58 protein-coding genes and 1 pseudogene (2 of these 59 only partly in view) are annotated in these 54,890 nt (G+C 66.9%); 37 read left to right on the top strand and 22 right to left on the bottom strand.

Annotated features, from left to right (window positions below; translation table 11 throughout):
- The 5 genes in view from rpmH to yihA are tightly spaced (at most 21 nt apart) and all read left to right on the top strand, a layout consistent with a single transcriptional unit that may run on beyond the window.
- Positions 1 to 127: the 3' portion of a 50S ribosomal protein L34 gene (gene rpmH / locus M9978_RS16065; protein ID WP_044332822.1), read on the top strand. It extends 8 nt beyond the left edge of the window; only the last 127 of its 135 coding nucleotides appear in the window; its start codon lies beyond the left edge, outside the window; its stop codon occupies positions 125 to 127.
- Positions 124 to 465 (top strand): ribonuclease P protein component, encoded by a 342-nt coding sequence (gene rnpA, locus M9978_RS16060; protein WP_302054057.1) that lies wholly within the window; start codon positions 124 to 126, stop codon positions 463 to 465. The genes rpmH and rnpA overlap by 4 nt, the downstream gene beginning before the upstream one ends.
- Positions 462 to 674, top strand: a complete 213-nt coding sequence (yidD, locus tag M9978_RS16055) for a membrane protein insertion efficiency factor YidD (protein ID WP_254294937.1) — start codon at positions 462 to 464, stop codon at positions 672 to 674. Before rnpA ends, yidD begins: the two co-directional genes overlap by 4 nt.
- A 21-nt stretch (positions 675 to 695) precedes the next feature.
- Positions 696 to 2,441: a membrane protein insertase YidC gene (gene yidC / locus M9978_RS16050; RefSeq protein WP_367305110.1), complete on the top strand. Its 1,746-nt coding sequence runs from the start codon at positions 696 to 698 to the stop codon at positions 2,439 to 2,441.
- A complete protein-coding gene (gene yihA, locus M9978_RS16045) occupies positions 2,438 to 3,079 on the top strand; it encodes a ribosome biogenesis GTP-binding protein YihA/YsxC (RefSeq protein ID WP_254294934.1) in 642 nt (213 codons plus the stop codon). Before yidC ends, yihA begins: the two co-directional genes overlap by 4 nt.
- 12 nt (positions 3,080 to 3,091) lie before the next feature.
- Here the strand turns inward: yihA and M9978_RS16040 are convergent, their stop codons facing one another.
- Positions 3,092 to 5,011, bottom strand: coding sequence for an alpha/beta hydrolase family protein (locus tag M9978_RS16040; RefSeq protein WP_254294932.1), 1,920 nt, complete (start codon positions 5,009 to 5,011; stop codon positions 3,092 to 3,094).
- Positions 5,012 to 5,138: 127 nt separating this feature from the next.
- Between M9978_RS16040 and M9978_RS16035 the strand changes: the two genes are divergently transcribed.
- The gene (locus M9978_RS16035) at positions 5,139 to 5,804 is read left to right on the top strand and encodes a glutathione S-transferase family protein (protein WP_254294930.1); all 666 of its coding nucleotides are present in this window, start codon (positions 5,139 to 5,141) and stop codon (positions 5,802 to 5,804) included.
- A gap of 161 nt (positions 5,805 to 5,965) precedes the next feature.
- Here M9978_RS16035 and M9978_RS16030 read toward each other — a convergent pair whose 3' ends face one another.
- Complete coding sequence (locus tag M9978_RS16030) at positions 5,966 to 6,412, bottom strand: cupin domain-containing protein (protein WP_254294928.1); 447 nt, start codon at positions 6,410 to 6,412, stop codon at positions 5,966 to 5,968.
- Here M9978_RS16030 and dapE point away from each other — a divergent pair.
- Complete coding sequence (gene dapE, locus M9978_RS16025) at positions 6,412 to 7,563, top strand: succinyl-diaminopimelate desuccinylase (protein WP_254294926.1); 1,152 nt, start codon at positions 6,412 to 6,414, stop codon at positions 7,561 to 7,563. The genes M9978_RS16030 and dapE overlap by 1 nt on opposite strands.
- On the opposite strand, the gene M9978_RS16020 is transcribed toward dapE, so the two are convergent.
- From M9978_RS16020 to M9978_RS16005, 4 genes are all read right to left on the bottom strand, one after another.
- The gene (locus tag M9978_RS16020) at positions 7,560 to 9,242 is read right to left on the bottom strand and encodes a putative bifunctional diguanylate cyclase/phosphodiesterase (RefSeq protein ID WP_254294923.1); all 1,683 of its coding nucleotides are present in this window, start codon (positions 9,240 to 9,242) and stop codon (positions 7,560 to 7,562) included. The genes dapE and M9978_RS16020 overlap by 4 nt on opposite strands.
- Positions 9,243 to 9,310: 68 nt before the next feature.
- The gene (locus M9978_RS16015; RefSeq protein ID WP_254294921.1) at positions 9,311 to 9,883 is read right to left on the bottom strand and encodes a Smr/MutS family protein; all 573 of its coding nucleotides are present in this window, start codon (positions 9,881 to 9,883) and stop codon (positions 9,311 to 9,313) included.
- Position 9,884: 1 nt separating this feature from the next.
- Positions 9,885 to 11,135 (bottom strand): murein transglycosylase A, encoded by a 1,251-nt coding sequence (gene mltA, locus M9978_RS16010; RefSeq protein WP_254294919.1) that lies wholly within the window; start codon positions 11,133 to 11,135, stop codon positions 9,885 to 9,887.
- Positions 11,136 to 11,144: 9 nt separating this feature from the next.
- Positions 11,145 to 11,789, bottom strand: a complete 645-nt coding sequence (locus M9978_RS16005; RefSeq protein WP_254294917.1) for a Tim44/TimA family putative adaptor protein — start codon at positions 11,787 to 11,789, stop codon at positions 11,145 to 11,147.
- Positions 11,790 to 11,964: 175 nt separating this feature from the next.
- Here M9978_RS16005 and secB point away from each other — a divergent pair, with 175 nt between their 5' ends.
- From secB to trpS, 3 genes are read left to right on the top strand one after another with little or no spacing between them, the layout of a single operon-like run.
- Complete coding sequence (gene secB / locus M9978_RS16000) at positions 11,965 to 12,474, top strand: protein-export chaperone SecB (protein WP_254294915.1); 510 nt, start codon at positions 11,965 to 11,967, stop codon at positions 12,472 to 12,474.
- Positions 12,475 to 12,496: 22 nt separating this feature from the next.
- A complete protein-coding gene (gene murJ / locus M9978_RS15995) occupies positions 12,497 to 14,062 on the top strand; it encodes a murein biosynthesis integral membrane protein MurJ (protein WP_254294913.1) in 1,566 nt (521 codons plus the stop codon).
- 20 nt (positions 14,063 to 14,082) lie between these two features.
- Entirely contained in the window at positions 14,083 to 15,090 is a 1,008-nt protein-coding gene (trpS, locus tag M9978_RS15990; protein WP_254294911.1) for a tryptophan--tRNA ligase, read from the top strand.
- A 1-nt stretch (position 15,091) separates the two neighbouring features.
- Here the strand turns inward: trpS and M9978_RS15985 are convergent, their stop codons facing one another.
- The 4 genes from M9978_RS15985 to mutM form a co-directional block, all read right to left on the bottom strand.
- Positions 15,092 to 15,358, bottom strand: coding sequence for a DUF1294 domain-containing protein (locus M9978_RS15985; RefSeq protein WP_254294980.1), 267 nt, complete (start codon positions 15,356 to 15,358; stop codon positions 15,092 to 15,094).
- Between the two features lie 161 nt (positions 15,359 to 15,519).
- Positions 15,520 to 16,878 (bottom strand): chromosomal replication initiator protein DnaA, encoded by a 1,359-nt coding sequence (gene dnaA / locus M9978_RS15980; RefSeq protein ID WP_254294909.1) that lies wholly within the window; start codon positions 16,876 to 16,878, stop codon positions 15,520 to 15,522.
- Between the two features lie 467 nt (positions 16,879 to 17,345).
- On the bottom strand, positions 17,346 to 17,609 hold the full coding sequence (gene rpsT, locus M9978_RS15975) for a 30S ribosomal protein S20 (RefSeq protein WP_254294907.1): 264 nt from the start codon (positions 17,607 to 17,609) through the stop codon (positions 17,346 to 17,348).
- 120 nt (positions 17,610 to 17,729) lie between these two features.
- Positions 17,730 to 18,542 carry a bifunctional DNA-formamidopyrimidine glycosylase/DNA-(apurinic or apyrimidinic site) lyase gene (gene mutM, locus M9978_RS15970; RefSeq protein WP_254294905.1) on the bottom strand — a complete coding sequence of 271 codons (813 nt, stop codon included), beginning with the start codon at positions 18,540 to 18,542 and terminating at the stop codon, positions 17,730 to 17,732.
- A 56-nt stretch (positions 18,543 to 18,598) separates the two neighbouring features.
- Here mutM and M9978_RS15965 point away from each other — a divergent pair, with 56 nt between their 5' ends.
- Genes M9978_RS15965 through M9978_RS15930 form a run of 8 tightly spaced genes read left to right on the top strand, consistent with a single transcriptional unit; the run spans position 18,599 to position 25,577 of the window.
- Complete coding sequence (locus M9978_RS15965) at positions 18,599 to 19,330, top strand: class I SAM-dependent methyltransferase (RefSeq protein WP_254294903.1); 732 nt, start codon at positions 18,599 to 18,601, stop codon at positions 19,328 to 19,330.
- Positions 19,327 to 20,859, top strand: coding sequence for a 2-polyprenylphenol 6-hydroxylase (gene ubiB / locus M9978_RS15960; RefSeq protein ID WP_254294900.1), 1,533 nt, complete (start codon positions 19,327 to 19,329; stop codon positions 20,857 to 20,859). Before M9978_RS15965 ends, ubiB begins: the two co-directional genes overlap by 4 nt.
- 32 nt (positions 20,860 to 20,891) lie before the next feature.
- Positions 20,892 to 22,001 (top strand): DUF2079 domain-containing protein, encoded by a 1,110-nt coding sequence (locus tag M9978_RS15955; protein WP_254294898.1) that lies wholly within the window; start codon positions 20,892 to 20,894, stop codon positions 21,999 to 22,001.
- Complete coding sequence (gene coaBC / locus M9978_RS15950; RefSeq protein ID WP_254294896.1) at positions 21,998 to 23,173, top strand: bifunctional phosphopantothenoylcysteine decarboxylase/phosphopantothenate--cysteine ligase CoaBC; 1,176 nt, start codon at positions 21,998 to 22,000, stop codon at positions 23,171 to 23,173. The genes M9978_RS15955 and coaBC overlap by 4 nt, the downstream gene beginning before the upstream one ends.
- Positions 23,163 to 23,963: a hypothetical protein gene (locus tag M9978_RS15945; RefSeq protein WP_254294894.1), complete on the top strand. Its 801-nt coding sequence runs from the start codon at positions 23,163 to 23,165 to the stop codon at positions 23,961 to 23,963. Before coaBC ends, M9978_RS15945 begins: the two co-directional genes overlap by 11 nt.
- Positions 23,960 to 24,409, top strand: a complete 450-nt coding sequence (dut, locus tag M9978_RS15940) for a dUTP diphosphatase (RefSeq protein ID WP_254294892.1) — start codon at positions 23,960 to 23,962, stop codon at positions 24,407 to 24,409. Before M9978_RS15945 ends, dut begins: the two co-directional genes overlap by 4 nt.
- Positions 24,409 to 24,828, top strand: coding sequence for a hypothetical protein (locus M9978_RS15935; RefSeq protein ID WP_254294890.1), 420 nt, complete (start codon positions 24,409 to 24,411; stop codon positions 24,826 to 24,828). The genes dut and M9978_RS15935 overlap by 1 nt, the downstream gene beginning before the upstream one ends.
- Positions 24,825 to 25,577: a HesA/MoeB/ThiF family protein gene (locus M9978_RS15930; protein ID WP_254294888.1), complete on the top strand. Its 753-nt coding sequence runs from the start codon at positions 24,825 to 24,827 to the stop codon at positions 25,575 to 25,577. Before M9978_RS15935 ends, M9978_RS15930 begins: the two co-directional genes overlap by 4 nt.
- Here the strand turns inward: M9978_RS15930 and M9978_RS15925 are convergent.
- From M9978_RS15925 to M9978_RS15915, 3 genes are read right to left on the bottom strand one after another with little or no spacing between them, the layout of a single operon-like run.
- Positions 25,574 to 26,947 (bottom strand): glutamate--cysteine ligase, encoded by a 1,374-nt coding sequence (locus tag M9978_RS15925; protein ID WP_254294886.1) that lies wholly within the window; start codon positions 26,945 to 26,947, stop codon positions 25,574 to 25,576. The genes M9978_RS15930 and M9978_RS15925 overlap by 4 nt on opposite strands.
- A gap of 45 nt (positions 26,948 to 26,992) precedes the next feature.
- Positions 26,993 to 27,736, bottom strand: coding sequence for a 16S rRNA (uracil(1498)-N(3))-methyltransferase (locus M9978_RS15920; RefSeq protein ID WP_254294884.1), 744 nt, complete (start codon positions 27,734 to 27,736; stop codon positions 26,993 to 26,995).
- 37 nt (positions 27,737 to 27,773) lie between these two features.
- Complete coding sequence (locus M9978_RS15915; protein WP_254294882.1) at positions 27,774 to 28,208, bottom strand: DUF2147 domain-containing protein; 435 nt, start codon at positions 28,206 to 28,208, stop codon at positions 27,774 to 27,776.
- Between the two features lie 90 nt (positions 28,209 to 28,298).
- Here M9978_RS15915 and ubiA point away from each other — a divergent pair, with 90 nt between their 5' ends.
- From ubiA to M9978_RS15900, 3 genes and pseudogenes are all read left to right on the top strand, one after another.
- Positions 28,299 to 29,216, top strand: coding sequence for a 4-hydroxybenzoate octaprenyltransferase (gene ubiA, locus M9978_RS15910; RefSeq protein ID WP_254294880.1), 918 nt, complete (start codon positions 28,299 to 28,301; stop codon positions 29,214 to 29,216).
- A gap of 31 nt (positions 29,217 to 29,247) precedes the next feature.
- Positions 29,248 to 30,594, top strand: coding sequence for a TldD/PmbA family protein (locus M9978_RS15905; RefSeq protein ID WP_254294878.1), 1,347 nt, complete (start codon positions 29,248 to 29,250; stop codon positions 30,592 to 30,594).
- Positions 30,593 to 31,378, top strand: a pseudogene (locus M9978_RS15900) (inositol monophosphatase family protein); the annotation flags it as partial. The gene M9978_RS15905 and the pseudogene M9978_RS15900, both read left to right, overlap by 2 nt.
- On the opposite strand, the gene M9978_RS15895 reads toward M9978_RS15900, so the two are convergent.
- Both M9978_RS15895 and M9978_RS15890 read right to left on the bottom strand, forming a co-directional pair.
- Positions 31,368 to 32,081 carry a hypothetical protein gene (locus M9978_RS15895; protein WP_254294875.1) on the bottom strand — a complete coding sequence of 238 codons (714 nt, stop codon included), beginning with the start codon at positions 32,079 to 32,081 and terminating at the stop codon, positions 31,368 to 31,370. The pseudogene M9978_RS15900 and the gene M9978_RS15895 sit on opposite strands and share 11 nt — an antisense overlap.
- 4 nt (positions 32,082 to 32,085) lie before the next feature.
- Positions 32,086 to 33,294, bottom strand: coding sequence for a toxic anion resistance protein (locus M9978_RS15890; protein ID WP_254294873.1), 1,209 nt, complete (start codon positions 33,292 to 33,294; stop codon positions 32,086 to 32,088).
- Between the two features lie 158 nt (positions 33,295 to 33,452).
- Here M9978_RS15890 and M9978_RS15885 point away from each other — a divergent pair, with 158 nt between their 5' ends.
- The 3 genes from M9978_RS15885 to typA all read left to right on the top strand — a co-directional run bounded on the left by M9978_RS15885 (position 33,453) and on the right by typA (position 36,436).
- A complete protein-coding gene (locus M9978_RS15885) occupies positions 33,453 to 33,620 on the top strand; it encodes a hypothetical protein (RefSeq protein ID WP_254294871.1) in 168 nt (55 codons plus the stop codon).
- Positions 33,610 to 34,527: a hypothetical protein gene (locus M9978_RS15880; protein ID WP_254294870.1), complete on the top strand. Its 918-nt coding sequence runs from the start codon at positions 33,610 to 33,612 to the stop codon at positions 34,525 to 34,527. Before M9978_RS15885 ends, M9978_RS15880 begins: the two co-directional genes overlap by 11 nt.
- Positions 34,528 to 34,603: 76 nt before the next feature.
- Entirely contained in the window at positions 34,604 to 36,436 is a 1,833-nt protein-coding gene (gene typA, locus M9978_RS15875) for a translational GTPase TypA (RefSeq protein ID WP_254294869.1), read from the top strand.
- Between the two features lie 300 nt (positions 36,437 to 36,736).
- On the opposite strand, the gene M9978_RS15870 is transcribed toward typA, so the two are convergent.
- Positions 36,737 to 37,798 carry an aldo/keto reductase gene (locus tag M9978_RS15870; protein WP_254294868.1) on the bottom strand — a complete coding sequence of 354 codons (1,062 nt, stop codon included), beginning with the start codon at positions 37,796 to 37,798 and terminating at the stop codon, positions 36,737 to 36,739.
- A gap of 196 nt (positions 37,799 to 37,994) precedes the next feature.
- Here M9978_RS15870 and M9978_RS15865 point away from each other — a divergent pair, with 196 nt between their 5' ends.
- From M9978_RS15865 to M9978_RS15850, 4 genes are all read left to right on the top strand, one after another.
- On the top strand, positions 37,995 to 38,882 hold the full coding sequence (locus M9978_RS15865; RefSeq protein ID WP_254294867.1) for an AraC family transcriptional regulator: 888 nt from the start codon (positions 37,995 to 37,997) through the stop codon (positions 38,880 to 38,882).
- A 186-nt stretch (positions 38,883 to 39,068) separates the two neighbouring features.
- Positions 39,069 to 40,076: a hypothetical protein gene (locus M9978_RS15860; protein WP_254294866.1), complete on the top strand. Its 1,008-nt coding sequence runs from the start codon at positions 39,069 to 39,071 to the stop codon at positions 40,074 to 40,076.
- A 300-nt stretch (positions 40,077 to 40,376) separates the two neighbouring features.
- The gene (locus M9978_RS15855) at positions 40,377 to 41,489 is read left to right on the top strand and encodes a sialidase family protein (protein WP_254294863.1); all 1,113 of its coding nucleotides are present in this window, start codon (positions 40,377 to 40,379) and stop codon (positions 41,487 to 41,489) included.
- A 72-nt stretch (positions 41,490 to 41,561) separates the two neighbouring features.
- Positions 41,562 to 42,140, top strand: a complete 579-nt coding sequence (locus M9978_RS15850) for a hypothetical protein (protein ID WP_254294861.1) — start codon at positions 41,562 to 41,564, stop codon at positions 42,138 to 42,140.
- Between the two features lie 9 nt (positions 42,141 to 42,149).
- Here M9978_RS15850 and M9978_RS15845 read toward each other — a convergent pair whose 3' ends face one another.
- A complete protein-coding gene (locus M9978_RS15845) occupies positions 42,150 to 43,079 on the bottom strand; it encodes a right-handed parallel beta-helix repeat-containing protein (RefSeq protein ID WP_254294859.1) in 930 nt (309 codons plus the stop codon).
- A gap of 99 nt (positions 43,080 to 43,178) precedes the next feature.
- Here M9978_RS15845 and M9978_RS15840 point away from each other — a divergent pair, with 99 nt between their 5' ends.
- The 6 genes from M9978_RS15840 to M9978_RS15815 all read left to right on the top strand — a co-directional run bounded on the left by M9978_RS15840 (position 43,179) and on the right by M9978_RS15815 (position 48,322).
- A complete protein-coding gene (locus M9978_RS15840; RefSeq protein ID WP_254294857.1) occupies positions 43,179 to 44,180 on the top strand; it encodes a DNA topoisomerase IB in 1,002 nt (333 codons plus the stop codon).
- 9 nt (positions 44,181 to 44,189) lie between these two features.
- A complete protein-coding gene (locus tag M9978_RS15835) occupies positions 44,190 to 45,371 on the top strand; it encodes a mechanosensitive ion channel family protein (protein WP_254294855.1) in 1,182 nt (393 codons plus the stop codon).
- Entirely contained in the window at positions 45,358 to 45,792 is a 435-nt protein-coding gene (locus M9978_RS15830) for a nuclear transport factor 2 family protein (RefSeq protein ID WP_254294852.1), read from the top strand. The genes M9978_RS15835 and M9978_RS15830 overlap by 14 nt, the downstream gene beginning before the upstream one ends.
- Positions 45,793 to 45,935: 143 nt before the next feature.
- Positions 45,936 to 46,394, top strand: a complete 459-nt coding sequence (locus M9978_RS15825) for a MaoC family dehydratase (protein WP_254294850.1) — start codon at positions 45,936 to 45,938, stop codon at positions 46,392 to 46,394.
- Between the two features lie 22 nt (positions 46,395 to 46,416).
- Positions 46,417 to 47,592, top strand: a complete 1,176-nt coding sequence (locus M9978_RS15820; RefSeq protein ID WP_254294848.1) for an acetyl-CoA C-acyltransferase — start codon at positions 46,417 to 46,419, stop codon at positions 47,590 to 47,592.
- Between the two features lie 358 nt (positions 47,593 to 47,950).
- Positions 47,951 to 48,322: a YkvA family protein gene (locus M9978_RS15815; RefSeq protein WP_254294845.1), complete on the top strand. Its 372-nt coding sequence runs from the start codon at positions 47,951 to 47,953 to the stop codon at positions 48,320 to 48,322.
- A gap of 9 nt (positions 48,323 to 48,331) precedes the next feature.
- Here the strand turns inward: M9978_RS15815 and M9978_RS15810 are convergent, their stop codons facing one another.
- Positions 48,332 to 49,561 (bottom strand): polyhydroxyalkanoate depolymerase, encoded by a 1,230-nt coding sequence (locus M9978_RS15810; RefSeq protein WP_254294843.1) that lies wholly within the window; start codon positions 49,559 to 49,561, stop codon positions 48,332 to 48,334.
- Positions 49,562 to 49,710: 149 nt separating this feature from the next.
- Here M9978_RS15810 and M9978_RS15805 point away from each other — a divergent pair, with 149 nt between their 5' ends.
- Positions 49,711 to 51,498, top strand: coding sequence for an ABC transporter transmembrane domain-containing protein (locus tag M9978_RS15805; protein WP_254294975.1), 1,788 nt, complete (start codon positions 49,711 to 49,713; stop codon positions 51,496 to 51,498).
- Here M9978_RS15805 and M9978_RS15800 read toward each other — a convergent pair.
- Complete coding sequence (locus M9978_RS15800; protein WP_254294841.1) at positions 51,495 to 51,806, bottom strand: hypothetical protein; 312 nt, start codon at positions 51,804 to 51,806, stop codon at positions 51,495 to 51,497. The two genes, M9978_RS15805 and M9978_RS15800, sit on opposite strands and share 4 nt — an antisense overlap.
- A 117-nt stretch (positions 51,807 to 51,923) precedes the next feature.
- On the opposite strand from M9978_RS15800, the gene M9978_RS15795 reads away from it, so the two are divergent.
- Positions 51,924 to 52,589: an HPP family protein gene (locus M9978_RS15795; RefSeq protein WP_254294839.1), complete on the top strand. Its 666-nt coding sequence runs from the start codon at positions 51,924 to 51,926 to the stop codon at positions 52,587 to 52,589.
- Between the two features lie 83 nt (positions 52,590 to 52,672).
- On the top strand, positions 52,673 to 53,839 hold the full coding sequence (locus tag M9978_RS15790; RefSeq protein WP_254294837.1) for a saccharopine dehydrogenase family protein: 1,167 nt from the start codon (positions 52,673 to 52,675) through the stop codon (positions 53,837 to 53,839).
- On the opposite strand, the gene M9978_RS15785 is transcribed toward M9978_RS15790, so the two are convergent.
- The 3 genes from M9978_RS15785 to M9978_RS15775 all read right to left on the bottom strand — a co-directional run.
- Positions 53,826 to 54,173, bottom strand: coding sequence for a hypothetical protein (locus tag M9978_RS15785; protein WP_254294835.1), 348 nt, complete (start codon positions 54,171 to 54,173; stop codon positions 53,826 to 53,828). The genes M9978_RS15790 and M9978_RS15785 overlap by 14 nt on opposite strands.
- Entirely contained in the window at positions 54,173 to 54,814 is a 642-nt protein-coding gene (locus tag M9978_RS15780) for a histidine phosphotransferase family protein (RefSeq protein WP_254294833.1), read from the bottom strand. The genes M9978_RS15785 and M9978_RS15780 overlap by 1 nt, the downstream gene beginning before the upstream one ends.
- 66 nt (positions 54,815 to 54,880) lie before the next feature.
- A protein-coding gene (locus tag M9978_RS15775; protein ID WP_254294832.1) for a lmo0937 family membrane protein crosses the window boundary here: on the bottom strand, positions 54,881 to 54,890 show its final stretch. The gene runs 137 nt beyond the window's last position; the window shows 10 of its 147 coding nt (coding positions 138-147); its start codon lies beyond the right edge, outside the window; its stop codon occupies positions 54,881 to 54,883.

The raw sequence follows: 54,890 nt of genomic DNA, 5'->3' as shown, positions 1-54,890 counted from the left end.
GACCTTTCAGCCGAGCAATCTGGTGCGAGCGCGCCGGCACGGCTTCCGCGCGCGGATGGCGACTCCGGGCGGCCGCAACGTGATCCGGGCGCGTCGCGCGCGCGGTCGCAACAAGCTGAGCGCCTGACGCCAGCTCCGCTTGCGCGGCTCACGCAGCGCAAGGATTATCTCGCCGCCAACGCCGGAAAGCGCGCCCCGATGCCGGGGTTCGTGCTGCTTGTGCGCGTGCGCGGCGACGATGACGTGACGATGCGAATCGGCATCACCGTATCGAAGAAAGTGGGCAATGCGGTCGTGCGCAATCGCATGAAGCGCCGCTTTCGCGAACTCGCGCGCGAAATCCTGCCGACCGAGGGCGTTGCCGGCGCCGATCATGTGCTGATCGGGCGCAATTCGGGCATCGAACGCGACTTTGCGGCGCTCAGGGCCGACCTTACCAAGGCGCTCGCGCGGGTGCGCAAATGATCGCCCGCGCCTTCATCCTGATCGCGCGCGGCTGGCAGCTCGGCCCGTCGCGCATCCTGCCGCCCAGCTGCCGCTTCGCGCCCAGCTGTTCGGCCTATGCAATCGAGGCGCTTAGCCGCTATGGCGCGCTCAAAGGGGGGTGGCTGGCGCTGCGGCGCATCCTTCGCTGCCATCCATGGGGCGGGCACGGCTATGATCCCGTGCCGTGACCTGCTGAACCGGGGACTGACGTGAAAGACGAACAGAAGAATTTCCTGCTCTTCGCGGTGATCGCCGCCATGCTGTTGTTCGCGTGGCCGATGCTCAGCGAGCAATTCTTCCCCACCGCCGCGCCGCCCGCAACCAAGATCGAGGCCGGCAAGACCGAGGTCGTGCCCAATCCGGGCGCCGATCCCGCCGCCGATTCGCCCGCCGCGGTGCGCGACCGCAAGCTCGTGCTGGGCGAAACCCCGCGCGTGCAGATCGACACCCCTGCGCTCAAGGGCAGCATCAACCTGAAGGGCGCGCGCATCGACGACCTGGTGCTGGTCAAGCACAAGGAGACGATCGCCAGGGACAGCGACCCGATCCGGCTGCTGTCGCCCTCGGGCACGCGCGACGCCTATTTCGCCGGCTTCGGCTGGAGCGGTCAGGGTATCACCGCTCCCGGCGCCGACACGGTGTGGAAGGCGAGCAGCAACCGCCTGACCGCCACCACGCCGGTGACGCTGACCGCAAGCAACGGCACGCAGCGCTTCATCATCGAACTGTCGGTCGACGAGAACTACATGTTCACGATCCGCCAGAAGGTTGCGAACCTGGGTGAAAAGGCGATCTCGGTCGCGCCCTATGGCTATCTCTACCGCTATGGCGCGGGCAAGGATCACGACACCTGGACGATCCATGCCGGGCCAGTCGCCTCCTATGAGGGCAAGGTCAATTACGGCGTCGATTACAAGACCGTCGCCGAAGATGGCGCGCAGCGCTTCGACGCGACCGGCGGCTGGGTGGGCTATACCGACATTTACTGGCTCACCGCGCTCGTCCCCGATCAGGGCGTCAAGGGCGCCTTGAGCTTCCGACCGGCCCCCGGCGGCGCCACCCAGGCGCAGTTCGAGCCGACGTCGGCACGCCAGGTCGGCCCCGGCCAGATGGTAACCCAGACCTCGCGCTTCTTCGCAGGCGCGAAGGACATCAACCTGCTCGACGATTATGAGGAAAAGGGCGGCATCCGCCAGTTCGGCAAGGCGATCGACTGGGGCTGGTTCGAAATCTTCGAGAAGCCGATCTTCCATTACCTCAACTGGCTGTTCCGGATGATCGGCAATTTCGGCGTCGCGATCATCGCGCTGACGCTGACCGTCCGCCTGCTGCTCTTCCCGATCGCGCAGAAGCAGTTCGCGTCGATGGCCTCGATGCGCGCGCTCCAGCCCAAGATGAAGGCGCTGCAGGACCGCTACAAGGACGACAAGCCGCGCCAGCAGCAGGAGATCATGAAGCTGTACAAGGACGAGAAGGTGAACCCGCTCGCGGGCTGCCTGCCGACCCTGCTGCAGATCCCGATCCTCTACGCGCTCTACAAGTGCCTGATGCTGTCGATCGAAATGCGCCACCAGCCCTTCGCGCTGTGGCTCAAGGACCTGTCCGCGCCGGATCCGCTGCATGTGCTCAACCTGTTCGGTCTGCTCGACTTCAACCCGCCGGCGTTCCTCGCGATCGGCGTGCTGCCGATCCTGCTCGGCGTGTCGATGTGGGCGCAGTTCAAGCTGAACCCGGCGCCGATGGACGACATGCAGAAGCAGGTCTTCGCGATCATGCCATGGGTGCTGATGTTCGTGATGGCGCCGTTCGCGGCGGGACTCCAGCTCTACTGGATCACCTCGAACCTGCTCACCATCGCGCAGCAGAAGTTCCTCTATATGCGGCACCCGGCGCTGAAGGAGCCGCTGCCGGCCCCTGCCCCTGCGGCAAAGCCCGCAAAGCCCGCGAAGAAGTGAGCGACTTCGACCCCGAGCTGATCGAGCGCGCGCGCAAGACCTTTGCAGGGCCCGTCGCGTTCCTCAAATCCGCGCCCGCGCTCCATTTCCTGCCCGACCCGACGGTGCCGGAAGTGGCGTTCGCGGGGCGGTCGAACGTCGGCAAGTCGTCCCTGCTCAACGCGCTGGCGGGCCGCAACGGGCTCGCGCGCACCTCGAACACGCCGGGGCGCACGCAGGAGCTCAACTTCTTCGACATCGGCGATCCGGTGAAGTTCCGGCTGGTCGACATGCCCGGCTATGGCTTCGCCAAGGCGCCGAAGGATGTCGTCAAAAAGTGGCGCTATCTGGTCAACGACTTCCTGCGCGGGCGCGACGTGCTCAAGCGGGCGCTCGTGCTGATCGACGCCCGCCACGGCATCAAGGAGGTCGACCGCGACATCCTCGACATGCTCGACGGCGCCGCGGTCAGCTATCGGCTGGTGCTGACCAAGGCCGACAAGATCAGCGCCGCCGAACTTGCCGAGGTCACCGAACGCACCATCGCCGAGGCGCGCAAGCATGTCGCCGCGCACCCCGACCTGATCGTCACGTCGAGCGAGAAGAACGAAGGCATCGCCGAGCTGCGCGCGGCCGTGCTGGAGGCGGTGAGCGTCTGACCACCGCCCGGCTCAGGCCGGGTTGTGCTTCGCCAGGAAGGCCTCGAGCGCCTTCAGGAATTCCAACCGGTCTTCGGCGCGGCTGAAATGATGATCGCCTTCCTTCTGGACCACATAGGTCACGTCCTTCGACGCCGCCTTCAGTTTCTGGGCCAGCACGCGCGACTGAACGATCGGCACGACCCGGTCCTTCTCGCCATGCATCAGCAGCAGTGGAATCGAGACGTCCTCCGGGAAATTGACCGGCGACACCCCCTTCAGGTCCGGCGCCTGCTCGCGCAGCCAGTCGGTGCGCGAGCCCGAGAACAGGAAATTGCGCTGGTGGCCGAGCATCCGGTTGAGGTCGGACACGCCGGCATAGGACACCGCGCAGCGATATTTCGCGCCGTCGCGCTGCGCCGCGCGCATCGCCGCGTAACCGCCATAGGAAGCGCCGACCATGCACACGCGCGCCGGATCGGCGATCCCCAGATCGGCCAGCGCCTTCACCGCGTCGTTGAGGTCGTCCTGCATCGCGAGGCCCCATTGGCCCTCGCCCTTCTTCGTGAACGGCGTGCCATAGCCTGATGAGCCGCGGTAATTGGGCTGGACTACGGCATAACCGCGATCGGCCATGAACTGCGTCCACCAGTCCCACGTCTCACTGTCGCGCGCGAACGGGCCGCCATGCGGCATCACGATCAGCGGCAATTTGTCCTTCTTGCCACGCGGCAAGGTAAGCACCGCCGCGATCTCCAGCCCGTCGCGCGCCTTGTAGCGGATCGTCCGCACCGGATGCAGCCGCCGCATGCCGATCGCGTCGCTGTTCTCCGCAATCAGCCGCAGCACGTTGTCGCTGGGGGTATAAAGGAACCATGCGCCCGGCGCATCCGCACCACCGACACGCAAAATCGCACGGCTTCGGTCGCGGCTGAGCGAGGCGATTTCGACCCGTGCGCCCTTTACAAGACCGGATACCGCGGTCTGCATGGCGGCCATCTCGGGATCGGTCCAGCGTATTTCCGGTCGCTCCTCCTCGACACGCACGCCGAGATAGCTGAAGCCGTCGCCGCCGCGCACCAGCCCGGCAATGTCATGGCCCTTGCTGGCGAAGAGCTGCTTGCCGGGCTCAAGCGTCGCCAGATCGAGTTCGTACAGCGCCGAATAGCCGCCCTCATCATCCTCGATCACCAGCGCCTTGGTCTTGTCGCGCAGGAACATCGCCGGGACGGTCAGGCGGCTTTCATTGCGTTTGGCGCGGTCAACCACGCGGAACGCGGTGTCGGCACCGGGCCGGTACAGCAGGCGGCGCGATCGGCCGTCCTCACTGATGCCGATCCCCATGCGCACCACGCCGTCTCCATCGGCATACCAATCGTGGACGCCGGCGCGCGGTCCCTGCACCGTCCGCCGCTTTCCGGTCGCCAGATCGATTTCGTCGACCTTGGGCCAGAAGCCGATCTCGTTCGAATAGATCGAGGTTTGATAGGCGATCATCACCCGCGCCGATCCGTCGCGCGCGGTCCAGATCACGTCATCGGCATTCTGCGCGGCGTCCCGTCCGACGATCTGCTGATACTTGCCGGTGGTCACGTTCACGCCCAGCGCGCGCGAGACATACCAGGGCTCGCCCTGAACCTGAATCTCTTCCCCGATGCCCAGGACAAGCCATTCGTCGTTGACCCAGCGCCACCAGTTGAGGTCGACGTCGCCGGTTGCGATCAGCCGCGGCTTCCCGCCGTCCATCGTGGTGATGGCGAGGAATTGCTTGCCGTCTCCGGAAATCTTGGCGGCGAAGCGCTGACCGTCGGGCGAGAGCACCGGATCGTCGATACGGGGCAGCTCGGCAAAGGCCTCGACCGGCAGCCGTGCCGGGGTGGCCGGCACTGTCTGCGGCGGCGCCGCTCCGCCCAACGCAGCCGCCACCACGCCTAGCCCCAACACACGCAGCATTCCGTCCCCCGTCGTCCCCATTTTGCGTATCGTGTAAGCAAATTTCGGCGCGAACAACCCGGTTTGCGGACTTACATCCGCTTTGGGTGAGTTGCCCCCGCCCCCGCCCGCCGCTATCCCGCGGGCCATGCTCAAGCTCTTCATCGGCAACAAGGCCTATTCCTCATGGTCGCTGCGCGGCTGGCTCGCGTGCAAGCTTTCGGGCCTGCCGTTCGAGGAAGTGGTGGTCCCGCTCTACGACCAGGCATGGGAGAAGCGGCGCCAGGGCGACGAATTCGCCCCGTCGTCGGGCAAGGTGCCGATCCTGTGGGATGGCGACGCGGTGGTGTGGGACAGCCTCGCCATCGTCGAATATCTCAACGAGAAATCGGGCGGCGACAAATTCTGGCCAGCCGATCCCGCCGCCCGCGCGATGGCGCGGTCGATGGCGGCGGAGATGCATTCGGGTTTCGCCGCGCTGCGCCGCGAGCACAGCATGAACATCCGCCAGGTCTATCCGCCCAAGAACCCCAGCGACGAAGTGATGCAGGATATCCAGCGCATCATGGAGCTGTGGGCGCAGGCCCGCGCTCGCTATGGCGGCGACGGCGACTTCCTGTTCGGCGAATTCGGCGCGGTCGACGTGATGTTCGCGCCGGTGGTGACTCGCTTCGTCACCTATTCGCTCCCCGTCGCCCGCTTCGCGCCAGCCTATATGCAGGCCGTACTCCAGCACCGCTTCATGCAGGACTGGATCGCCGGCGCGCAGGAGGAGGAATGGGTGATCGAGAAGTTCGAGCAGGAGCCGGCCTGACCCGCTTGTAATGTAGGATTTCAGATGCTTGGCTGGCGTTTGCCGATCTCTCACGCAGATCCGGTCCGCTCTTGGCCATCGTCAGCATATCAGTTGCATCCGCCGCGCGAGCTACCCGCGGGAGTGTCAACTTTGTCAACTTCGATCGAAATGGGTAGGCGTCAGAACCCGCTGCGGTCCTTGCGGCGGAAACCTTCGCCATCGAACAAATGCAGGTCGATGTCGGGATAATGGCAGTCGGTCGCCGACTGCCGTCCGATCGCCACATAGACGCAATCGGTGCTGCTGCGGTTTTGCAACACGTGGCCGTTGCCGTCATTTTTGGGAAACGCCGCGACGTCGCCCGGGCGCATCGCCGTTTCGCCCGAATCGTCGACCAGCACGGCTTCGCCCGCGATCATCACCACCAGTTCGTCCTCGCCCTCGTGCCAGTGGCGCTGCGCCGACCAGGCGCCGGGCTTGAGTGTCACATGGCTCGCACCGAAATCGGCAATGCCGGATGCAGGCGCGAGGCGGCGGTACCAGCGGCCCTGCACGACGTCGGCATATTCCGCGGGATAGCCGGTGGCGTTGGTCTGCGGGATTGTATCGAGGTCGAGCTTGGGCAATGGAGCCTCCACTAGCTGGGGGAATTAGTTTGCCCGATGTCGTCGAACTGACCAAGGCGCTGATCGCCGCGGAGAGCGTCACCCCGGCGCAGGGCGCGGTGTTCGATGTGCTCGAGGCGGCACTGCTGCCGTTCGGGTTCACGGTCGAGCGCTTCGTCGCGGGCGAAGCGCCGGACGGGCCGGTCGAGAATCTGCTCGCGATGCGCATCGCCGGACCGGGACCGCATTTCGCCTTTGCCGGGCATCTCGACGTGGTGCCGCCGGGTGATGGCTGGACATCGGGCGCGTTCGAGCCGGAGATTCGCGGCGACCTGCTCTATGGGCGCGGCGCGGTCGACATGAAGGGCTCGATCGCCGCCTTCGCCGCCGCGCTGGGTCAGACGCCGCGAGCCGGAACGGTCAGCCTGATCATCACCGGCGACGAGGAAGGCCCCGCGACCTACGGCACCGTCGCGCTGATCGAGCGGATGCAGGCGGCGAACCTCATCCCCGATCTGTGCCTCGTCGGCGAACCGACCAGCAGCGCGCGGCTGGGTGACACGATCAAGATCGGGCGCCGCGGCTCGACCGTGATCGATATCGAGGTGCCCGGACGGCAGGGGCATGTCGCCTACCCGCACCTCGCCGACAATCCGGTCCCGCGCCTCGTCCGCGCGCTGGCCGAGATCGACGCCATCGTTCTGGACGAGGGCACCGACTGGTTCCAGCCGTCGAACATCGAGGTCATCGACCTGACCGTCGGCAATCGCGCGACCAATGTCATTCCCGGCAAGGCGGCGGCGCGGATCAGCATCCGCTTCAACGACCAACATCGCGGGCAGGCACTAATCGAGCGGATCGAGGCGATCGTCCACACCCATGCCCCGGCCGCGATCGTGCGCGGCCGCGTCTATGGCGAGGCGTTCCTGACCGAACCCGGCGCGCTTTCCGGCGTCATCTCCGACGCAGTCGAGGCGCTGCTCGGCATCCGGCCCGAGCTATCGACCACCGGCGGTACGTCGGACGCGCGCTTCTTGTCGCGAATCTGCCCGGTGGCCGAGTTCGGGCTGGTCAATGCGACGATGCACAAGCTGGATGAAGCGGTCTCGATTCCCGACCTGCACGATCTGACCGCGATCTACGCCGATATCTTGAAGCGCGTGTTCGGTTAACCGGCGGCGCGGATTTCCTCACCGGGCGCGCTGCGCGCCCAGGCGATGAATTCGGCTTCGACCATCGGCTGAGCAATGACATAGCCCTGCAGCACGTCGCAGCCGATCACGCGCAGCACGTCGAGCTGCGCCGGCGTCTCGATTCCCTCGGCAACGGCTTCGCAACCAAGCCCGTGGATCAGGCCGATCACGGCCTGCGCGATGGTGCGCGCCTCGGCCTGAGTCGCGACATGCTCGATCAGGCTGCGGTCGAGCTTGACGCGGTCGACCGGCAGATCGCGCAGCCGCGCGAGGTTGGAATAGCCGGTGCCGAAATCGTCGATCGCGATGCTCGCGCCGTCGTTACGCAGCGCGGCGATGGCGTCGACCACCTCGCTCGAGCAATGCATCGCCAGCGTCTCGGTGATTTCCAGCTCGAGCAGACGCGCTGGCGCGCCCGCCATCTGCATCGCGTCACGCAACCGGCGGAAGAAGGCCGCATGGTCGAGCTGGCGCGGGCTGATATTGACCGCCATGCGCTGTTCGACGCCCAACGCGCCCCAGCGCGCGATCGTCTTGGCAACGCTTTCGACCACCCACTCGCCGATCTCGACGATCAGGCCGGTTTCCTCGGCGCGGCCGATGAAGGTGCCGGGCAGGCATAGTCCGCGATCGGGGTGCTGCCAGCGCAGCAGCGCTTCCGCAGCGACGATGCGGCCGTCGGTGGCGCTGATCTGCGGCTGATAGACCAGCGTGAACTGGTCGCGCTCGACCGCGCCGCGCAGGTCGCTTTCGAGCTGGGCGCGCTCGGCGATTTCGGTCGCCAGCCGTTCGGTAAAATGCTCCGCGCGACCGCGGCCGCTGGCCTTGGCGTGATACATCGCGGCATCGGCGGCGCGCATCAGGCCCGTCAGCGTCGTGCCATGCTCGGGCCGCAGCGCGATGCCCACCGACGCGCCGATCGACACTTCCTGATCGGCAAGGTCGAATGGCTCGGACAGCGCGAACAGGATGCCGCGCCCGATGCGGTCGGCGTTGCGGACATGCGCTAGCGCCGGGAAGAACATGGTGAATTCATCGCCGGAAAGTCGCCCGATCAGCGGCGGCATCGCGTCCGCGTCGCTGGTGAAGCGGTCGGCGACCGCGCGCAGCCGGTTGGCGACCATCGCCAGCAGCTGGTCGCCCATCGCATGGCCGAGCGTGTCGTTGACCGCCTTGAACCGGTCGAGGTCGATGAAGAACAACGCCGCCATCGCGTCGGGCGGCATGTCGGTAAGCACGCGCTCGCAACTGCGGCGGAAATGCGTGCGGTTGGGCAGCGACGTCACCGGGTCGAACAGAGCGAGCCGCTGGACGCTGTCGAGATTGGCGTGAAGCTGGCGGAACAGCCCGTCCATCGCATCGGACAGTTGCGGCACGCACTCGCCGACTTCGGGCGGGATTTCGCTCTCGAGGTCGCCATTGGCGGCGCTGGCGAGGCGCGCGATCGCGGCGTCGATAGCGGCGGCGGTGTGAGCGATGGTTCGCTCGGCATAGGCCCAGCACATCGCCGCGCAGATGATCGCGGCGATCAGCGCGCGGGTGGCGTTGGAAACATCGAAATGGCCGCGCGAGGTCGCGGCGAGCGCGAGAATGAACACGAACGCCCCGGCACAGATCGCAAAGGCGATCGCACGGCTCTTGAGCGAAACCCCGTTCATCGCGTGTACGCGATCCCCCATGAACCCGCAGGAGCGCGGGTCGAGCGTCCGATATACCGCCAAAAGGGTTAAGATTTTCGAGCCGAACCGGTTCGATCGCGCCGCAGCACGATGTAAAGCGCGCCTTGACCGCCATGCCGAGGATGCGCGTTGCGCACTGCCGCGATGCGGTCGGCATGGCGCGACGCGGCGATCCAGTCGCCCACCGCAGCCCGGATCGCACCGCGCGCGTGCGGGCGTTCAGATTCGGGGCGCGGCGGCTTGCCGGTGATCAGAAGCAGCACCCGGTCGCCGCGCACGATAGCGCGTTCAAGCCCCTGGTCGAGCAAGCCATGCGCGCTGGAGAGGGTGTGGCCGTGCAGGTCGATGCTGCTCTCCGGCGAAACGAGGCCGCGCGAGAGACGGCGGTCCCAGGAGCCGTCAAGCGTCGGCGCGCGTGGCGCTGGCGGCTTGACGGGCGCGGGCCGTGCCGGAGGCACCCTGCCCTTCACCTTGGCGGGAGGTTCGACCGCTGCGACTGGCGCGGTCGCGATCGGTATGGGCGGCACGGGCTTGTCCCGCTTGATCGGCGTCACTGTCGCGATCACGCGGGTCCACAGCGCCCGCTCCTCCGGAGTCATCGTGCGCGGCGGCCGGGCCATGTCAGTTGCCGGTGAGGCGGGCGAGCGTTCCCTTGGGCAGCAGCAGCCACGCCGTGCCGCGCGCCGCCATGCCGCCGGCGACCGCGCGTGCCTCGTCACCCGCGCCCCAGAAAGTGTCGAAGCGGTTGGTGCCCTTGATCGCGCCGCCGGTGTCTTGCGCGACCCACAGACCATTGGCGTCCTGCCGGTCCATCGACAGGAACACCGGCGCGCCGAGCGGCACGAACTTGGGATCGGTGGCGACGCTGCCGCGAGCCGAGACGGGATGCCCCATCGCACCGAGCGGACCCGGTCCGGTCAGTTCGCGGAAGAACACATAGCTCTTGTTCTCGCGCATGATGTCGCGGCCCTGCGCGGGGTTCTCGCGCAGATACGCCATGATCCCCTGCATCGACGCCTGACCGGGCTTGAGGACGCCGCGGTCGAGCATCAGCCTCCCGATGCCCGTATAGTCGCGCCCGTTCTGACTGGCATAGCCGATCCGCATCACGCCGCCATCGGGCAGCCGCAACCGGCCCGAACCCTGGATCTGCAGGAAAAACAGTTCGACCGGATCCGAGGCCCAGGCGATCTCGAGCCCGCGGCCCTGCAGCGCGCCCTGCTCGATCGCGGTGCGCTCGTGATAGGGCACGAAATTGGTGCCCTCGACGCGCCCGCGGATCGACTTGCCCTTCATCGCGTCCGAGAATTTCCCCAGATCGACATCGACCAGATCGGACGGACGGCCATAGATCGGCACTTCATAGCCCGTGCGCCGCGTGCGCGATCCGGCGATCTCGGGCTCGTAATAGCCGGTGGCGAAGGCCTTGCCATCAGCGACCTGGACCGCCTCGAAATGCGTGGCAAAGAACTGGGCGGCCTCACGGTCTTGCGCGGTTTTCGCCGCATCGCACGCTGCGCGCCAGTCCTCGCCGCGAGTCAGGCCGCTGGCATCGGTGCGCCGCACGAGGGTGGGGCAGCTCGTGCGAAACGCCGTCAGCGCGCGCGCGGCGCCGGCCATCGTGATCGGCAGCCGCTCAATCGCCGGCCCCGCGACCAGCCCGGCCGCCGCGGCAGTCGTCGCGCTGGCAGGCGCCGCTGGCGCGGAAACCGGTGCGAGCGGCGTCGCAGCGACGGGCTGCCGCACGGGTGCGGAAGGACTGGCAGGTACAGGCCGGGGCGCCGAACTCGCCGATCCGGGCCGCGACGGCACCACGCCGGACGAACAGGCGCCCAACAGCACGGCAAGTGCCGCTACCCCCCAAGCGCGCATGTCGTCCCCTTACGCTTCGTCGGTGTCGCTGAGCTTCCAGTTGGGGTCGCCGCTCTTGAGGTCGCGGCTGAACTCCCAGATGTCGTGCGTCTCGACCGCGTCACTCATCGACCCGCTGACGACATTGCCCTCGGCGTCGCGCGTGACCATCGCGACATCGGCGTCGAAGCGCATCGTGATCCGTGCGATCCGGCCCTCGACCTCGATATTCGAGATGCCGGCGCGTTCGATCGAGACCAGCCGGTTATCGACGACATGGCCCGCCGCCTCGCGCGCATCGATCGCGGCGACGAAGGTGTCGCGTACCTGATCCTCGACCAGCCAGCCCAGCGTCTCGCGGTCGCCCTTCCAGAAGGCTTCCAGGATCATGCGATAGGCGGCCTTGGCGCCCTCGACGAACTGGCCGACATCGAAGCTGGAATCAGCTGCGACCAGCGCGCGCAGTCCATTCTCCGCGCCCTGATCGACGGTGCGCGGGCCGGTTTCACGGACTTCGGCGGGCATGTCGAGCGTGCGCGGCACCGGCGGCGTATTGACTCGTTCCTCGGCCGGGCGCGGCAGCGCCTGCTCGTGCCCGGTGCGCTTGCCCAGCACGGCGTAAAGCCTAAGTGCCAGGAAGGCCGCGATCGCTGCGAATAGAACGACAAAAAGCACGCCAATCACCTCGTTTCCGCTTCCCACATAGGCAGGATGCGCCGTTCTTTCAAATGCCGCTTCCCGACAGGCGGTGCAGGCCCGTTGAAACGGGGCATTCGCCCTGCTAGGCGCGACCATCATTCAAACGCGGATGACCGCGGCAATATCCCAGATACAGAAGGACTTTATTACCATGAGCGAGCCGGAAAACGCAGGCGTGGGCAACGAGCCGCTGGCGAACGGCGCCGACACCTCGACCTCGGTCGGCGTGATCTCGCAATATGTGAAGGACTTCTCGTTCGAGAATCCCAACGCGCCGGCAATCTATCAGGTGCAGGGCCAGCCCGCGTTCGACGTGCAGTTCAACATCGGTGCGGCCGAAGTCGGTGCGGACGTGCATGAGGTGACGCTCAAGATCGACGTCAAGGCGCAGATGGAAGAGCAGACCGCGTTCGTGGTCGAGCTGTCCTATGCCGGCCTGTTCGGCATCCGCAACATGCCGGAAGAGCATCTCCAGCCCTTCCTGCTCGGCGAAGCGCCCCGCATCCTGTTCCCGTTCGCGCGCCGCGTGCTGGCCGATGCCGTGCGCGACGGCGGCTTCCCGCCGCTGATGCTCGAGCCGATCGATTTCAACGGTCTCTATTACCAGCAGCTCGAGGCGCGCGCCGCCGAGGGCGAGGCCGGGGAAGCCGGCACGGCCTGATCCGGCCATCGGGGGCGCTTTCATGAACCTCGTCCGGGCACTCGGGTCGATCGGCGGGCTGACGCTCGCCAGCCGCGTGCTCGGGCTGGTCCGCGATTCGCTGTTCGCGCGCTATGTCGGGGCGAGCTTCGCGTCCGACGCGTTCCTGATCGCGTTTCGCCTGCCCAATCTGTTTCGCGCGCTGTTCGCCGAGGGGGCGTTCAGCGCCGCGTTCGTGCCGATGTTCTCGAAGAAGATCGGCGAAGCTGACGGTGACCCCGCCCCCGCGCTGACCTTTGCCGAAGAGGCGCTGTCGGTGCTGCTGCCGGTACTGATCGTCATGACCGCGGTGATGGAGATCGCGGCCTTCCCGGTGGTGTGGGCGCTGTCGGGCGGGTTCAACGACGTGACGCCCGGCCAGTTCGCCTACGCGGTCGAGCTGTCGCGCCTGACCTTTCCCTATCTGCTGCTGATCAGCCTCGTCTCGCTGCTCGGCGGCATCCTCAATTCACTCCACAAATTCTGGGTCAACGCCGCAGCGCCGATCCTGCTCAACCTGACGCTGATCGCCGCGCTGCTGTTCTTCCATCATGACGACACGCTGGTGACCGCACGCAATCAGGCGATCGCGGTGACGGTGTCGGGCGCGCTCCAATTGCTGTGGCTGGTGCTCGCCGCGCGCGCGGCGGGCGTGAAGCTCCGCCTCCGGCTGCCGCGCCTGTCACCGGACGTGAAGAAGCTGCTGTCGCTGATCGCGCCCGCCGCCGCCGGTGCGGGCGCGGTGCAGATCAACCTCGTCATCTCGACCGCGCTCGCCGCCAGCCTGCTGGCCGAGGGATCGGTGTCGTACATCTATTATGCCGACCGGCTGAACCAGCTCCCGCTCGGGCTGATCGGCATCGGCCTGGGCACGGTGCTGCTCCCGACGATCGCCCGCCAATTGGGCGGCGGCAAGGAAGCCGAGGCGATGCACACGCAGAATCGCGGGATGGAGCTGGCGCTGTTCCTCACCCTTCCCGCCACCGCCGCGCTGGTGATCTGCGGCGGCCCGATCGTCGCCGCGCTGTTCCAGCATGGCGCATTCACGCCGGAGGACACGCTCAAGACCGCGCAGGCGCTCGCGGCCTTCTCGGTCGGGCTGCCCGCCTATATCCTCGTGAAGGTGCTGACGCCGGGCTATTATGCGCGTTCGGACACCAGGACGCCGGTGCGCTACGCGACGATCTCGATCGCGGTGAATTTGGTGCTCAACCTCGCGCTTATCGTGCCGCTCCAGCATATGGGGCCGCCGCTCGCCACTGCGGTTGCCTCATGGGTCAATGTCGCGATGCTCTATCGAACGCTGCGCGAGCGCGGCGATTTCGTGGCCGACGCCCAGCTGTCGCGCCGTGTCTGGCGGCTGGTCGGCGCAGCGGCGGCGATGGGCGCGGTGATGTTCTTTCTCAACGACCTGTTCACGCCCTACACGACCGGCCTGTGGACCGTCCGCACCGCGGCGATGCTGGTGCTGGTCGGCGCCGGGTGCATCGTGTACGCGGTCGCCTGCTTCGGCACCGGCGCGGTGCGGATCGGCGACCTCAAGGCGCTGTTCCGCCGCCGCGCGGCCTAATTCCAACGTAGAGACATCCCATGCGCGTCGTTTCCGGCATCAAGCCCACCGGCAATCTCCACCTCGGCAACTATCTCGGCGCGATCAAGCAGTGGGTCGGGATGCAGGCGCAGATCGAGGCCGCTGGCGGCGAGAGCATGTATTTCATCGCCGACCTGCACGGCCTGACCGAATGGATCGAGCCGCGGGCGCTGCACGCCAACACCTTCGAGATCGCCGCCGCGATGATCGCGAGCGGCATCGATCCCAAGCGCTCGATCCTGTTCAACCAGACTCGCGTCCCCGCGCACAGCGAACTCAGCTGGCTGCTCAACAATGTCGCACGGGTCGGCTGGCTCAACCGCATGACCCAGTTCAAGGACAAGGCCGGCAAGAACCGCGAGGGCGCGAGCGTCGGGCTGTACGACTATCCGGTGCTGATGGCCGCCGATGTACTGCTCTATTCGGCGACGCATGTGCCCGTCGGCGAAGACCAGAAGCAACATCTCGAGCTGGCGCGCGACATCGCCGCCAAGTTCAACCAGGATTATGACGTCGAGCTGCTGGTCCAGCCGGAGCCGCTGGTGAGCAAGGCCGCGCCGCGGATCATGAGCCTGCGCGACGCGACGCAGAAGATGTCGAAGTCCAATCCCTCGGACGCCGCGCGCATCAACCTGATCGATGACGACGACGCCATCGCCCAGAAATTCCGCAAGGCGAAGACCGACCCCGAGCCGTTGGGCGAGAAGTTGGACGACCTCAAGGACCGGCCCGAGGCGAAGAACCTCGTGACGATCTTCGCTGCGCTCGCCGACCGCACGACCGACGACGTCGTCGCGGAATATGCCGGGCAAGGCTTCGGCGCGTTCAAGCCCGCGCTCGCCGATCTCGCTGTGGCGAAGCTGGGTCCGATCCGCGACGAGATGGTGCGCTTGACCGCGGACCGCCCGGCGGTCGATGCGATCCTTCGCGAGGGCTCGAACCGCGCCGCCACGCTCGCCGCGCCGCTGCTGCGCCGCGTGCAGGAGACGATGGGGCTGCTGGTCTGAGCTAGAGCAGCAAAACGCCGCCGAGCGCGCCGAGCTGAAGTCCGGCGATCAACAGCAACAGGGTCGAAAAGGGTTGCTTGCGCGTCTTGTGCCGAAACAGGTGCCGGGCGGCGAGCGCCGCGGGCGACCCGCCGAGCAGCGCCAGACCGAGCAGGTCGGCCTCCCGCACGCGGGGTCCGCCTCGAATCGCGCGCTGCTTGTCATGCCAGAATGACAGGAAGGTGAGGCCGTTCACGAGCGCGAGAAGCAGTGCGACAATGACGGTCATGCCTTGCCCATCGCTTGCAAAACCGCTCCCGCCGCTGGCCTGACGCAAATACGTGGGGTGGGAGGTGCGAAGATTTGGGGGGAACACCCCCCACCCCGGCGCCCCCCGCAGGAGGCGCAAACACGCAACGCAACCTCTGGCCCGTTACCCGGACGAAACGTCTACGCTTCCAACTGGCGCATAAGGCTTCGAACTGCCCCGTCAATCTCGCTATCGGTGCCCCGAAGCTCCTCGATGCGACGAACCGCATGAATCACGGTAGAATGATCGCGATTGCCGAACTTTCGGCCAATTTCGGGCAACGAACGGGTCGTCAGACGCTTCGCAAGATACATAGCGATCTGCCGCGGGCGCGCGATCGCCACCGCGCGGCGCTGTGACACCAGATCGAGCTGCTTGACGTCGAAATGCGACGACACGGCCTTCTGGATTTCGTCGATCGTGATCCGGCGCTGGCTGCCGCGCAGCGCTTCGCCCAGCACCGATTCGGCGAATTCAGTCGTCACCGTCTCGCCGTTGAGCTGCGCATAAGCGACGAGACGGTTGAGCGCGCCTTCGAGCTCGCGCACGCTGCTGCTGATCCGCGCGGCGAGCAGGTCGAGCACCTCGCCCGGCACCGCGGCGCCCGGCATATCCTCGAGCTTGCGGTCGAGAATCGTGCGGCGCAGGCCGAGCTCGGCCGGCTTGATGTCCGCCGCGAGGCCAGATCCCAGCCGCGACGCCAGCCGCGCCTCGATCCCCTCGAGCGCCAGCGGGCTGCGGTCGGCGGCGATGACCAGCCTTTTGCCCTCGCGCATGAACTCGTCGACGGTGTGGAAGAATTCCTCCTGCGTCGATTCCTTGCCGGCGATGAACTGAAGGTCGTCGATCATCAGCAGGTCGACGCCGCGCAGCCGCGCCTTGAAGCTGAACGTATCCTTCTCGCGCACAGCGCGGACGAATTCGAACATGAAGCGTTCGGCCGGCATGTAGATCGCGGTCGCGTCCGGCACTGCGTCGAGGAACGCCTGGCCGATCGCATGCATCAGGTGAGTCTTGCCCTGCCCCGTGCTGCTGTGAAGGTAAAGCGGGCTGAAGCGCGGCTTGCCCGGCTCCGCCAGCGCCTTGGCCGCATTGAAGGCGACGCGATTCGAGGTGTCGGTGACGAAGCGGTCGAAGGTGAAGCGCGAATCGAAGCGCGGCCGCTCGCCCGAAGCCGCGGACCGGGGCGTTGCCGGCGTAGCCGCCGCGACAGGTTCGGCCGCTTCGGCAGCCAGTTCGCGAGTCGCACGCGCATCGACCGTCTCGACCGAAACCGTGCGCACCTCGGGCAATAGCGCGCGGAATTCCATCAGCAGCCGCTCGGCGTAGTGGCCCTTGACCCAATTGGTCATGAATGGCGATGGCAGGCCGAGGCGCACCGTCTCAGCATCGCTGCCGTCGATCAGCACAATCGGCTTCAGCCACTGGTCGAACAGCCGCTGGCCTGCGGAAAGTCGCAGATTGCCACGCACGCGTGTCCAGGCCTTGGCTTGATCCATATGCTAATCGCCCCTCAATAGTCTCGCGCCAAAAGCGCTGGTTCCGCCACGATCGACGCGAAAAGCCCCCCTCCGCACATCGATCTTCATGCCCGTCGATTCAGGGCAAAACCGACCCTCAGCCGGAATCGCATCCGCACTGGTTCGTGTCCTGCGCTGAATCCGCCGACGAGAAACGCCGTGGCGGAAGTCTGTTTTAGGAGTGATTTTTCGAGTCGATCAAGAGGGCGGGGTGTAAAGAATCTGAAATAAGTAGGCTTGACTCGCATCCGCCCCGGAAATGCGTCAATTCGCGATGAAATCGCCAGTTTCCAATTACTTGCGTGTATCGTTACAACAGCGTGACGATGCGACTCGTGGTCTTCCGCCGATTCGGCGATCCGGCATTCGCCAAACCGTTGAGCGAACAAGAAAAACCCCGCCGACAGCTGTCGACGGGGCTTGGGAATGCCCGAATTTTCCGAGACTTAGGCGAGCGCCGAGAGGCGCTTGGTCAGCCGTGAGAATTTGCGCGCCGCGGTGTTCTTGTGAACCACGCCCTTGGCGACGCCGCGCGCCAGCTCCGGCTGCATCGCCTTCAGCGCCGATTCGGCCGCCGACTTGTCGCCCGATTCGATCGCGCTCTCGACCTTCTTGACGAAGGTGCGGATGCGGCCGACGCGTGCACCGTTGACTTCGGCGCGGGCGGCGTTGCGACGGATGCGCTTCTTGGCTTGCGGCGTGTTCGCCATGTAGGTCTCGTTCCTGTTTTCGATGCGAAAAGAGGCGCGGAAGCAGCTTCCAAGCCTCGGGAAAGCGCGGCCCTTAGCGGGGAGAGGCGATTCGGTCAACCGCGGGCGTGCCGAAACGGCCTATTTCTGGCATTTCGGGCACCAGAAAGTGGACCGTCCGCCCTCGGCATAGCGTGCGACCGTGCCACCGCATTCGCACGGCTCGCCTTCCCGGCCATAGACTTTGAACTGCTTCGAAAAATAGCCGAGTTCACCGTCTGGCCGGGCATAGTCGCGCAAACTCGATCCGCCCGCCTCGATCGCAGCGTCCAGCACCAGATGCACCGCCTCGACCAGCCGCGCGAGCCGTTTCCCGGTCAGCGACCCGCCCGCGCGCTTAGGCGAGATGCGCGATTCGTACAGTGCCTCGCACACATAGATATTGCCCAGCCCCGCCACCACGCGCTGATCGAGCAGCAGCAGCTTGATCGACGCGATGCGCCCGGTGAGCACGGCCTTGAGGTGATCCGCGGTGAAGTGCGGTCCCAACGGCTCCGGCCCGAGCGCCTTGAACGCCGGCCATTCGCCGATCGCGTCGGTCGGCACCAGATCGACCGAGCCGAAGCGCCGCGGATCGTTGAGCGCCAGCGTTCGCCCCGCCTCGGTCTCCAGCACCAGATGGTCGTGCGGCAGGATTTCCGAGGGATCGACTCGCCAGCGCCCCGACATGCCGAGGTGAAAGATCATCGTGTCGCCGCGGTCGGTGTCGATCAGCCCATATTTGGCCCGCCGCCCCAGCGCCGTGACGGTCGCCCCGGTCAGGCGCTGCCCGAGATCCTCGGGCATCGCGCGGCGCAGGTCGGGCCGCCGCAGCGTCACTCGCGCGATGCGCTGCCCCTCCAGGACAGGGGCCAGACCGCGCACGGTCGTCTCGACTTCAGGAAGTTCCGGCATCCGATCCAGCTATGTTGCGTTTGCTCCCATCACAACCCTTGGCTAGAGCCGCGCGCATGACCTCCACCGTCTCCTTCGGCTATGAAGACATCGCGCCCGACGAAAAGACTGCCCGCGTCGGCGGCGTCTTCTCCAGCGTCGCATCCAGCTACGACCTGATGAACGACGCCATGTCGGGCGGGCTGCACCGCATCTGGAAGGACGTTTTCGTCCGCCGCGTGAAGCCGCGCGAGGGGGAAACGATCCTCGACATGGCCGGCGGCACCGGCGACATCGCCTTCCGCATGGCCGAATCGGGCGCGGCGATCACGGTTGCCGACATCAACCCGGACATGCTCGCGGTGGGCATCGACCGCGCCGCCAAACGAGGCATCGACGGTCTGGTGTGGAGCGAGGCGAACGCCGAGACGCTGCAATTCCCCGACCGCTTCTTCGACGCTTATACGATCGCCTTCGGCATCCGGAACGTGACCGACATCCCCAAGGCGCTGCGCGAGGCGCACCGCGTGCTCAAGCGCGGCGGGCGGTTCTTCGTGCTCGAATTTTCGACCACGGTCTGGCCCGGCTTCTCGGACGTGTACGATGCCTATTCGCATCATCTGGTGCCCAAGCTCGGCAAGCTGCTGGCGAATGACGAGGACAGCTATCGCTACCTCATCGAATCGATCCGGCGCTTCCCCGACATGCCGAGCTTCGAGCGGATGATCAAAGAGGCCGGCTTCGTGCAGACGCGCGTCGAGCCGATGCTCGGCGGACTCGTCGCCATTCATAGCGGCTGGAAGATTTGACCGCTCCGATCGTCCATCTCTGGCGCCTGCTCAAATGGGGCCGAACGCTGGCGCGTCATGGCGCGCTGCAGGGCATTGAGCGCGACCGCAACACGCCGTTGCCGGTGCGCCGCCTTGCTCGCATCGCCCGCTTCGGCGCGCGCGCGCCTGAAACCCCGCGCTATGCCGATGCGCTCCAGGCGATCGGCCCTGCGGCGATCAAGCTCGGCCAGACGCTCGCCACCCGCGCCGACCTGATCGGCGAGGCCGCGGCGCACGATCTGATGCGCCTTCAGGACGCGCTGCCGCCGGTCCCCTTCCCGGTGATCCGCGCGGCGATCGAACACAGCTTCGACAAGCCGCTCGAGGCGCTGTTCGCCGAAGTCGAGGAAGTGCCGATCGGCGCCGCCTCGATCGCGCAGGTCCATCGCGCCACCACGATCGAAGGCCGCCGCGTCGCGGTGAAGGTGCTGCGCCCCGGCATCGAGGCCGAGTTCGCCAAGGCGATCGACACCTATGAATGGGCCGCCGCGCAGGTCGAGGGCATGGGCGGCGAAGCATCACGGCTGCGTCCGCGCCTCGTCATCGAGACGTTCAAGCGCTGGACCGCGCGCGAACTCGACTTGCGCCGCGAAGCTGCCTCCGCCTCGGAACTCAGCGAGGCGATGGAGGCCGAACCCGACTTCACCGTCCCCGCGATCGACTGGCAGCGCACTACCGGCAAGGTGCTGACGCTCGAATGGGTCGACGGCATCAAGCTGTCGGACCGCGCCGCGATCCTTGCCGCCGGGCACGATACCGAAAAGCTCGCCAACACGCTGGTCCGCGCGTTCCTGCGCCAGGCGATCTCTGAGGGCTTTTTCCACGCCGACATGCATCAGGGGAATTTGTTCGCGCTCCCCGACGGCCGCATCGCCGCAATCGATTTCGGTATCATGGGCCGGATCGACCGGCGCGCGCGCGTCTGGCTCGCCGAAATCCTCTACGGCCTGATCACCGGCAATTACCGCCGCGTGGCCGAAATCCATTTCGAAGCAGGCTATGTCCCCGCGCACCACAATGTCGCCGAGTTCGCGACTGCGTTGCGCGCGGTGGGCGAGCCGATGCGCGGGCTGCCGGTCAAGGACATGAGTGTCGGCATGATGCTCGACAGCCTGTTCAACATCACGCGCGATTTCGACATGCAGACTCAGCCGCATCTGCTGCTGCTGCAGAAGACGATGGTGATGGTCGAGGGCGTGGCGACCCGCCTCCACCCCGACATCAATCTGTGGGAAAGCGCGGCCCCGTTCGTGCGCGAGTGGATCCGCACCGAATTGGGGCCGGAGGCGTTCATCGCCGACCGGCTGGTCGAGGATATCCAGACGCTCGCACGGCTGCCCAAGCTGATCCGCAACATCGAGCGTCACTTCCCCGATCCCGGCGGGGCGCCGCCTGCGCCCCCGCTGCGCGAGATCGAGGTGGTCCGCGTCGGGGGCGGATGGCGCTACATCGCGGTCGCGCTGATTGCCGCAGGGCTCGGCGTGGCGGCGACGCTGCTGCTGACCTGACAGCACGGGCCCGCTCGGCTAGCATCGGTGCGATGACGCGCCCCCATCCGATCTGGCTCGCGAGCCCCAGCCGCTTCGCCGCGCTGCCGCGCGCGCAGGCACGGATCGTGATCGGCGCGCTCCTGGCGCTGCTGCTCGCCTCGTTTGCCGTGCTCGGCGTGAATGCGCCGGCCGAATCCGATACGGGCGCGGGCGTCGATCGGCCGACCGACATCGCGCTCTATGAAGGCATCGTCTCCGCCGTGCGGCATGGCGAGGACTATTATACGGCGGCGGCCGACGCCTTGCGTGCGGGCAGCTATCCGCTGCGCCCGTTCCTAACCTTTCGCATGCCGGGCCTCGCGACGGTGCAGGGACTGCTGCCCGAGCTTGTCGCACTGGCACTGCTCTACCTGCTCGCCACGACCACCGCCCTGCTGTGGCACCGCCGCCTGGGGGAGGCGCTCACCGGCGTCCCGGCGCGCGTTGCGGCGCTGTTTCTGCTCGCCGGCGGCATGCTCGCCTTCGTCCAGCCGGGGCTCGTCGCGTTTCACGAAATCTGGGCCGGACTGCTCGTCGCCACGAGCCTTGCGTTGCGCCGCCCGGGCCGCTGGATCGAGGCGGTGGCGGTTGCGCTGATCGCGATGCTGGTGCGTGAAACCGCGGCACTGTTCGTGCTGGTCATGGGCGGGCTCGCCCTGCTCGAAGGTCATCGCCGCGAAGCGATGGGCTGGGCCGTCGCCCTCGGCATCTTCGCGCTCGCGCTCGCCGCGCATGCCGTCGCGGTGCATGGCGTCACCGGCCCGCTCGACGCTGCCTCGCCGGGCTGGAGCGGGATGCATGGGTTCGGCCTGTTCGTCCGCGCGATGACGCTGGCGACCGCGCTCCAGCTGTTTCCGGCCATCGCCGCCGCGTTGCTGGTCGCGCTGGCGCTGTTCGGCTGGGCGAGCTGGCGCGATCCGCTGGCGCTGCGCGCCATCACGACGTTCAGCGCCTATGCAGCCGCGATCAGTTTATTCGCGCGGCTCGACACCTTCTATTGGGGCCTGATGATCGCACCGGTTTTCCTTGTCGGCCTCGCCTTCGTGCCCGACGGGCTGCGCGATCTCACGGCGCGTGCGCTCGACAGGCGGCGCGTGCGCGTGCAGAGGATCGAGCCATGAAGCGCATCCTTCTGATCGTCGGCGGCGGGATCGCCGCGTACAAGGCGTGCGAGCTGATCCGCCTCGCCCGCAAGGCGGCGATCGATGTCACCTGCGTGCTCACCGGAGGCGGTCAGCATTTCGTGACCCCGATGACGCTCGCTGCGCTGTCCGAGAACCAGGTTTATACCACGCTGTGGGATCTCAAGGACGAGGCCGAGATGGGACACATCCAGCTCAGCCGCAACGCCGACCTGGTGGTCGTCGCCCCGGCCACCGCCGACCTGCTGGCGAAGATGGCGGCCGGCATCGCCGACGATCTCGCCACCACGCTGCTGCTCGCGACCGACAAGCCCGTTCTCGCCGCGCCCGCGATGAACGTGCGCATGTGGCAGCACGCCGCGACGCGCCGCAACGTCGCGACGCTGCGCGGCGATGGTGTGACGATCCTAGAGCCCGACGATGGCCCGATGGCGTGCGGCGAATATGGTCCCGGCCGCCTGCCCGAGCCGCAGGCGATCCTCGACGCGATCGAGACCGCGCTCGCGCCGGGTTCCGGGCCGCTCGCCGGCAAGCACATCCTCGTCACCGCCGGCCCGACGCACGAGCCGATCGACCCGGTGCGCTACATCGCCAACCGCTCGTCGGGGAAGCAGGGGTTCGAGATCGCCAGCGCGCTGGTCGATCTCGGCGCACGCGTCACGCTGGTTGCAGGGCCGGTTGCCCTCCCCACCCCGCCGCGTGTGAACCGCATCGACGTCGAGACCGCACGCGAGATGGCCGCGGCGGTCGAGGCCGCGTTGCCCGCAGACGCCGCGGTAATGGTCGCCGCCGTGGCCGACTGGCGCAGCGCCGATACGTCGGATCAGAAGATCAAGAAGCGTGGCGCGGCGCCCTCCCTCACCCTCGCGGAGAACCCCGACATCCTCGCCACGCTCGCTCAAAACGCGCGCCGCCCGCAGCTGCTGATTGGTTTCGCCGCCGAAACCGAACGGGTCGTCGAACATGCCACCGCGAAACGGACTCGCAAGGGCGCGGACTGGATTGTCGCCAATGACGTTTCGGGCGATGTGATGGGCGGAGATGCGAATACCGTTCACCTCGTCACCGCGAGCGGCGTCGAAAGCTGGGAGCGATTGCCCAAGCCCGATGTCGCGCGCCGCCTCGCCCAGCGGATCGCCGATGCGCTTTAAGCTCTCGCTCGCCGCGCTCCTCGCCGCCGGACCCGCGCTGCATGCGGCGCCTGCGGCCAAGCAGCCGCCGATGCTGCACGAGCAGCGCTATGGCGAGGACCGCGCCTCGCGCGTGCGCACGCTTGCCGTCGTGCTCCACGCCGATGGCGATACCAGCGTCGCGCCGGCCTATAGCTTCACTGAGGCCACCGCGAAGGCGCTGACCGGGAGTACCTCGATCGCGCTGCTGCGCCCGGGCTATGCCGACACCGCCGGCCGCCGTTCGCCGGGTGAGCGCGGGCGCGCCAATGGCGACGGCTATACGCGCGAACGCGTTGGCGAGGTCGCCCGCTCGCTGATCGCGCTGCGTAAGCGCTACCGCCGCGCCAAGCTGATCCTGATCGGCGAAGGCGGCGGCGCGGCGATCGCCGCCAATCTCGTCGGCATCTATCCGACGCTCGCCGATGGGCTGCTGCTCGTATCCTGCCCGTGCGCGCTGCCCGAATGGCGGCGGACGATGGCGAAGCGCAGCCCCAATGCCGGGTTCGACCAGCCCGTCACGAGCCTCGATCCGCTGCAGACGATCGGCGGCGTCTCACCGGCGTTACGCGCCGCGGTACTGGTGGGTGCCGACGATCCGGCCGGTCTGGCGCGCTATTCGCGCACCTATGCCGAAGCGTTGGCGCTGCGCGGCATCGCGGTCGATTTCCGCATCCTCCCGGCGCGTCCGGCCAGCGCGGTGCTCAGCGAACCGGAGGTCGCCGATGCGCTGAAGCGCCTCGCCACCAGCCTGCCCGAGAAGCGCAAATGACCGGCACGCCGATCCGCATCGCGCTCCAGCGCCTCCCTCATGGCGAGGGCCTGCCGCTTCCCGCCTATGCTACGGCAGGCGCGGCCGGCATGGACGTGGTCGCGGCCGAGGATTATGTCCTCGTCCCCGGCGGACGCCATGCCGTCGCCACCGGTTTCGCCATCGCCATTCCCGACGGCTATGAGGTGCAGGTCCGCCCGCGCTCGGGACTGGCGCTCAAGCACGGCATCACCTGCCTCAACACGCCCGGCACGATCGACAGCGACTATCGCGGCGAGGTCAAGGTGATCCTCGCCAATCTCGGCAGCGAACCCTTTGCGGTCGTCCGTGGCGAACGCATCGCACAGCTGGTCGCGGCGCCGGTCCAGCGCGCGGTGTTCGAGGAAGTGGCGGCGCTCGACGACACGGCGCGCGGCGGCGGCGGGTTCGGATCGACGGGGCGATAATGGCCGGAGCGCTGGCCCCCTTGCTGCTGATTGCGGCGCAGGCAACGCCTGCCGCGCCGCCTGTACAGACGGAGCGCGCCAGGATCGACTGGGCGAGCTTGCCCGACCTGCCCTATCGCCAGCCGCCGCAGGTGACGGCGCCGATGAACACCTATGTCAGGGCGCAGACCCGCGCCCGGCGCTGCAAGGTCCAGCGCCGCGTCACCGACAAGCAGCCAGCGCTTCGCATCGAGGTCGCAGTGCTCGTCCATCCCGAGGATGGCGTGCGCACCTCGGTCCCGCGCGCGGCGGGTTGCCCGATGGTCGAGCAATATGCCGCCGGACTCGTCACCGCCTTTGCGCGCAACAACCTCGCCGCGCGCACCGCCGCCGCCGAGCAATGGTATCGCGCGACGGTCACCTTCGTCTGGAAGAAATGACGCTCACCGACGAAGAGCTGGAGCGCTATGCCCGCCATATCGTGCTCAAGGAGATTGGCGGCGCGGGACAGGCACGGCTCAAGGCAGCGCGCGTCGCGGTGATCGGCGCAGGCGGGATCGGCTCCCCCGCCCTCCAATATCTCGCAGCGGCCGGCATCAGCAGTCTCACGATCATCGATGACGACCGAGTCGATCTGTCGAACCTTCAGCGCCAGACTTTGTTTGGCACCGCCGACGCCGGAGAACCGAAGGCGCAAGCCGCGGTCACCGCACTGGGCCGCCTCAATCCGCATGTCGAAGCCACGGCGCAAGTCACCCGCATCGATGCGGCCAACGCCGCTTGCCTGCTCGACGGACACGACGCAGTCCTCGACGGCACCGACAATTTCGCCACCCGGCTGATCGTCGCCGACACCGCGCTCGCACTGCGCATCCCGCTGGTCGCCGCGGCGGTCGGACAGTTCGAAGGGCAACTCGGCGTGTTCCGCGGCTGGGAAGCGGACAAGCCCTGCTATCGCTGCTTCACCGGCGCCGACCCGGAGACGCCCGGCGTCAACTGCGCCGAACAGGGCGTGCTCGGCGCACTCACCGGTCTGCTCGGCAGCCTCGCCGCGCTCGAGGTGATCCGCGCGATCGTGCCGTTCGGCGAGGACAGCGCGGGCAAGCTGCTGATCGCCGATACGCTGGCACTGCGCTTTCGCACGCTGACGCTGCCCAAGGACCCCGGCTGCCCCGCCTGCGCAGACTAAAACCGGCTCTCGGCATAGATGCGGCAGACGTCGCCGCCCCACTCGCCGGCATAACGCTCCAGCAGCAGTTCCGCGGGCACCTTGCCCGTCCGCGCGATCTCGCGCAGCGGGTCGAGAAAGCCGCTCTCATTGTCGCCTGCAGCATTGAGCCGCGCACGCGCAGTCAGGCCCGCGCCGGCGATGTCGATCACCTGCCCGGCAATGTCGCGCAGCCTGCCGCCACCCGGCAGCGGCGCGTCGAGGCCGAGCCTGGGCACGCTGTCGCGCAGCGCCTGCCGCTCGCCCATGTCCCAGTCCTTGACCAGATCCCATGCCGCATCGAGCGCGCCCTGATCATAGAGCAGGCCGACCCACAAGGCCGGCAGCGCGCAGATCCGATCCCACGGCCCGCCATCGGCGCCGCGCATTTCGAGGAAGGTCTTGAGCCGCACTTCGGGAAAGGCGGTCGAGAGATGATCCGCCCAATCGTCGATCGTCGGCTTCTCGCCCGGCAGTACCGAAAGCTCGCCGCGCAGGAAATCGCGGAAGCTCAGCCCCGCCGCATCGATGTAACGGCCGTCGCGATAGACGAAGTACATCGGCACATCGAGCGCATAGTCGGCATAGCGCTCGTACCCGAACCCGTCCTCGAACACGAACGGCAGCATGCCGGTGCGGTGCGGGTCCGTGTCCGACCAGATATGCGAGCGGTAGCTCAGCATCCCGTTCGGCTTGCCTTCGGTGAAGGGGGAGTTGGCGAACAGCGCGGTTGCCAGCGGCTGGAGCGCGAGGCCGACGCGAAACTTCTGCGCCATGTCCGCCTCGCTCGAATAATCGAGGTTCACCTGAACCGTGCAGGTGCGCAGCATCATGTCGAGGCCGAGCGAGCCGACGCGCGGCATATGGCTCAGCATGATCGCGTAACGGCCCTTGGGCATCACGGGCAGATCGCCGCGCGCCTTGTCCGGCCACATGCCGAGGCCGAGGAAGCCGATGCCGAGCTTTTCGCCCACGGCCTTGACCTGCTGCAGATGCCGTCCGGTCTCGGCGCAGGTCTGATGGAGATTCTCCAGCGGCGCACCCGACAGCTCGAGCTGCCCGGCTGGTTCCAGGCTCACCGTTCCGTCCGGCCCGGACAGCGCGATGACCTTGCCGCCCTCTTCGACCGGCTTCCAGCCGAACTGAGTCAGCTCGGCGAGCAGGTCGCGGATGCCGCCCGGCTCGTCATAGGAGGGCGCGTGATGGTCGCTGGTCGAGAAGACGAATTTCTCATGCTCGGTGCCGATCCGCCAGCGTTCCGCCGGCTTCTCGCCCTTCGAAAAATAGTCGATGAGCTGCTGACGGCTCTCGATGACAGGCGCGTTGCTGTTTGAAACCGTCTTGGTGCTCATCGCGCGCATTTAGGCGCGCGCAAACCGTTGCGCCAGTGGCAAGATTCACCAGTCGCCCGCAGCACCCATCCACAGGCTCACCGCCGCCGCCGCCGCGGTCTCGGCGCGCAGGATCCGCGGCCCCAGCGAAATGCCGACCGCTTGGGGTACCGCGCGGATCGCCTCGCGCTCCTCGGAGTCGAAGCCCCCTTCCGGCCCGATCAGGATCGCGGCTGGGCCGGGATGCGCGCGCATCGCCGCCAGCGCCGGCGCGCCGCCGGTCTCGTCAGCGAAGAACAGCGCGCGCTCGGGCGGCCAGTCCCTGAGCAACGTGGCCAGCTTCACCGGTTCGGCGAGTTCGGGCAGCGCAGTCCGTCCGCATTGCTCGGCCGCCTCGATCATGTGAACGCGCAACCGGTCGAGGTTGAGCTTGTCGACCACCGCGCGCCGCGTCAGCACCGGCGCGACGCGCGCCACGCCCAGCTCACACGCCTTCTCGACCACCCAGTCGATCCGCGCCTTCTTGATCGGCGCGGCGCACAGCCACAGATCGGGCACCGCCTCGCGTTCGCGCAGCTTCTCGCGCACTTCGAGCGTCAGGTCGCGCTTGCGGGCCTCGACGGCGACCGCAAGCCACTCGCCGGTCGCATCGTCGAACAGCGTGACCGGATCGCCGGCCTTGAGCCGCATGACTGTCGCCAGATAATGCCCCTGCGGCCCGTCGATCCGGCGCATCTCGCCCGCGCTCAACGGCGGCTCGACGAACAGCCGCGGGGTGGATTGAGGCGGCCAGGCGGGCGTCGCGATCATCACGCTGTCCTAAGGGCACGAACAGCGCGCGGCAACGTCAGCCGATGCGCTGCCAATGCCGGGTCTGGCAGACGAGTCCGCCGAGCATGCAACCCGACACGCGCAGCTGATCTTCCTTCAGTTGGATCACCGTCGCAGATGCGCGCTTGTCGATATCCGGCACATAGGCCCTGCCACGCCATTTCCCGTCCGGGTGCCGGCGCAGCCCGGTCATCAGCTTGCTGCCGATGAGGTCCTGCCCACTGCCCTTGCGCGCATCCGCCTGCGCCACTGGATTCGCCCAGACCACCGTGGCGCACAGCGCTTCACCGCACGAGGCGATGCGCAGATGGATGGTGTTGCGCGCATTGCGCCACACCCCCTCCAAGCCGCCGGGCTGAGGTGCGGCTGCACCGAGCAGTCCTGCGCAGACGATCGGACTCAACACACGCGTCACCAGCAATTGACCGTTCCTTCGTTGCCGCACGGGCATATAGGGCGGATCATGCCCATTCTAAGGCGGCATCATCACCGCAATGCGGCTTGACGCAGGCTGAACCTTCGCGTCTTCGTGGCGACGCACATGACCGATCTCTCTGCGACCGTCCCCGACACCGAGTATCGCGGCTTCATGCGGCTCCTGCCCGCCGCCGCCCGCCCCTACGCCCTGCTTGCGCGGTTCGACCGGCCAATTGGGTGGTGGCTGCTGTTCTGGCCCGGCGCGTGGGCGATCGGGCTGGCGGGCGGCGCGGTGGAACGCTGGGATCTGCTCGCCTGGTTCCTGCTCGGCAGCATCGCGATGCGCGGCGCGGGCTGCGTCTATAACGACATCGTCGACCGCGATCTCGACCGCCAGGTAGAGCGCACGCGTACCCGCCCGTTGGCAAGCGGCTCGGTGAGCCTCAAGGCGGCATGGGTGTGGCTGGTGTCGTTATGCCTGATCGGCCTCGTCGTGCTGCTCCAGCTCAACCCCGTGGCCGCGATGATCGCGCTCGCCAGCCTCGCCCCGGTCGCCGCCTATCCGTTCATGAAGCGGATCACCTGGTGGCCGCAGGCATGGCTCGGCATCGTCTTTTCCTGGGCGGCGATCACCGGCTGGGCTGCGGTCACCGGCGACCTGCCGCTTGCCGCCCTGCTGCTCTATGCCGGCTGCATCGCCTGGGCGATCGGGTACGACACGATCTACGCGCTGCAGGATGTCGAGGACGACGCGCTGGTCGGGGTCCGCTCTTCCGCGCGCCGCATGGGGCCGCACGTTCGCGCGGGGGTCACGGCCTTTTACGCAATCGCGCTGACGCTATGGGGCGCCGCCTTTTGGCAGCTCCGCCCCGACCCTCTCGCGCTGCTCGCACTGGTTCCCGTTGCGCTCCACCTGATCTGGCAGGTCGCCACGCTGATCCCCAGCGACGGCGCGAACGCGCTCCACCGCTTCCGCTCGAACCGCAACGCCGGCTTGCTGATGTTCGCCGCCTGCTTCGTCGTCGGGACGACGGCCTTTTGACCTTCACCATCCCGCTCCCTAGATCGCATCGATGCTGACCCCCGATCAGGCGCGCGAGCGCGTCCAGGATGCCATCGCCCGCGCATTGAAAGCTGGCGCCGACGCCGCCGATGCGATGCTGTCCGGCGGCGAGTCGCTCTCGGTATCGGTTCGCCTCGGCGCACTGGAGGATGTCGGCCGCGCCGAGCATGAGGAACTGGGCCTGCGCGTCTTCACCGGAACGCGCTCGGCCAGCATTTCTGCCACCGATCTCTCTCCCGCCTCGCTCGATACGCTCGCGCAGCGCGCCGTCGCGATGGCGCGCGAGGCGCCGGAGGATGAATGGGCTGGCCTTGCGCCCGCCGACCGGCTGCTCAAGGGCAATGTCCCCGATCTCGACCTCGACGACGGCACGCTCGGCGACCCAGGCACGCTCAAGGCGCGCGCCCTCGAAGCCGAAGATGCCGCGCGCGCTGTCGCCGGCGTCACCAACAGCGAGGGCGGCGGCGCGTCGGCCAGCCGCGGCGTCTGGGCGCTCGCCACCAGCCATGGCTTTGCCGGCGCCTATGCCGTCACCAGCCACAGCGTCTCGGCCAGCGTGCTCGCGGGCGATGCCGGCGCGATGGAACGCGACTACGCCCACCATAGCGCACGCCACGCCCGCCTACTCGAATCAGCCGCCGAAGTCGGCCGCCGCGCCGGCGAGCGCGCCGTTGCCCGACTCAATCCCGGCGGCGTCAACAGTGGCACCATGCCCGTCGTCCTCGACCCGCGCGTTGGTTCCGGCCTGCTCGGCCACTTGTCGGGTGCGATCTCGGGCAGCGCGATCGCGCGCAAGACGAGCTTCCTGCTCGACGCACTGGGCACGCAGATCTTCGCGCGCGGTATCCGCATCTTCGACGATCCGCATCGCCCGCACGGCCTGCGCTCGCGCCCGTTCGACGGCGAGGGGTTGCCGGTCTCACCAGTCGCGCTGGTCGAGGACGGCATGCTGGAAACCTGGCTGCTGGACAGCGCGGCGGCGCGCCAGCTGGGCCTTGAGCCGACCGCACATGCCAGCCGCGGCATCGGCGGCGCACCCAGCGTCGGTCCGTCCAACCTCTATATGGAAAATGGCAGGCTGCCGTTTGAAACGCTCATCTCTGATATCGACTATGGCGTTTATATCACTGAATTGATTGGACATGGTGTCAACCTCATCACCGGCGACTATAGCCGCGGCGCCGCCGGTTTCCTGATCGAAAAGGGCGAAATTACGCGACCCGTCAGCGAGATCACGGTCGCCGGCACGCTCGAGTCGATGTTCCGCGAGCTGACCCCCGCCAATGATCTTGAATTCCGCTACGGCATCAACGTGCCGACGCTGCGCATCGAGGGGATGACCGTCGCCAGCAGCTGAGTCTCTCCTTCAGGCAACCGCGGACATCGCGGCCGAAGCAGCGCAACTCGCGCTCGTCCGCTTCAAGACCGGCGTGCGCAAATGGGAGAAGTCGCCCGACAACTTCGTCTGCGAAGTGGATCTCGACGTCGACGCGCTGCTGCGCGAACGGCTCTCGGTCCTGCTCCCCGACGCCGGCTGGCTGTCCGAGGAAACCGCCGACGACCTTGCCCGCCTCTCCTGCAATCGCGTGTGGGTGGTCGATCCGATCGACGGAACGCGCGACTATATCCGCGACCGCCCCGGCTGGGCGGTGTCGGTCGCCTTGGTCGAGAACGGCCAGCCCGTGATCGGCGTTCTCGCCGCCCCCGCGCGCAGCGAAGTCTGGCTCGCGGAGGCCGGCAAGGGCGCGACACGCAACGCCGTGCCGATCGCCGCCTCGGACCGCATCCTGCTCGACGGCGCCCGCGTCCCCGCCGACGATCTACCAAAGGTCGATCGTGACCTCGTCATCGTCCACAAGCCCAATTCGATCGCTTTGCGCATGGCGATGGTCGCCGCGGGCGAAGCCGATCTGCTCGCCACCTTTCGCTGGGGCAGCGACTGGGACATCGCCGCCGCCACGCTGATCGCGCGCGAGGCCGGTGCGAAGGTCACCGATGCGCTGGCCAAGAAGCTCCGCTTCAACACCCCGCGCGGCGAAAGCTTTGGGTTACTGGCGACGGCGCCGGGCATCCATGATGCCGCCGCCGAGCGGCTGCGCGGGCGCGCCGTGGAGGCGCTCGGCAAGCAGCCTAGCCGCTGACCTCGTCGTCCCCGCGATACTTGACCTGAAGATACCGCCCGCGCGTCGCCAGCGCATCAAGATCGCCCTGCGCCAGTTGCGCCGACATCTGCGCGATCTCCTGATCGATCAGCGCCAGCCCCTCGACCAGCTGCTTGTCGGGCGACTGGCCGTAGCGTTCCTGCCCGCGCAAATTCGCCGGCACGCGCTGATAGCCCTTGATCAGCTCGGGCAATTGCTCGCCAACCAGCTTGCGCACTTCCGCCGCGGCCGGCTCGCCTTCATTGAGCGTCTTGAGCTGCCCCGCCAGCACGTCCAGTTTCGTCCCGATCGAATCGAGCAACGGCATCGCCGTTCCCGGCAAGGTCGGCCGCTGCCGGTCGAGCCACTCCTCCGTGCGCAGCGGAACGGCGGCCAGCGGCGCCTCGCCGAACTTCTCCGGCTCCACTTCGGCGCTGCCCGGCATCATCCCGAAGAACAGGGTCGCCGCGATCAACAGCGCCATCACCGTCAGCGCGCCGCCCATCCCCAGCGGAATGAACCAGCCGATGATCATCGCCGCGACGAGGATCACACCCGCCGCCGCCGCGATCCGCCCGACGCGGCGGACGATCTCGCCCTCGCGCCGCCGCTTGGCACGCGCGCTCAGCGTCGTGTAGCGCTCGCGCGAGCGGTTCAGCACCGCATCGGCGCGCGCGATTTCCCGGTCGATCTCGCTCGGCACTGGCTTACAGCGCCTCCAGCTTGAACGTCTCGGTCCCGCCCGAAACCTGGTTCTGCGACGCACCCTCGGCCCGCGCGATATAGCCCTTCGACTTCTCGACCTCGTTCGATAGCACCCCAACGGTGGTTTTCATGCTGTCGAGCGCCTTGAGCTTGAACGTGTCGATCGCGTCCATCGTGTCGTAGATGTTCTGGAAGGCGCGCTGCAGCGTCTCGATCGGAATCGTGCTCGCTGCGGCCTGTTCGTGGATGCGGCCAGTATTGTCCTTGAGCAGCTTGCCGGTCGAATCGATGATGTTCGCGGTGGTGGTGTTGAGTGCGGTGATCTGGTCGAGCACCAGACGTTGTGCAGTCAAAGCTTGCGCCACCGTCACCGCCGTGCGCAGCGCGCCGACGGTGGTAGTCGAGGCGCGGTCGACGCCCTTCACCAGCTCCACGTTATTTTTCTTGACCAGATCGAGCGCGAGATAGCCCTGTACCGTCACCGCCATCTGCGTCAGCAGGTCCTGTGTGCGCTGGCGGGTGTAGAACAACGCCGTCTCGCGGATCGCCTTGGCCTTGGCCGGGTCGGTGTGATCCAGCTCGTTGGCCTTGTCCTCCAGCCTTTGGTCCATCTCCTTCGAGATGTAGATCATCTGCTCGAGCCGCCCCATCGCCGCCCACAGATTCTGTCGCTCGACGTCGATCGCGGCATTGTCCATCAGCAGCTCGTCCTTGCCCGACTGCAGCCGCTTCAGGATCGAGGCGATGTGAGTCTGGCTCGACTTGTAGCTGTCGAAATAATTGCGCAGCTTGTTGCCGAACGGGATCACGCCGAACAGCTTCTTGCGCTGCATCAGGTCGCCGCGCTTGCCCGGATCGAGGTCCTCGATCGTGCGGCGCAGTTCGGCAAGGTCGGTACCGACGCCGGCATCCTTGTCCATCGCGCGCACCGGACGGTCGAGGAAGCGGTTCGATTGCCCCGCCGCGTCGCGGATTTCCTTCGATCCCATCGCGGTGATCGCGTCGACCCGCTTGCCGAATTCGGGCGAGTTGACGTCCTGCGCGACCAGATCGTCGATGAAGCTCTCGACCCGCGTGACCAGCTCGTTCTTCTTGCCTTCCTCGACCGGAACCAGCCCGGCCATCTTCTCGACCGGCCGCTCCTTCAGCGGCTCGGGCGCGGTCAGCACCAGATCGTCGGTCTTTTCGGCAGTCGCAGTCTCGGTCGCCATCGCCCATCTTCTCCAGTGGTTCCGCGCAAGATGAACGGGAACCGCGCGTCCTTCAAGTGTATCGCCAATATAATACACTTCGCACCGGCTGCAACGACTGGCTTCGTCAGAAGTTTTCCTGTCGCAGGCTGTTAATATTGGCCTGCTAGGAATGGCTCATGGAACGTAGGCTCAAGATGATGATTGCCGGTTCGATCGCGGTGTGGGTGCCGGTGGCTTCGGCCACGCAGGCGCAACCCCGTTTGGTCGATCTCGACAAAGTCTATCGCCTGAAGGCCGATCCGGCGCCCGAGGCTCAGTCCCCGGCCGCGCCCGATGCTGGCTAGCCTGATCGCCGCTGCGCTCGCCGTATTCGCCACACCGCAGGATTGTTCGATTGCCGGTGAAGTCGGCGCGCGGGTCTGCACGACCGCATCGCTCAAATCGCATGAGATCGAGCTTGCCGCGAAGGAAGCACGGGTCCTCGCCGTCACCGCCCGCCCCGCAACCTGGCGCGCCCGCGCGGCGCAATTCCGCAAATGGCTGGCGCAGCCCGATCTCGACGGCAAACGCCCGAGCGACGAGATCCTGATCCAGCGTCTTCAGGACCAAGTGCTCGAGCTCGACAAGGAAATTGATCGCGCCCGCGGCCTCTCGCCTGTCCCCGATGAGGCGACAGCGCTGGGCAGCCAGTGCCTCGCCAGATGGCTCCATATGGGCTGCCGTGTGACCGCCTCTGGGATCCTGCGCGGCGAGGACGGCACGCGCATTGTGTGGCAGCGCCAGGCGGGTGCGTCGGACGTGGATGGGATCGGCAACGGCATTCTGCTGTGGGACGCGAGCAAGCCGGGCGCGCCGAAGCTGATCGGCTGGTCGTTCGAGGGCGTGAATTACGAAGCGCCGATCCTGACCGACGACGGCAAGCTGTGGGTGCCGGGATCGATGGCCGGCAGCGGCGGCGGCAATGCCGACCTGCTCTATGTCAGGCGCGATGGCCAATGGGTCGAGATCGAGACGACCAGCTGGCGCGACACGCTCGAGGATCGCTTGCCCAAGGGGTTCAGCGCGTGGCAAGGCATCGACTACGACTTCAACGGGATGGGCGGCCGCAGCCCGCTGTGGCGCGACACCGACGCCAATTGCTGCGCGAGTGGCGGGAGCCTCACGCTGGGCTTCTCGATCCGGGGCACGAGCCTGATCCTCGACGAGGTCGATCCGGACATCGTCGACAAATGGGCGCCCGAGAAGAAATAGCCATCCCCTTCCCGCGCCGCACAATTTCAGCTATGCGCCCGCCCGAACCGCACTTCAGCGGCATCCAGGAATAGTCATGAACCTCCGCAACGTGGCGATCATCGCACACGTCGACCACGGCAAGACCACGCTCGTCGACCAGCTCTTCCGTCAATCCGGCACTTTCCGCGACAATCAGCGCGTCGAAGAAAGAGCCATGGATTCCAATGACTTGGAGAAAGAGCGCGGAATCACCATCCTGGCCAAGCCGACCTCGGTCGACTGGACGCCGCCGGGTGGCGAGTCGATCCGCATCAACATCGTCGACACGCCGGGCCACGCCGACTTCGGCGGTGAGGTCGAGCGCATCCTGTCGATGGTCGACGGCGTCGTGCTGCTGGTCGATTCGTCGGAAGGCGCGATGCCGCAGACCAAGTTCGTGACCGGCAAGGCGCTCGCGCTCGGCCTGCGTCCGATCGTCGTGGTCAACAAGGTCGACCGCCCCGACGAGCGCATCCAGGAAGTGCTGGACGAAGTGTTCGACCTGTTCGTCAGCCTCGACGCGAGCGACGAACAGCTTGATTTCCCTGTGCTTTATGCCTCGGGCCGCAATGGCTATGCCAGCGAGGACCCCGCGTTGCGCGAGGGCACGCTGGCGCCGCTGTTCCAGAAGATCGTCGACCATGTCCCGCCGCCCGCGCTCGACATCGACGCGCCGTTCACCTTCCTCGTCACCTTGCTCGACCGCGACAACTTCCTCGGCCGCGTGCTCACCGGCCGCGTGACCAGCGGCAAGGTCCGCGCGAACCAGGCGATCCATGCGCTCGACATGGACGGCAACGTCATCGAGACCGGCCGCGCGTCGAAGATCATGACCTTTCGCGGGCTCGACCGCGTGGCGACCGACGAGGCGCAGGCGGGCGACATCATCAGCCTTGCCGGCCTGACCGTCGCGACCGTCTCCAACACCATCGCCGACACCAGCGTCAGCGTGCCGATTCAGGCGCAGCCGATCGATCCGCCGACGCTGTCGATGCGCTTTGCCGTCAACGACAGCCCGATGGCGGGCCGCGAGGGCAGCAAGGTCACCAGCCGCATGATCCGCGACCGCCTCGCCCGCGAGGCCGAATCGAACGTCGCGATCAAGGTGACCGAGAGCGACGACAAGGACAGCTTCGAAGTCGCCGGCCGCGGCGAGCTCCAGCTCGGCGTGCTGATCGAGACGATGCGCCGCGAGGGCTTCGAGCTCGGCATCAGCCGCCCGCGCGTGCTGTTCCGCGACGAGGACGGCCAGAAGACCGAGCCTTACGAGACGGTCATCATCGACGTCGATGACGAGCATTCGGGCTCGGTCGTCGAGAAGATGAACCTGCGCAAGGCCGAGATGACCGACATGCGCCCGTCGGGCGGCGGCAAGACCCGCATCACCTTCAGCGCGCCGAGCCGCGGCATGATCGGCTATCATGGCGAGTTCCTGTCGGACACGCGCGGCACCGGCATCATGAACCGGCTGTTCGAGAAATACGGACCGTTCAAGGGCAATATCGAAGGCCGCAAGAACGGCGTGCTCATCTCCAACGGCGCGGGCGAGGCGAACGCCTATTCGCTCAACACGCTGGAGGAGCGCGGCATCCTGTTCGTCGGCCACGGCGAAGCGCTGTACGAAGGCATGATCATCGGCGAGAACGCCAAGCCGGATGACCTTGAGGTCAATCCGATGCGCGCCAAGCAGCTGAGCAACGTCCGCTCATCGGGCAAGGACGACGCGATCCGGCTGACCCCGCCCAAGAAGATGACGCTGGAACAGGCGATCGCCTATATCGACGACGACGAGATGGTCGAGGTGACGCCCAAGACGATCCGGCTGCGCAAGCGCTTCCTGGACCCGCATGAGCGCAAGCGCGCGAGCCGGGCGAAGCAGGCGGCTTGAGGGTTTCGGGCCAGGGTTGAAGTGAAGGCGCCGGGGGAAACTCCGGCGCCTTTTCTTTGGTTGGCGATGGCCTTCCGCTCAAGGACGGCCGCTCGTTAATCTGGCCCGCTCCGCGGAGAGGAACAGCCGCTTTTGGACGCATGATACCGCGGCCCAGGCAAAGGCGTCAGGACGACGCAAGCAAAGCCTGCCAGCGCAACCAAATAGGGCACGTCCATGGTGAGGTATCCCTAGCTGGGTACCGCCTGAGCCTCAGCCGCCGACGCGCTCGGCGTCGGCGGCTGAGGCGGGCGCGTTGTCTCAGGACGCCCGGGCCGTCGCCGCTTCCCACAGATCGGTCACGCCGAAGCGGTCGGCACCCTGCGTCGCGACCATCCAGCCGGGATACTCGGACGGCAGCTCGCTGACCTCGTCAAGCTGGCGCATTTCTTCGTCCGTCAGGGTCAGATCGACGGCGGCGATATTGTCGGCGAGCTGGTCCAGCCGCTTGGCGCCGACCAGCACCGACGTGACAACAGGCTTGGCGAGCAGCCAGGCCAATGCCACGCGGGCAGGACTGCACCCATGCGCCTGCGCGATCGGGCGCAGCGCGTCGATAACGTTCCAGCCGCGCTCCCGGTCGACGATCGGGAAATCGAAGCCGGAGCGGCGAGCGCCCTCGGGCGACTGATTCTCGCGACTATACTTGCCGGAGAGCAGCCCGCCGGCGAGCGGACTCCAGATCAGCAAGCCCATCTTTTCCGCTTCGAGCAGCGGCACGAGCTCGCGCTCCAGATCGCGGCCGACCACCGAGTAATAGGCCTGCAGTGTCTCGAACCGGGCGAGGCCCTGTCGCGCAGCGACGCCCTGCGCCGTGGCGAGCCGCCACGCATGCCAGTTGGACACGCCCACGTAGCGGACCTTGCCCTGCCGGACGAGATCGTCCAGCGCACGCATCGTCTCCTCCAGCGGCGTCAGTGAGTCGGTCGCGTGGAGCTGGTAGAGGTCGATATGATCGGTTCCCAGCCGCTTGAGGCTGGCCTCGACCGCGTCCATGATGTGCCCACGCGACGCGCCGACATGGTTCTTGCCGGGTCCCATGCGGCCAGCGCCCTTGGTGGCGAGTACATAGTCGCTGCGCGGGATGCCCAGGTTGCGGAACGAGCGGCCCAACGTCTCTTCACTCTCACCCTCGGCATAAATGTCGGCGGTGTCGAAGAAGTTGATGCCCGCCTCGATGCTGGTCTTGACCTGCTCGTCCGCTCCGTTCTGATCGACCGCGCCGATATGTGAATAGATACCGGTGCCGCTGCTGAACGTCATCGTTCCCAGGCAGAGCTGAGAGACGATCAGGCCGGTGTTGCCGAGTTGCTTGTACTTCATGGCGATCTCCTTTGATGTGCCGGATGGCGTCGTGTCCCGTCCGGTGTCGTCAGACGCGTCCTTGTCATCCGGCAGGCTCGGCGAACGGTAGCCCGCTTGTCCTGAATGCTTGCACGATCGTCCTGATATGCGGACAGACGGCTTTCGCGGGCGGAGAAAGCATGAAAGAAGCCAAGCCCGAACCCGAGGAGGCCGCATGACCGAATTTACCGCGCTAGCGAGTCGCATCGCGCGCCATACGCCGGGGGACGGCACGTTCGACACGCCGCTTCCAGGTGTGCAACTGATCCGCTGGTCGGCGCCGAGCGAGCCGATGCCGGTGATCTACGAGCCGACGGTCTGCCTCGTCGCGCAAGGACGCAAGCGGGCAAATGTGGGAACCACGTCGCATGTCTATGACCGGGCCCGCCACCTGATCGCGTCGGTCGGCCTGCCGGTCATGGGTTCGGTGATAGAGGCGAGCGAATCCGCGCCTTACCTATGCCTTCAGATCGACCTGGACATGACCGAGATCGCAGAACTCGCCATGCGCCATCCCGCCGCGAGAGACGTGGCCGTGCCGGCGTCAGGCCTGTCGCTCAACGAGACTTCTCTCGAACTGCAGGATGCCGCCACCCGGCTGGTCACGTTGCTCGAAACACCCGATGACATTCCGACACTCGCTCCGCTCACGCTTCGCGAGATCTATTATCGGCTGCTGACCGGACCGGGCGGCGGCATCCTGCGGCATATGGCGCACGCCGACAGCCGCCTTAATCAGATCGCCCGGGCCATCGCCTGGATACGCAAACATTTTCGCGAGGCTTGCCGGATTGAGCAGGCTGCGGATATTGCCGGGATGAGCCGTTCGAATTTCCACTTGCACTTCCGCTCCGTGACCTCGCTCAGCCCGATAGAGTTTCGAACGCAGCTGCGGATGCAGGAAGCCCGCAAACTGATGGTTGCGGACGGGATCGATGCCGCCAGCGCCGGATTTAGCGTAGGCTACGACAGCCCCTCCCAGTTCAGCCGCGACTATTCACGGCTGTTCGGCCGGCCGCCTGCTCAGGATGCCAGCCAGCTCCGTAATGCAGTAGCCGCATGATCATTTGCTCGATGCGCTGTGAGTTCCAGCAAGCAACCTAAGGCTGGTGCTGCTTGAAAGCAGCCGGTCCGCCTGATCCGACTCAAGACCGTTTCAACTAGAACAAACCAAAAACAAAATCCTTTCCTACACGCCACCATTCTGCCTACACCCTGATCGGTTGAGCCAATCGCATCGGAGGGAGACATGCAGAACCGGGTGCCTGTGAAGCGGGAGGATCGCCCTGCCCTGCCGGACTTTACGCCGGTCCCGCGGCGCAACAATCGCCATGACGGGTGGACGCCCGAGCGGCAGCGGGCGTTCATCGAGGCGCTGGCGGATACCGGCTGCGTCAGCCGGGCGGCGCGGATGGTCAATATGGCGCAGGCGAACTGCTATACGCTGCGGCGTGCGCCGGGGGCGGAGAGCTTTCGCGCGGCGTGGGCGGCGGCGCTCGATTTCGGGGTGCAGCGGCTGAAGGACATCGCCTTCGAGCGCGCGATCGAGGGGCAGCTGGTGCCGGTGTTCGTCGCGGGGCGGCTGATGGGCTTTCGCCGGGTGCGCAACGACGCGCTGCTGATGTTCTGCCTGCGCCATTATGGCCAGGACGCTTCGGGCAAGCGCACGACGATCAACTATTTCTCGAGCCGCGCGAGCGCGGGGGCGGCGAACGATGCCGGCGGTGTCGGCGCGGTGGCGGAGGCGCAGACCACCACCGTGCGCACGACGGTGACCGGCGACGATGCCGAGGCGGCGGCGCGGATCGCGGGGAGCGCGGAGGCGATCGAGGGCTTTGCCGGGGTGACGCTGGATGCGCAGGCGCAGGCGGCGATCATGGCGGCGCTGGCGGATTGCGCGGCGCGGCGGCGCGAGGCGGATGCGGCGATGGAACGCGGCGGGCGGGCGGCGCGCGACGCGGCGGAGGACGATGCCGACGAGGTGTTCGTGGCGCTGCCCAAGGGCGCGGAGGAGTTTCGCGGCGAGCTGGAGCCAGTGAGCGAGCTGGAGGAATGGGTGCCGCTGGTCGAGGGCGAGGCGGCGTGGGAGCAGATCGGGGCCGAGCAGGCGGATTGGGTCGCAGCGGTGGATGAGGGGCCGGAGATCGCGGCAAAACGGGCGCGGCTGGCGGAAGTGCGGGCGATCGATCCAGAGGTGGTCGATCGGTCGCTGCCGATGGCGCATGAGCGGCGGAGGAAGCGCGTGCGGAAGGCGTAGCCGCGGCTCGATATCGCTAAACTACGATTTATCATAACAATCCTATAAAATTTGCGCCGGCGTTCATTTTGGGTTAGTTCGCCGCTGCCCCGGCTCGCCTCAGCGCGACCACGGGCCGTGGAATGGCCGCCGCACGAACGGCGGGCGCCGCGACGCCGACATGACCACGGCACCGCCGCGCCCCGCGCAGCGCATGCCTTCGGAGAGGAGATTGTTATGGTGGGTCGATCCCTTGTTCAGCGTATCTGTAAACGCATCTTCGGCAGGGCCGCGGTGCTGGCCGTGCTTGCGGCCCTTGGCGTGAGCGCGATGCCGGCACCGGCGGAAGCGCAGACGCTGCTTCAGGCCGGCGCGCGTTACCCGCGCATCCGCATGCTGCCCAGCGGCGAGCTGATCGCGACGGTGCTGCTGTTTCCGACCGATTATCGCGTCAGGGTCTTTTCCAGCACCAACAACGGCGCGTCGTGGACGGCGGTGAGCACGTTCGGCGAGGCGAACTGGCCAACGCAGCATACCAGCAGCCCGGATTTCGTGGTGATGCCCAATGGCGACCTGATCCTGGGGATCAACACCGAAACCAACTGCATCGGCTGCATTCCGAAGATCAGGATCTTCAAGAGCACCAACCAGGGCCGCAACTGGAGCTATCTGTCGACCGCGGCGACCTCGAACAAGGCGATCACCTCGACCGACAATGACGGGTTCTGGGAACCCAATTTCTCGTTCGACAGCAGCGGCAATCTGGTGCTGACCTATGCCGACGAAACCAGCGACTGTTGCAGCCAGAAGCTGATCAAGGTCCGCAGCTATGACGGCGGCGCCACCTGGACCGAGCGCTCCAACCTGATCGCGATGGGCACCGGCAACGATCCCGACAACAAGGATGCTCACCGCCCGGGCATGCCAATCGTCGTCAAGCTGACCGACGGCACCAACCGCTGGATGCTGACCTATGAGGTGTGCGGGCTTTCGCCTGCGGCGGTCAATTGCCGGCATCACTACAAGACGTCGACCGATGGCTGGAACTATGGCGCGACCAACTCGATCGGCACGGCGCTGGTCGGCAACGCCAACCGCTATTTCAACGGCACGCCGATGGTGAAGTCGGTGCCCGATGGCGGGCCGCTGCTGTGGATCGGCAAGAACCTGTACCTTCAGGAAGGGACCGTGTCGCAGGCGAACGGCCTGATCCTGTTCAAGAGCGCAAGCGGCAGTCCGTCAGGGCCGTGGGACTCGATGAACGCGCCGGTGCAGCTCACCAACACGCTGGCGAGCAACTGCGAAGGGTTCTCGCCGGCGCTGCAGTGGGTGCCCAATGGCTCGGGCGGCAAGAATCTGGTGCATATGACGATGAAGTACAACAGCACGACGGCGGTCTGCGACATGTACTTCGGTTCGGCACCGCTCAACTGACGCGCACAAGCCGTTTGGCTCCGGCGGCGTACCTGCCGCCGGAGCGTTTTTTCCGGGCTGGAGGGACGGATCATGCATGGGCTCCCGAAGAGCGCGGTGGGCCGCTGGCTGATCGGCGGCACGCTCGTCTTCCTCGCCGTGCTGGCGTTGGTCCTGTCCTTTCTCGGCGATGATCCCGAGCCGGGCGGCCGCGGTCAGGTCGAGATCGTCGGCGCGGCGCCGGTCCCGCAGCCGATGCCCGGCGCTTCGACCGCGTCCACGGCGAAAATGGCCCCGATCCCGGTGGCACCCAGCAACAGCAACGCGCTAACCGCCGGTGCGCAGGCCGCACGCCTGATCGACGAGAAGCGCGACCGCGGCTGGGCGCCGCGCAGCGAAGCGGCGATCCGCCAGTTCATCATGCGCATCCCGTATCTCGGCGGCGAGCGCTATATCGGGGTCAAATGCGCGGCGACCGCCTGCGAAGTCACCGGCATCGCCGATCCCGACAAGGCAAGCGGCACGTTCAAGCCGGTGTGGGAAGCGATCGAGCGCGACACCGCCGGACCGGAACTGCGCCAGCACGGGCTGGAGCGCACCGCCGCGGTCTTCGACACCGGGCGCAGCGGCGACGAATTCAAACTCTATTATCGCCGGGTGGCTGGCCCCTGAGGCCGGCGGTCACCGCCGCGCCTGAATCGCAATCCGGTCGGCCAGCTCATTGTCGCGCACCGTCACCGCATCCTTCGACCAGTTGCCGACCAAGGTCGTGCTGTCCTTGAAGCCGGGGGAGAGCCAGGCCTTGTTGCGCTCGATCACCAGCCCGGCGGAGCTGTGTTTCGGGCCTTCCGGCGCGACGGCGATGACCGTGCCGTAATTGTCCTTGTTCGGGCCGATCTCGAACGCGTTGCCGGCGATGCGGCCGCTGGCGCCGTTGGAGAGGTCGATCGAATAATTGGTGTTCATGCCCTTGCTGTCGTCGAAGCTGTTGTCGAGGATCTCGACGACGGGCGCGCGAACCTTGAGATAGTGCCCGCCGGTGCCGCGCTCGAAGCGCGATTTGGTGACCTTGAGCGAGCCATAGGCGCCGACATAGATCGCATGCGCGCCGTTACCGGTCGGGTCCTTGCCGAGACCGGCGAAGGTCGAGCGGTCGATCGTGATGCGGCCGCGCGGGAAGCTGGCGGTGAGGATGCCGCACTGGCCGTCGACAAACATCGCGTTGGTGACGGCAAGGTCGCCGGTCTCGAGTCGGATGCCGGCGCCGTTGCCGTCCTCGACCAGCGTGCGCATGAAGACGATCCCGTCGACGCTGGCGCTGCGGCCGCGCAGGACGAGCGTCGCCTTGCCCTCACAGATGGCGCGGTCGAAGATCGCCTTGCCGGGGACTTCGGACGTGTAGGCGATGTCGCCCGCCTCCTGCACCGCGCACTCGCCATAGCGGCCGGGGGCGATGCGGATCGTGCCCTTGCCTTCGCCGATCGCGGCGACGGCTTCCTGTAGCGACGCGAAGCGGCGGCCGGTTTCCTGCACGGTGAACGGGCCTTGCTGCTGCGGAACGGCGGGGGCGGTGGTGGCGAGCAGTGCGGTCAGGACGAGCGGCAGGCGCATGGGGGACTCCGGCAGATTTGGCGCGGGTTATGCGCGTGCAGGTGTCACCGCGGCGTTAAGGCATCGGAACCGCGCGGCGGCCCCGCGCATTCCTGCGCCATGCGACTGCGATATTGCGACGACAGCAAACCGGGGATCACGCGGCGCAAGGTCCGCCATGGCTGGGGCTATTGGGACGCCGACGGGAAGCGCATCACCGACCGCGAGGAGATCGATCGGCTGAACGCGGTGGGGCTGCCGCCAGCCTATGTCGAAGCGTGGTATTGCCCGCATGCCAACGGGCATTTGCTGGCGACCGGGATCGATGACCGGGGGCGCAAGCAATATCGCTACCACCCCGAGTTCCGCGCGGCGCAGGAGGCGGCGAAGTACGACCGGTGCAGCGCGTTCGGGCACAAGCTGCCAAAGCTGCGCGCGCGGATCGAGGCGGATCTGCGCAAGCGGTCGCTGAGCAAGGAACGCGCGGTGGCGGCGGTGGTGCGGCTGCTCGATCTGGGGCATGTGCGCGTGGGCAACGAGCAATATGCCGCGGCGAACAAGAGCTTCGGCGCGACGACGCTGCGCAAGCGCCACGCCAAGCTTTCCGGCAGCACGCTCAAGCTCCAGTATCTCGCCAAGTCGGGCAAGCTGCGCGTGCTGACGATCACCGACCGCAGCCTCTCCACATTCGTGAAGAAATGCCAGGATTTGCCGGGGCAGCATCTGTTTCGGTGGCTGGACGAAGCCGGCGAAGCGCATCCGGTGACCTCGACCGACGTCAACGACTATATCCGCGACGCGATGGGCGACGAGTTCACGGCCAAGCATTTCCGCACCTGGGGCGCGAGCGCGATCGCGTTCGAGGCGCTGGCCAGGGCGGACGGCTATGTCGGACTCAAGTCGCTGCTCGAGCCGGTGACCGAGGCGCTGGGCAACACGCCCGCGATCGCACGCAAATCCTATGTCCATCCCGCGCTGATCGAGCTGACCAAGGACCGTGAGACGCAGGCGAGCTTTCGCGAGGCGCTTTGCCTGCCGCGCGCCACACGTTACCTGACGCGCGCCGAACGGGGGCTGATCGCCTTTCTCGACGGCACCGCGATCTCGGCCAAGGCCGCCTGAAGGGACCTCATGACTGCGAATAATACCGCCGCCGCGGTCGAGAAGACTGCCAAAGTCACGACCGAAAGCTTTCAGATTCAGCTGCAGACGTTGTGGAACGACAGCGTCGCCTGGCTCGGAAGCCACTGGCTGCAGATCCTGGTCGCGGTCGGCATCGCCACCGCGATCGTCGCGATCTTGCACGTGCTGCGCCGCTGGGGAATGCGGCTGTGCGAGAAATCGGTCGGACCGGCCGGCTGGGGCACGATCCTTGGCCGCACGATCGCGCGCACCGGGCATTTCTTCATCATCATGCTCGCCGCCAAGCTGGTCGCGGGCTATGCCAACCCGCCGGAGATGGTCGCCAAGACGATCGACTTCCTGTTCACCCTCGCCGCGGTGTTCCAGGCGGCGATCTGGGCGCGCGAGCTGATCCTCGGCGCGATCGAGAAGCGCACCGAGAGCGAGAATTATCATGGCGAGGCGCTGCTCTCCGCGCTCGGGCTGATCCGGCTGCTCGTCACCTTCGCGCTGTTCGCGATCGCATTGGTAGTGGTGCTCGACAATCTCGGGGTCAATGTCACCGGTCTCGTCGCGGGGCTCGGCGTCGGCGGCATCGCGATCGGCCTTGCGGCGCAGGGCATCTTCGCCGACCTGTTCGCGGCGCTCGCGATCATCTTCGACCGCCCGTTCCGGCGCGGCGACCGCATCCATTACGACCAGACCAAGGGCACGGTCGAAGCGATCGGCCTCAAGTCCACCCGCATCCGCGCCTTCACCGGCGAGGAGCGGGTGATCTCGAACAAGCAATTGCTCGACAAGGAAATCCAGAACGTCTCGGCGCGGCATCATGTGCGCAACCGGCTGATGATCGGCATCGCCTATGAGACGCCACCCGACGTGCTCGAAGCGATTCCGGCGATGCTGGAGGCGATCGTGGAGGCGGCGGGCGCACACGCCTCGCGCGCCAGCTATGAAGCGTTCGGCGCCAGCTCGGTCGATCTGGTGCTGGAGTTCGACGTGCCCGGCGACGATGTCCCGGCGAGCAACGCGGCGCGCGACAAGATCATCATCGGCATCCTGCGCAAATTCGCGGCGGAAGGCATCACCATCCCCTACCCCGCCCAGACCGCGTTCACCGCCGCGCCCGACGGCAAGCTGATCTATCCCTACCCGCCCGAACCGCAGGAGGTGCCCGATGGACGACCATGAGCAGATCGCCGCGATCCTCACCCGCTACGAGCAAGCGGTGCTCGACCGCGACGTCGATGCGGTGTTCGCGGACTATATCCCCAACCCCGTCGCTTATGACCTCGCCCCGCCACTGGAGACGCGCGGCGCCGCTGTGCTCGACCGCGAGGGGCTGAAAACATGGCTCGACAGCTGGGACGGGCCGGTTCGAGTGACGTCGCAGGAGCCCGCGATCCTGGTCGACGGCGATCTCGGCATATTGTTCACGCTCCAGCACATGACCGGCACCAAGAAAGGCGAAGGCGAGACCGACCTGTGGTTCCGCTGCACGGTCGCGCTGCGCCGCATCGCCGGGGCGTGGAAGATCGTCCACATCCATACCAGCGTGCCGATGGCGATGGACGGCAGCGGCAAGGCGGAGACTGGCCTGAAGCCCGCGTAGAGTATAATTTTCGAATGTCTGGTTTGGCGATCTTCGCCTAGTTTTCCTTGTAACGATCGATCCATTCCCGTTTGCAGTAGGTAAAGTCTTGCCGACTCGCGACGGTTTCGCCTAGATGCGCCGCAACAAGGCGAGGGACGGCAATGACCGGCACGATCACGATCGCGGAATTGGCCGCCCAGGACCCGGTCGAGCAGGTGTCGGACTGGGTCGAGGTCACGCAGGACATGATCGACAAGTTCGCCGAAGCAACCGGCGATCACCAGTTCATCCATGTCGATCCGGTTGCCGCCGCCGCGACGCCGTTTGGCGGCACCATCGCCCATGGGTTCCTGATGCTCTCGCTGATGCCGCTGCTGCGGTCGAAGATCGATATTCCGTCGATCGAAGGCGCGAAGATGGGCGTGAACTATGGCGGCAACAAAGTCCGCTTCATCACCCCGGTCCGCTCGGGCAAGCGCGTGCGCGGCCGCTTCAAGACGCTCGAACTGGCCGAGAAGCGTTCCGGCCAGTGGCAGCAGACCGTCGAATTCACCGTCGAGATCGAAGGCGAGGCCAAGCCCGCCCTGATCGCCGAATGGATCAGCCAGATTTTCGTCTAACCCGTACAGAAGGACCGTCCCAATGCGCTCTGCCGTCATCGTCTCGACCGCCCGCACCCCGATCGGCCGCGCCTATCGCGGGGCGTTCAACAACCTGCCCGCTCCCACGCTCGCGTCGAAATCGATCGAGGCAGCGGTGCAGCGTGCCGGGATCGACGGCGCCGAAGTCCATGACGTCGTGTTCGGCGCGGCGCTCCAGCAGGGCAGCACTGCCGGAAATATCGCACGCCAGGCCGCGCTGCGCGCGGGCTTGCCGGTCAGCGTCTCGGGCATGTCGCTCGACCGCCAGTGCGCCAGCGGCCTGATGGCGATCGCCACCGCCGCCAAGCAGATCATCGTCGACAATATGGACATCACCATCGGCGGCGGCGTCGAGAGCATCAGCCTGGTCCAGACCCCGCAGATGCGCGTCGCGGCGGATCCCGAGCTGCTGGCGATGCACAATGACGTCTATATGCCGATGCTGCAGACCGCCGAGGTGGTGTCCGCGCGCTATGGCATCGGCCGCGACGCGCAGGACGAGTACGGCCTCCAGTCGCAGCAGCGCACCGCCGCCGCGCAGGCCGCAGGCAAGTTCGACGACGAGATCGTCCCGGTCACCGCGACGATGAACGTGGTCAACAAGGAGACCAAGGAAGTCACGACCAAGGAAGTGACGCTGACCAGGGACGAGGGCAACCGCGCCGACACCACGCTGGAGGGCCTGAAGTCGCTCCAGCCGGTGGTGCCGAACGGCACGATCACCGCGGGCAATGCGTCGCAGCTTTCGGATGGCTCGTCCGCGTCGGTGCTGATGGAGGAGAAACTCGCGGAGAAGCGCGGGCTGCAGCCGCTCGGGCGCTATGTCGGCATGGCGGTGGCGGGCACCAAGCCGGATGAGATGGGCATTGGCCCGGTGTTCGCGATCCCCGCGCTGCTCGAGCGCTTCAACCTCAAGATGGACGACATCGGCCTGTGGGAGCTCAACGAGGCGTTCGCGGTGCAGGTGCTGTATTGCCGCGACAAGCTGGGCATTCCCAATGAGCTGCTCAACGTCAATGGCGGCTCAATCTCGATCGGCCACCCCTATGGCATGACCGGCGCGCGCTGCACCGGCCATGCGCTGATCGAGGGCAAACGCCGCGGGGCGAAATATGTCGTGGTGACGATGTGCGTCGGCGGCGGCATGGGCGCGGCCGGGCTGTTCGAGGTGCTGTAAGTTGAATCTTCAGCGCTGTTGATCTATCTATATCGGCGTTGCGAAGTTCATACTTCTTCTGAACCCCGGTCGTGGCAGCGGCCGGGGTTCTTCGCGTTTGGGGACCGGCTGGCAGGCCGGCCCCTTCCATGCACTCTACTTGCCGCGAGCCACCTCGATCACCTTGAGAAGCAAGGTGCCGAAGGCGAACAACACGCCAAGGAAGAGGCACAGACCTGCGAAGTCCATTGCCTTCTCCTGTTCGGCGGCAGAATTGCCGCCGCGTTCACATTGAACGAAATCTCGACTTCGGGGAGGTTGTGCGTCCATATCGGACGCATCGCTTGACGCTTTGCCGCCCTGCTTCCATCCAGCCCCCATGCCCAGCAAATCCTTCGTGCAGCGCATCCGCATCGAGACGCATGCCGTCTGGCTCGCCGTGCGTGATCCGCGCACGCCGGTGCTGGCGAAGCTGGTCGGGCTGCTCGTGGCCGCCTATGCGCTCTCGCCGATCGACTTGATCCCGGATTTCATTCCGGTGCTCGGTCTGCTCGACGATGCGATACTGATCCCGGCGGGTGTGTGGCTGTTCGCGCGGATGATCCCGGTCGAATTGCTCGCCGAGCACCGCGCGACGGCGGCTGCCGCTTCGGAACGCCCGGTGAGCAAATGGGGGATCGCGATCATCCTCGCCACCTGGGCGCTGATCGCGCTGCTCGCCTATGAACTGGTGATGCTGAGCTACGACTGAGCCACCCGCTCAATCGTGCTTTTCGATCCAAGCTTCCAGCACGGGCGCGATCCGGTTGCGCCACTTGCTGCCGTTGAAGATGCCGTAATGGCCGACATCGGGCGCCATGTGATATTTCTTCATCCTGGCGGGCAGGCTGGTCGAGATTGTCAGCGCCGCCTTGGTCTGGCCGAGGCCCGAGATATCGTCCTTCTCGCCCTCGACTGCGAGGATCGCGGTGTCGGTGATCGCGGCGGGATCGACCGGGCGTCCGCGGTGCTGCATCGTGCCCTTGGGCAGCGAATGATCCTGGAACACGACGTCGATCGTCTGGAGGTAGAATTCGGCGGTCATGTCGCACACCGCGCGATATTCGTCGTAGAAGCGCATCGTCGAATCCGCGCTCTCGCCGTCGCCCTTCACCAGATGTTTGAACATCTCCCAGTGCGAAATCAGATGGCTGCCGAGGTTCATCGTCATGAACCCGGCGAGCTGCAGGAAGCCCGGATACACCCGCCGCCCCGCGCCGCCATAGGTCGCCGGCACTGTCGCGATCACATTCTGCTCGAACCAGCTGTGCGGTCGCTCGGTCGCCAGCGTGTTGACCGCGGTCGGCGCCTCACGCGTGTCGATCGGGCCGCCCATCATCGTCAGCGTCTTGGGCCGGTTGGGATGCTTGTCGGCGTTCATCAGCGCGACGGCGGCGTAGACCGGTACCGAGGGCTGGCACACTGCCAGCACATGCGGCCGGGCATCACCCTCGGCCCCGATCGCGGCGAGGAATTCGATCACATAGTCCATATAATCGTCGAGGTCGAAGCGTCCGTCGCTGAGCGGCACCAGCTTCGCGTCGCGCCAGTCGGTGATGTACACGTCCGCCACCGGTAGCATCCGCGCCACCGTGCCGCGCAGCAGCGTGGCATAATGGCCGCTCATCGGCGCGACGATCAGCAGCTTGGGCCCGCCCTCGACGCCCTCCCGCACGAAGCGCTTGAGCTGGCCGAACGGCTTGCGCAGCACAATCTCTTCCTGAACCTCGATTCGCTTGTCGCCGATCGTGGTGAAATCGAGCCCGAAGTCGGGCTTGCCGCGCGGTGCGGCGGCATGCGCGAACACTTCGAGCGCCGAGGCGAGGATCGGTCCACCGCCGAAATAAGCGAACGGATTCGCGGGGTTGTTGAGCAGTCCCGCGCTGAAATTGGCCAGCGCGCTTGCGCCCGCCAGCATCGATTTCTGCATTTCATACGCGTTATACAACATGGTTGATCAACGTCTCCGCCCCACACCGCCGGATGACAGCGGTGGCAGGGTTATAGCGGGCGAATGCTGCGGTGCAACGTCCATCCATACCCAATGTTCGAGGTAGGAATGCGGTTCCCTTGGCGCACGGCACGCGCTACGCGGCGCGCATGGCCGAGCCGATCAAGAAGCCCGCTGTCGCTCCCCCGGCGCGAAAGCTGTCCAGCCTGCGCGTCGTCTGGCGCTATGCCAGCCGCTATCCGCTGCAGATCGGCATGGCGATCGTCGCGCTGACATTCGCGGCGGGCGCGACATTGTGGATTCCGCGGACCTTCAAGGAAGTGGTGGACAAGGGCTTCGCGGCCGGCGCCGATCCGTCGCATATCGCGCCCTATTTCCACGGGCTGCTGGGCGTCGTGGTGGTGCTCGCGCTGGCGACGGCGATGCGCTTCTATTTCGTGTCCTGGCTGGGCGAGCGGACGGTGGCCGACATGCGCGCCGCGGTGCACCGCAACCTGCTGCGCCTGCCGCCGCGCTGGTTCGAGGAGAACCGCCCGTCGGAGATCGCCAGCCGGCTGACCGCCGACACCGCGGTGGTCGAACAGATCGTCGGCAGCACGGTGTCGGTCGCGCTGCGCAATCTGCTGCTGGCCATCGGCGGCACCGCCTATCTGTTCGTACTGGCGCCCAAGATCGCGGCCTATCTGATCATCGGCCTGCCGATCATCGTGCTGCCGATCATGTGGCTCGGCGGGCGGGTGCGGCGCTTCTCGCGCACCAGCCAGGATCGCGTCGCGGACATCGGCGCGATTGCGGCGGAAACGCTCGGCGCGATGCGCATCGTGCAGGCGTTCGGCCAGGAAACGCGCGAGGGCGAGCGCTTTCAGGCGGCGGTCGACCGCGGCTTCGCGTCGGCACGCAAGCGCTTCAGCACGCGCGCGCTGATGACGGCGTTGGTCATTCTCGTGCTGTTCACCGCGATCACGCTGATCATGTGGGACGCGGTGTACGGCGTGGCGGCGGGGCGGATTTCCGGGGGCTCGATCACGGCGTTCGTGCTGACGGCGGGCCTCGTCACCGGCGCGTTCGGCGCGCTGGTCGAGGTCTATGGCGACCTGCTGCGCGCTTCGGGCGCGGCGAGCCGGCTGGCGGAACTGCTCGCGCAGGAGCCAGACATCGCCGCGCCGGCCGATCCCGTGCCGTTGCCGGTGCCGCCGCACGGGCGGATCGAGTTCGATGGGGTGACCTTCCATTATCCCACGCGGCCCGAAGTGTCGGCGCTCAACGACTTCACGCTGTCGGTGGCGCCGGGCGAGACGGTGGCCGTCGTAGGCCCGTCAGGCGCGGGCAAGTCGACCTTGTTCCAGCTCGTCCAGCGCTTCTACGACCCCGAGGCGGGCGAGATTCGCGTCGATGGCGTGCCGGTGCGTCGGGCCGACCCCGCCGCGATCCGTGCGCGGATGGCGATGGTGCCGCAGGAGACGGTGATCTTTGCCGCCAGCGCGCGCGACAATCTGCGCTATGGGCGCTGGGACGCGAGCGAGGAGCAGATCTGGCAGGCGGCCGACGCCGCCAATGCCGCCGAATTCCTGCGCGAACTGCCGCAGGGGCTCGATACCTTCCTCGGCGAGGACGGCGCGCGGCTGTCCGGCGGACAGCGCCAGCGGCTCGCCATCGCACGCGCCTTGCTGCGCGATGCGCCGATTCTGCTGCTCGACGAGGCGACCAGCGCGCTCGACGCCGAGAGCGAGCGGCTGGTGCAGGACGCGCTCGAACATCTGATGGAGGGGCGCACGACCCTGGTCATCGCCCACCGCCTCGCCACCGTGCGCGCGGCGAAGCGGATCATCGTGATGGACGAGGGGCGGATCGTCGAGACCGGAACGCATGGCGAGCTGGTTAGCAAGGGCGGCCTTTACGCGCGGCTCGCCAGCCTGCAGTTCAGCGAGACCGCCTAGCTCGTCACCAGCATATAGGCGAGCGCGAGCACGACGAGGACGAGGGCGGCAGCGACATAGGTTTTGGGATCGCGCTTCGGCTTTTCGCGGCCCATGCGGTCGAGGTCGAACCAGTAATGCGCGGGATGCGTTTCGCGGATCACCCCCGTGTCGCGGAGCTTGTCGAACGCCTTGCGCTCGGCCGGGCTGGCCGGGGCATATTCGATCGCATCGCCGGGCGCGAGCGCGTGGTGATCGGCGAAATGCCGCTGGACTCGATATTGCGCCAGATCGGACGCGCCGGAGCCGTTCAGTTTCGCCACTGTCATGCCGTGATTGTCGGGGGCTGTTCGCAGCCTTTCAAGGGCGGTCCGATGACTCAGCTTCATCGCCCGAAAGAATCCCCTGTTCCCGGCAACTTGCTCCACGCGCCTAAAGCCCCCGCCATGCCCTTCCGCATCTTCAAACCCATCCTTGCCGGTGCGCGGCCGATCGACCGGCTGGTCGCGTGCATCGGGGCGGCGGTGTGCCTGGCGCTCACCATGGTCATCTGTACCGAGATTCCTTTGCCGGTTGCCGATTTGCCGCTGATCGTCGCGCCGATCGGGGCGTCGGCGGTGCTGATCTTCGCGGTCCCCGCCTCCCCGCTCGCCCAGCCATGGCCGGTGGTCGGCGGCAACACGCTGTCCGCGCTCGCCGGAATCGCCGCGTTCAAGGCGATCCCCGACCCGATGATCGCCGCCGGGGTTGCGGTCGGCGGCGCGATCGCACTGATGTCGCTGTGCCGCTGCCTCCACCCGCCGGGCGGCGCGGCGGCGCTGACCGCGGTGATCGGCAGCGAGGCGATCCACGCCGCGGGCTATGCCTTCGCCTTTGCGCCGGTCGCATTGAACTCGATCGCGATCGTCTCGCTCGGCATGTTCTTCCACCGCATGTCGGGTCACACCTACCCGCACGAACCCGCCCCCGCCGCGCCGCCGCCGGGCTTTCATCTCGAGGATATCGACGCCGCGCTGGCGGAACTGCCCGACAGTTTCGACATCAGCCGCGAGGACCTCGACGTGCTGTTGTCGAAGGCCGAAGCGCACGCGCTGGCGCGGACGAAGCGCTAGGCTTGCAATAGGCGGTCGCGTCTGCTCCCCCTGTGGCTTATAACCCGCTTTGAAAGCGCGGTACGGACACAGGAGCGGATAACATGGCACGCGAGCTCGACCTGATCGTCTATGGCGCGACCGGCTTCACCGGACGCCTCGTCGCCGAATATCTCGGCCAGCGCTACGCCGATGGCAGCGTCAAATGGGCGATGGCGGCGCGCTCGCTGTCCAAGCTGGAGCAGGTGCGCGACGAGATCGGCGCGCCCGCCGACACCCCGCTGCTGACGGCCAATGCCGACGACCCTGCCAGCCTGCGCGCGCTCGCCGCCCGGGCGCGGGTGATCATCTCGACCGTCGGGCCGTACCAGCTTTACGGCAGCGACCTCGTCGCCGCCTGTGTCGAGACCGGCACCGGCTATGTCGACCTGTGCGGCGAGCCCAACTGGATGCACGACATGATCGCGCAGCACGACGCCGCCGCCAAGGCGAGCGGCGCGCGGATCGTGTTTTCATGCGGGTTCGATTCGATCCCGTTCGACCTTGGCGTGTGGACCGTGCAGCACGCGGCGACGGCGAAGTTCGGCGAACCGGCGCCGCGGGTTAAGGGCCGGGTGCGCAAGATGCAGGGCACGTTTTCCGGCGGCACCTTCGCCAGCGGCAAGGCGACCGCAGCGGCGGCGGCGAAGAACCCGGCGGTGTTCAAGACCTTGCTCGATCCGTTCGCGCTGACACCCGGCTTCGAGGGGCCGGACCAGCCCAAGGGCATGATGCCCGAATATGACGAGGCGGTCGGCGGCTGGGTCGCGCCGTTCATGATGGCGGTGATCAACACCAAGAATATCCACCGCACCAACTTCCTTGCCCACCACCCCTATGGCCGGGACTTCCGCTATGACGAGATGATGGTCGCGCCGGGACTGGGGGATATCGGCAAGGCGGCGGCGGAGGCGATCTCGAAGCTCAACCCGATGAATTCGGACAAGGGACCGGCACCCGGCGAAGGGCCTTCGAAGGCCGAGCGCGAGGCGGGATTCTATGAGATCGACTTCATCGCCGAAATGCCTTCGGGCGACCGGCTGACCGCCACCGTCACCGGCGACCGCGATCCCGGCTATGGCTCGACCAGCAAGATGATCGCCGAGGCGGCACTGTGCCTGATCCGCGACGTCGATGGTGGAGGGGGCGTGTGGACGCCTGGGGCGCTGATGGCGGCGCCGCTGATCGAGCGACTGAAGGCGAATGCGGGGCTGACGTTCAGCGTCGGCTGAACGCTTCGCCCGGGATCGGCGGTGTGGCGTCGGTGTAGAAGGTCATCGCCACGATCGCGAGCACGAGAGCCACGACGATCGCCACGGGCACCAGCTTGCGGCGGCGGCGTTCGACCGCGGCGTCGAGCGCGTTGAGGTCGAGCCAGTAAAAGGCATGGCCCTCCTTGCGGATCAGCCGCTCGGACAGCATCGCCTCGAACGCCGCCTTCAGCGGCAGCGGCGGTTGGTAGAGGATCGTGTCATAGGGGGTGACCGCGTGCTGCGCGCAGAAATGATCGACGATCTTGCGCCGCTTGCGCGCCCGTGCGGTGATTGCGACCGTCTCAGCGCCCATCAGGCCCGGAACGCCGCTCCGAACAGCAGCACTTCGGCGTCAGGGGGCGAGACCTGCAGCTCGCCCTCGCCCTGCGCCACCAGCTGCTGCACCAGATAGGCGGCGGCGGCGCGCGGGGTCACGGCGCCGTCGCCCGTCTCGCCAGTCAGCGCGCCGCGCAATTCCTGGTCGAGCACGATGCGTGGGCCGGTGGCGCGCACCACGATCTCGACAGCGCCGTCATGCGCCTCGGCACCGATGTCGAGCTGGCCGCCGCGCACCAGCGCGTCGCCGCCGATCAGCGCGAGGTTGAGCAGCACCTTGATCGCCTGTTTGGGCAGCACCGGATCCTCGACCATCCAGCCGATGCTGACGCGGTGATTGTCGCCGAACAGCCCCTCGATCGCCGCCTGCGCCTCGCGCGTATCGACGGTGTCGCCGAAGCCGCCGGCCGCGCCGAAGGCGAGGCGGAAGAATTTGAGTTTGTTGGCGCTCGCCTTGGCGCTGTCGGCGAGCAGTTCGAGGCAGCGCTGGCGCATTTCCGGGTCATGCTCGTCGGCGAGCAGCTCGAGCCCGTTGTTGAGCGCGCCCACCGGGCTCAGCAAATCATGGCACAGGCGCGAGCAGAGCAGGCTGGCAAAATCGGTCGGCGAGATGTTCAAGCGATGCGCTCCAGTTGATGCCGGGCCTTTTGGCGCAGCACCGCTGGGCTGGCAATGCCGGAACGGTCAGACGCCG

It is taken from the genome of Sphingomonas tagetis (assembly GCF_024211275.1).
Lineage (GTDB): Bacteria > Pseudomonadota > Alphaproteobacteria > Sphingomonadales > Sphingomonadaceae > Sphingomonas > Sphingomonas tagetis.
The sequence above is the reverse complement of the archived record's forward strand: the minus strand, read 5'-3'. Positions and strand labels throughout refer to the sequence as shown.

Excerpts from the sequence above, each read along its gene's own strand:
- yidD (WP_254294937.1), top strand. The coding sequence starts at position 462 with ATGATCGCCCGCGCCTTCATCCTGATCGCGCGCGGCTGGCAGCTCGGC.
- M9978_RS16040 (WP_254294932.1), bottom strand. The coding sequence starts at position 5,011 with ATGCTGCGTGTGTTGGGGCTAGGCGTGGTGGCGGCTGCGTTGGGCGGA.
- M9978_RS16035 (WP_254294930.1), top strand. The coding sequence starts at position 5,139 with ATGCTCAAGCTCTTCATCGGCAACAAGGCCTATTCCTCATGGTCGCTG.
- dapE (WP_254294926.1), top strand. The coding sequence starts at position 6,412 with ATGGAGCCTCCACTAGCTGGGGGAATTAGTTTGCCCGATGTCGTCGAA.
- M9978_RS16020 (WP_254294923.1), bottom strand. The coding sequence starts at position 9,242 with ATGAACGGGGTTTCGCTCAAGAGCCGTGCGATCGCCTTTGCGATCTGT.
- M9978_RS16015 (WP_254294921.1), bottom strand. The coding sequence starts at position 9,883 with ATGGCCCGGCCGCCGCGCACGATGACTCCGGAGGAGCGGGCGCTGTGG.
- mltA (WP_254294919.1), bottom strand. The coding sequence starts at position 11,135 with ATGCGCGCTTGGGGGGTAGCGGCACTTGCCGTGCTGTTGGGCGCCTGT.
- secB (WP_254294915.1), top strand. The coding sequence starts at position 11,965 with ATGAGCGAGCCGGAAAACGCAGGCGTGGGCAACGAGCCGCTGGCGAAC.
- murJ (WP_254294913.1), top strand. The coding sequence starts at position 12,497 with ATGAACCTCGTCCGGGCACTCGGGTCGATCGGCGGGCTGACGCTCGCC.
- trpS (WP_254294911.1), top strand. The coding sequence starts at position 14,083 with ATGCGCGTCGTTTCCGGCATCAAGCCCACCGGCAATCTCCACCTCGGC.
- M9978_RS15985 (WP_254294980.1), bottom strand. The coding sequence starts at position 15,358 with ATGACCGTCATTGTCGCACTGCTTCTCGCGCTCGTGAACGGCCTCACC.
- dnaA (WP_254294909.1), bottom strand. The coding sequence starts at position 16,878 with ATGGATCAAGCCAAGGCCTGGACACGCGTGCGTGGCAATCTGCGACTT.
- rpsT (WP_254294907.1), bottom strand. The coding sequence starts at position 17,609 with ATGGCGAACACGCCGCAAGCCAAGAAGCGCATCCGTCGCAACGCCGCC.
- mutM (WP_254294905.1), bottom strand. The coding sequence starts at position 18,542 with ATGCCGGAACTTCCTGAAGTCGAGACGACCGTGCGCGGTCTGGCCCCT.
- M9978_RS15965 (WP_254294903.1), top strand. The coding sequence starts at position 18,599 with ATGACCTCCACCGTCTCCTTCGGCTATGAAGACATCGCGCCCGACGAA.
- M9978_RS15955 (WP_254294898.1), top strand. The coding sequence starts at position 20,892 with ATGACGCGCCCCCATCCGATCTGGCTCGCGAGCCCCAGCCGCTTCGCC.
- coaBC (WP_254294896.1), top strand. The coding sequence starts at position 21,998 with ATGAAGCGCATCCTTCTGATCGTCGGCGGCGGGATCGCCGCGTACAAG.
- M9978_RS15945 (WP_254294894.1), top strand. The coding sequence starts at position 23,163 with ATGCGCTTTAAGCTCTCGCTCGCCGCGCTCCTCGCCGCCGGACCCGCG.
- dut (WP_254294892.1), top strand. The coding sequence starts at position 23,960 with ATGACCGGCACGCCGATCCGCATCGCGCTCCAGCGCCTCCCTCATGGC.
- M9978_RS15935 (WP_254294890.1), top strand. The coding sequence starts at position 24,409 with ATGGCCGGAGCGCTGGCCCCCTTGCTGCTGATTGCGGCGCAGGCAACG.
- M9978_RS15930 (WP_254294888.1), top strand. The coding sequence starts at position 24,825 with ATGACGCTCACCGACGAAGAGCTGGAGCGCTATGCCCGCCATATCGTG.
- M9978_RS15925 (WP_254294886.1), bottom strand. The coding sequence starts at position 26,947 with ATGAGCACCAAGACGGTTTCAAACAGCAACGCGCCTGTCATCGAGAGC.
- M9978_RS15920 (WP_254294884.1), bottom strand. The coding sequence starts at position 27,736 with ATGATCGCGACGCCCGCCTGGCCGCCTCAATCCACCCCGCGGCTGTTC.
- M9978_RS15915 (WP_254294882.1), bottom strand. The coding sequence starts at position 28,208 with ATGCCCGTGCGGCAACGAAGGAACGGTCAATTGCTGGTGACGCGTGTG.
- ubiA (WP_254294880.1), top strand. The coding sequence starts at position 28,299 with ATGACCGATCTCTCTGCGACCGTCCCCGACACCGAGTATCGCGGCTTC.
- M9978_RS15905 (WP_254294878.1), top strand. The coding sequence starts at position 29,248 with ATGCTGACCCCCGATCAGGCGCGCGAGCGCGTCCAGGATGCCATCGCC.
- M9978_RS15890 (WP_254294873.1), bottom strand. The coding sequence starts at position 33,294 with ATGGCGACCGAGACTGCGACTGCCGAAAAGACCGACGATCTGGTGCTG.
- M9978_RS15885 (WP_254294871.1), top strand. The coding sequence starts at position 33,453 with ATGGAACGTAGGCTCAAGATGATGATTGCCGGTTCGATCGCGGTGTGG.
- M9978_RS15880 (WP_254294870.1), top strand. The coding sequence starts at position 33,610 with ATGCTGGCTAGCCTGATCGCCGCTGCGCTCGCCGTATTCGCCACACCG.
- typA (WP_254294869.1), top strand. The coding sequence starts at position 34,604 with ATGAACCTCCGCAACGTGGCGATCATCGCACACGTCGACCACGGCAAG.
- M9978_RS15870 (WP_254294868.1), bottom strand. The coding sequence starts at position 37,798 with ATGAAGTACAAGCAACTCGGCAACACCGGCCTGATCGTCTCTCAGCTC.
- M9978_RS15865 (WP_254294867.1), top strand. The coding sequence starts at position 37,995 with ATGACCGAATTTACCGCGCTAGCGAGTCGCATCGCGCGCCATACGCCG.
- M9978_RS15860 (WP_254294866.1), top strand. The coding sequence starts at position 39,069 with ATGCAGAACCGGGTGCCTGTGAAGCGGGAGGATCGCCCTGCCCTGCCG.
- M9978_RS15850 (WP_254294861.1), top strand. The coding sequence starts at position 41,562 with ATGCATGGGCTCCCGAAGAGCGCGGTGGGCCGCTGGCTGATCGGCGGC.
- M9978_RS15845 (WP_254294859.1), bottom strand. The coding sequence starts at position 43,079 with ATGCGCCTGCCGCTCGTCCTGACCGCACTGCTCGCCACCACCGCCCCC.
- M9978_RS15840 (WP_254294857.1), top strand. The coding sequence starts at position 43,179 with ATGCGACTGCGATATTGCGACGACAGCAAACCGGGGATCACGCGGCGC.
- M9978_RS15835 (WP_254294855.1), top strand. The coding sequence starts at position 44,190 with ATGACTGCGAATAATACCGCCGCCGCGGTCGAGAAGACTGCCAAAGTC.
- M9978_RS15830 (WP_254294852.1), top strand. The coding sequence starts at position 45,358 with ATGGACGACCATGAGCAGATCGCCGCGATCCTCACCCGCTACGAGCAA.
- M9978_RS15825 (WP_254294850.1), top strand. The coding sequence starts at position 45,936 with ATGACCGGCACGATCACGATCGCGGAATTGGCCGCCCAGGACCCGGTC.
- M9978_RS15820 (WP_254294848.1), top strand. The coding sequence starts at position 46,417 with ATGCGCTCTGCCGTCATCGTCTCGACCGCCCGCACCCCGATCGGCCGC.
- M9978_RS15815 (WP_254294845.1), top strand. The coding sequence starts at position 47,951 with ATGCCCAGCAAATCCTTCGTGCAGCGCATCCGCATCGAGACGCATGCC.
- M9978_RS15810 (WP_254294843.1), bottom strand. The coding sequence starts at position 49,561 with ATGTTGTATAACGCGTATGAAATGCAGAAATCGATGCTGGCGGGCGCA.
- M9978_RS15805 (WP_254294975.1), top strand. The coding sequence starts at position 49,711 with ATGGCCGAGCCGATCAAGAAGCCCGCTGTCGCTCCCCCGGCGCGAAAG.
- M9978_RS15800 (WP_254294841.1), bottom strand. The coding sequence starts at position 51,806 with ATGACAGTGGCGAAACTGAACGGCTCCGGCGCGTCCGATCTGGCGCAA.
- M9978_RS15795 (WP_254294839.1), top strand. The coding sequence starts at position 51,924 with ATGCCCTTCCGCATCTTCAAACCCATCCTTGCCGGTGCGCGGCCGATC.
- M9978_RS15790 (WP_254294837.1), top strand. The coding sequence starts at position 52,673 with ATGGCACGCGAGCTCGACCTGATCGTCTATGGCGCGACCGGCTTCACC.
- M9978_RS15785 (WP_254294835.1), bottom strand. The coding sequence starts at position 54,173 with ATGGGCGCTGAGACGGTCGCAATCACCGCACGGGCGCGCAAGCGGCGC.